Origin of the sequence: Pseudomonas sp. MWU347 (assembly GCF_017947305.1) — a bacterium.
Lineage (GTDB): Bacteria > Pseudomonadota > Gammaproteobacteria > Pseudomonadales > Pseudomonadaceae > Aquipseudomonas > Aquipseudomonas putida_A.
Window position 1 is genome coordinate 455,786 of sequence record NZ_JAFGZB010000005.1, and the last position, 57,671, is coordinate 513,456.

Below are 57,671 nucleotides of genomic sequence, written 5' to 3' on the forward strand. Positions count from 1 at the left end.
TCAACGCGCACTTCTGGCTCGCGACCATCGGTACCGTGCTGTACATCGCCTCGATGTGGGTCAACGGCATCACTCAGGGCCTGATGTGGCGTGCAATCAACGATGACGGCACCCTCACCTACTCGTTCGTCGAAGCGCTGCAGGCCAGCCACCCGGGCTACATCGTCCGTGCCCTGGGCGGTGCTTTCTTCGCCAGCGGCATGTTCCTGATGGCTTACAACGTCTGGCGCACCGTGCGCGCCTCGAACGCGGCTGAAGCCGAAGCCGCCGCCCAGATCGCTGTTGTTGGAGCTCACTGATGAAGCATGAAGCTGTCGAGAAGAATATTGGCCTGCTGGCCTTCTTCATGGTCATCGCCGTCAGCATTGGCGGCCTGACCCAGATCGTTCCGCTGTTCTTCCAGGACGTCACCAACAAGCCGGTCGAAGGCATGAAGCCGCGTTCGGCGCTGGAACTGGAAGGCCGCGACGTCTATATCGCCAACGGTTGTGTCGGCTGCCACTCGCAGATGATCCGTCCGTTCCGCGCTGAAACCGAACGCTACGGCCACTACTCGGTCGCCGGTGAAAGCGTCTGGGACCACCCGTTCCTGTGGGGTTCCAAACGTACCGGCCCGGATCTGGCTCGCGTGGGCGGTCGTTACTCCGATGACTGGCAGCGTGCGCACCTGTACAACCCGCGCAACGTGGTGCCTGAGTCGAAAATGCCGGCTTACCCGTTCCTCGTGGAAAACAAGCTCGACGGCAAAGACACGGCCAAGAAAATGGAAGTGTTGCGCACGCTCGGCGTCCCTTACACCGACGAAGACATCGCCGGTGCAAAAGATGCCGTGAAGGGCAAAACCGAAATGGACGCGCTGGTGGCCTACCTTCAGGGCCTGGGCACCATCATCAAAAGCAAACGGTGATTCTTAATGGATATCGGGATGATTCGAGGCCTGGGCACCGTTGTCGTGATGGTGGCCTTCATCGGTTTGGCGTTGTGGGTGTTCAGCCCCAAGCGCAAGTCGGAGTTTGAAGACGCAACCTTGCTGCCTTTTGCGGATGATCCCGAAGCCATCAAGCACGTCGAGCAAGCTTCTAGGAGTAACAAAGAATGACTACATTCTGGAGTCTGTACGTCACAGTCCTCAGTCTCGGTACGATCTTCGCCCTGACCTGGCTGCTGCTGTCGACCCGCAAGGGCCAGCGCAGCGAACAGACGGACGAAACGGTCGGCCACTCCTTCGACGGGATCGAGGAGTACGACAACCCACTGCCGAAATGGTGGTTCATGCTGTTCGTGGGCACCATCGTGTTCGCCCTGGGTTATCTGGTGCTGTACCCGGGCCTGGGCAACTGGAAAGGCCTGCTGCCGGGCTACAACTACCTCGATAACGACAAGCAGACCGCGTTCGCCAACGGCCAGACCGGCTGGACCGGCGTGCATGAGTGGGAAAAGGAAATGGCCCGCTCGGACGCCAAGTTCGGTCCGATCTTCGCCAAGTTCGCGGCGATGCCGATCGAGGAAGTGGCCAAGGATCCGCAAGCACTGAAGATGGGCGGCCGTCTGTTCGCCTCCAACTGTTCGGTATGCCACGGTTCCGACGCCAAGGGCGCCTATGGCTTTCCGAACCTGACCGACGCCGACTGGCGCTGGGGCGGCGAGCCGGAAACCATCAAGACCACCATCATGGGCGGTCGACACGCGGTGATGCCGGCCTGGGCCGAAGTCATTGGCGAACAAGGCGTAGCCGATGTCGCAGCCTTCGTGGTGACCCAGCTCGATGGCCGCAAACTGCCGGAAGGCACCAAGGCTGACCCGGCCAACGGCCAGAAACTGTTCGCCGCCAACTGCGTGGCCTGCCACGGTCCGGAAGGCAAAGGCACCCCGGCGATGGGCGCGCCTAACCTGACCCACCCGGCCGCGTTCATCTACGGTTCGAGCTTCGCGCAACTCCAGCAGACCATCCGTTACGGCCGTCAGGGCCAGATGCCGGCGCAGGAACAACTGCAAGGCAACGACAAGGTGCACCTGCTGGCAGCGTACGTGTACAGCCTGTCCCACGGTGAAAAAGCGCCGGAGGCCGAGGCGCAATAAGGCCAGGGCTTGATGTAATGAAGAATCCCCCGCCAGTGCTCTGGCGGGGGATTTTTTTATGGGTTACTGGCCCAGATCGACTTCACCGGCACGGTGGCCACCGGCGTACGTTTGCGCCACTGATTGTCCTCGACCAGACTCACCTCCAATTGCTTGCGATCCTTGGAAAAAGTGGCGGTCAGGTACGTCTGCTGAGAAGCTGAACCGCTGAGAAACATCGGCACGCTCCCCATATAGGTCTGGCTACCACCCTCGTCGTGGAAGTGGCCGGCGAACATCGCCGTCACCTGATACTTTTCAATCATTTCGCGAAAGCGCTTCTCTTGATCCCAACTGCCTTTCCACTCATAGGGCTTGTGCATGTTGATAATGATCGCGTAGCCCTGCGCTCGCGCTATTCGCAAATCATTTTCCAGCCAGTCCAGCGACTGTTTGATATCGAATGTGGTCGGATTCAAGGCATGGGAAATCTTTACCGCGTAAGTCGGTTCATTGTTCAACTGCACCAAGTGCACTTCACCTATATTCTTTGAATAAGCCAGACTACCCAGATAGTGTTTATTCACAAAGCTGCCGGTGACTTCCAGATCAAATTCATCGACTTTACCGACATGATGATCACGGTAATCAACAATACTGCCCGCTGCGCAACTTTCACTGAAACAGTCATTCACGTTGTTCTGGTAGTCGTGATTGCCCAATCCGTAGAGCACGTGATCGCCAAAGTGTTTCTTCAGCATCGAACCGATGAAAGAGCGCTGCCAGCCGTGGCCAAACGCGGTCATGTCACCGTTGATCATCAATGGCACCGCAGCCTGCCCGCCCATCTCGGTGCGGAACTGGGCAATGCTCGCGAACTGGGTTTCCACCAGCCATTTCGCGCGTTTTTCGAAATCCGCGCTCGATTCATCCTCGCCACTGTCCGACTTTTCTGTCCACGGGTATTGCGGGTCTGATGCAAATACCATGTGCTGCGGCATACCTTCATTGGCACTGGCGAGAGAAGTCAGGGACACCAGACACAGACAAGCGAAAAGCTTTTTAACTTCCTTGATTTTCATAACACTCCATTATTCCGTTAAATTTCAAAACATAAACATGCAACTAACACGCTGCACAACAGCCAATAAGCTATTCGAAAAAAACAAGAAAACAAAACCCATTAATTAACTAATGATATTTCTGGAATATTAAAATCGCCTTCGAAATTAATACTTTGAGACACATGCCTGATGGACTCGATTCGCTATGCTCTGTAGGGTCGTCCACAGCCCGTTGACCCTCATCGGAGCCACTTCAAGGATGAAGCCGCTATGTTGAATGACAGCAAAAACCCTCTCCCGGTTGATCAGAAACTCATAGACAACGATCAGGCGATCGATCCATCGAACCACCCCGTGGAATCGATTGCCGTGACACTGGGTAATCCGTTGCAACCCGACTCCAGAAGCACCACAAAGCCCCACAGAAATACCGGCAGTCTCGAGAGCCTGGGCGGCGGCAGACTTCCCTGAGTCTTGACGCCACGTCTGAATCAATCCGAGCCGGTCTGCGCCTTGTGCGAGGCTGGCTCGACTGATGTCTGCCACGGACCGACCAACGGACGGCTGAGTCCTGTCTTCCTCGATTGCCGCCCCCAAGGCGAAGTAGTAACGTTGCTACATCTGTATTGCGAGAGGTCAACCATGATGGCAATCACCACCATCTCCAGCCGTGAATTCAATCAGGACACCAGCAGCGCCAAAAAGGCTGCGCGTCTGGGTCCAGTGATCATCACCGACCGTGGCAAGGCCTCTCATGTCCTGTTGAGCATTGAGGAATATCAGAAACTGAGCGGCGCAAACACGAGCATTGTCGATTTGTTGGTCATGCCGGAGGCTGCCGACATCGATTTCGAAACCGAGCGCGCAGTCATCATTCATCGTCCCGTGGATCTGTCCTGATGTATTTACTCGACACCAATGTGATTTCCGAACTTCGCAAGCCGCAGGCCGATGCCAATGTGGTCAGTTGGGCCAAAGGCGTCATCGCCCCGCGCCTGTACATTTCCGCCATTACTTTGAAAGAACTGGAAACCGGAGTACTGCGAATGGAACGGCGTGATCCTGCTCAAGGAAAGCTGTTGCGCAGTTGGCTGACGCGTCACGTCATTCCGGCATTCGAAGCCCGAATCCTGCCGGTTGATGCCGCGGTGGCACTGCGTTGTGCCAGCCTGCATGTACCCGACCAGGCCAATGAAAGCGATGCATTGATAGCTGCCACTGCCCTGGTGCACGGGCTCACCGTCGTCACTCGTAACGTCGGCGATTTCCAGTCGAGCGGTGTCGCCCTGATCAATCCATGGGAACAATGAGCGAGCGACTGCGCGAAAACTGTCCATACTCAACAAGTCAATTGATCTGCATCAGGCTTTTCTGCATTCGCTACACCAATAATGCTTTTTCCCCAACGCGACCAAAGGTCGCACCCTTGAGTTAGAGCGACAGGCGTATCATTGCGCCACTGCGACACCCCTTTCTGACCGCGGTCGGCACGTATCGACCGAGGCATTTGTCCACTGCCGTGGGATGCAATGATGAGCAACCAGATTCCGGTACACGACGTCACACCACCGAGCAAAAACGCGAACAACAGCGTCGATCTTTACGCCTCTCGAGAAAAAATCTACACCCGTGCTTTCACCGGCCTGTTCCGCAATCTGCGGATGATCGGCGGCGCCGCGCTGTTCCTGTTGTATTTCGGTACGGTTTGGCTGAACTGGGGCGGGCATCAGGCGGTGTGGTGGAACCTGCCGGAACGCAAGTTCTTCATCTTTGGTGCGACCTTCTGGCCGCAGGACTTCATCCTGCTGTCGGGGCTGCTGATCATTGCGGCGTTCGGCCTGTTCTTCATCACCGTTTACGCCGGCCGCGTCTGGTGCGGCTACACCTGTCCGCAAAGCGTGTGGACGTGGATTTTCATGTGGTGCGAGAAGGTCACCGAAGGCGACCGCAACCAGCGGATCAAGCTCGATAAAGCGCCGATGACTGGCAACAAATTTCTGCGCAAGCTCGCCAAGCATTCATTGTGGCTGCTGATCGGCTTCGTCACCGGCATGACCTTCGTCGGCTACTTCTCGCCAATCCGCGAACTGGTGTTTGAATTCTTCACCGGCCAGGCCGATGGCTGGTCGTATTTCTGGGTCGGTTTCTTCACCCTCGCCACCTACGGCAACGCCGGCTGGCTGCGCGAGCAGGTGTGCATCTACATGTGCCCCTACGCACGTTTCCAGAGCGTGATGTTCGACAAGGACACCCTGATTGTTTCCTACGACCCGCGTCGCGGCGAAAGCCGTGGCCCGCGCAAGAAAGGTGTCGACTACAAGGCCATGGGTCTGGGCGACTGCATCGATTGCACCATGTGCGTTCAGGTGTGCCCGACCGGTATTGATATCCGAGACGGTCTGCAGATCGAGTGCATCGGTTGTGCGGCGTGCATCGACGCCTGCGACGCGATCATGGACAAGATGGACTACCCGCGCGGCCTCATCAGCTACACCACCGAACACAACCTCTCCGGCCAGAAAACCCATAAACTGCGGCCACGCCTGATTGGCTACGCGGTGGTGCTGCTGGCGATGATCAGCCTGCTGGTGACCGCGTTCTTCATGCGCTCGCTGGTCGGTTTCGACGTCAGCAAGGACCGCGTGCTGTACCGCGAAAACGCCGAAGGCCGGATCGAAAACGTCTACAGCCTGAAGATCATGAACAAGGATCAGCGCGACCACACCTACGTCCTGGAAGCCGCCGGTCTGCCGGACCTGCGCTTGCAGGGCAAACGCGAGATCAAGGTGCCGGCCGGCGAAATCTTCAGCATGCCGGTGGAGTTGTCGAGCGCACCGGAACAATTGCCGTCGAGCACCAACGAGGTGAAATTCATCCTCAAGGATGCCGACGACGACAGCGTCCACGTTGAAGCCAAGAGCCGATTCATCGGCCCACAAACCCGTTGAGAGAACTGAACATGCCCGCAGCAAACGCCGCCAGTCCTTGGTACAAGCACCTTTGGCCGTGGATCATCATCGGAATTCTGGCCTGTTCGGTGACCTTGACCCTGTCGATGGTGACCATCGCGGTGAACAACCCGGACAACCTGGTCAACGACAACTATTACGAGGCCGGCAAAGGCATCAACCGCTCGCTGGATCGCGAGCTGCTGGCGCAGGAGCTGAAGATGCGCGCCAACGTCCATCTGGATGAACTCACCGGCGAGGTCGACCTGCGCCTGAGCGGTAACAGCCAGCCGAAAACCCTGGAACTGAACCTGATCTCGCCGACCCAGCCGGAGAAGGATCGCAAGATCGTCCTGACCCGCAGCGAAACCGAAGCCGGCCGTTACATCGGTCAGTTGGGCGACAAGGTCGAAGGCCGGCGTTTTGTCGAATTGCTGGGCACGCAGGACGACCACGTGTGGCGCATGTTCGAAGAGGAACAGGTCAGCCACGACAAGGATCTGCTGCTCGGTGACGAACCGCTGCAGGGCGCCGAAGACCTGGATAAATAAATAAACTGCAGAAGCCCCTCACCCTAACCCTCTCCCGGAGGGAGAGGGTTAGGGTGAGGGGCTCGCATGCCTTGTGTATGGCAGTGACGATATCCGTGGATGCACCTCTTTTCCGGCCTCCATCAATCGGCTCCCTCTCCCTCCGGGAGAGGGCTGGGGTGAGGGCAAGCGGACAACCCCAATGCAAGGGCTTACCCCCTCAACGATGCCATGACCACCCCACTCCCCTGCTACCACTGCGCTCTGCCCGTCCCGTCGGGCAGCCGCTTCACCGCCGTCGTGCTCGGGGAGTCCCGCGAGTTCTGCTGCCCCGGCTGTCAGGCCGTGGCCGAAGCCATCGTCGCCGGTGGCCTGGAAAGCTATTACCAGCATCGCAGCGAAGCCTCGGCCAACCCCGAAGCCTTGCCGGTGCAATTGACCGATGAACTGGCGCTGTACGACCGCGCCGACGTGCAACAACCCTTCGTCCGTCACGCGGGCGAACTCGCCGAAACCACCCTGTTGATGGAAGGCATCAGTTGCGCCGCCTGCGGCTGGCTGATCGAGAAACACCTGCGCAGCCTGCCGGCAGTGGCCGAGGCGCGGCTCAATCTGTCCAACCATCGCTTGCATGTGCAATGGGCCGACGGGCAATTGCCGCTGAGCCAGATCCTCGCCGAGCTGCGCCACATCGGTTACGCCGCCCACCCCTATCAGGCCGACCGCGCCAGCGAGCAACTGGCCAGCGAAAACCGTCTCGCGTTGCGTCAACTCGGTGTCGCCGGGCTGCTGTGGTTTCAGGCAATGATGGCGACCATGGCGACCTGGCCGGAATTCAACATCGACCTCAGCTCCGAACTGCACACGATCCTGCGTTGGGTCGCGCTGTTCCTGACCACACCGATCGTGTTCTACAGCTGCGCGCCGTTCTTCAAAGGCGCGATGCGCGATCTGCGCACCCGCCACCTGACCATGGACGTCTCGGTGTCGCTGGCGATCGGCAGCGCCTACATTGCCGGGATCTGGACCTCGATCACCGGCGTCGGTGAGCTGTATTTCGATGCGGTCGGGATGTTTGCGCTGTTCCTGCTCGCCGGGCGCTATCTGGAACGCCGCGCCCGCGAGCGCACCGCCGCGGCCACCGCGCAGCTTGTGAACCTGTTGCCAGCCTCGTGCCTGCGCCTCGACGCCGACGGCCAGAGCGAACGCATCCTGCTCAGCGAATTGCGCCTGGGTGACCGGGTGCTGGTGCAACCGGGTTCGATCCTGCCGGCGGACGGCAAGATCCTCGACGGCCAGTCGAGCATCGACGAATCGCTGCTGACCGGCGAATACCTGCCGCAACCGCGCACGCTGGGCGATGCGGTCACCGCTGGCACGCTGAATGTCGAAGGCGCGCTCACCGTCGAGGTTCTGGCGCTGGGTCAGGACACGCGCCTGTCGGCCATCGTCCGTCTGCTTGATCGCGCCCAGGCCGAGAAACCGCGACTGGCAGAAATCGCCGACCGCGCTGCGCAATGGTTTCTGCTGTTGTCGCTGATTGCGGCCGCAGCGATCGGCCTGTTGTGGTGGCAGCTGGATTCGTCGCGGGCGTTCTGGATCGTGCTGGCGATGCTGGTGGCGACCTGCCCTTGCGCGCTGTCGCTGGCAACCCCGACGGCGTTGACCGCCGCCACTGGCACCCTGCACAAACTCGGCCTGTTGCTGACGCGCGGCCATGTACTGGAAGGCCTGAACCAGATTGACACGGTGATCTTCGACAAGACCGGCACCCTCACCGAGGGGCGGCTGGTTTTGCGTTCGATCCGTCCACTGGGCACGCTGAACAGCGACCAGTGCCTGAGCCTTGCCGCCGCGTTGGAAAATCGTTCGGAACACCCGATTGCCCGCGCCTTCGGTCGTGCGCCACTGGCGGCTGAAGAAGTGCACAGCACGCCGGGACTCGGCCTCGAAGGGCTGGTTGGCACACAGCGTTTGCGCATCGGTCAGGCAGAATTTGTCTGCGCCCTCAGCGGTTCGCCGCTGCCGGCGATGCCGGATGAACCGGGTCAGTGGCTGCTGCTCGGCGATGACTCGGCAGCGCTGGCGTGGTTCGTTCTCGACGACCGCCTGCGCGACGATGCGCCCGCCCTGCTCGCCGCCTGCAAGGCCCGTGGCTGGCGCACGCTGCTGTTGTCCGGCGACAGCTCGCCGATGGTCACCAGCGTCGCCGCCGAACTGGGTATTGACGAGGCCCGTGGCGGTCTGCGTCCGGACGACAAACTGCAAGTGCTGCAACAGCTGCACGCTCAAGGTCGTAAAGTGCTGATGCTCGGTGATGGGGTGAACGACGTACCGGTGCTGGCCGCTGCCGACATCAGCGTGGCCATGGGATCAGCCACCGATCTGGCGAAAACCAGTGCCGACGCGGTACTGCTGTCCAACCGCCTCGACGCGCTGGTGCAAGCCTTTACGTTGGCGCGCAGAACCCGTCGGGTAATCATCGAGAACCTGCTGTGGGCGGCGCTGTACAATGGCCTCATGTTGCCGTTCGCCGCCCTCGGCTGGATCACCCCGGTGTGGGCTGCGGTCGGCATGTCGATCAGTTCGTTGACCGTGGTGCTCAACGCCCTGCGCCTGACTCGCCTGCCGAGCGCGCCGGTCGCCGGCACCCGTTCAGAAACCCGCCCGTTGCCGGCCTGAGCCGCGCGGGCCTGGAGTACCGATGCCAGCTCTTTACGTGATGATCCCGGCCGCCCTGCTGATCGTGGCCATCGCCGTGTACATCTTCTTCTGGGCGGTGGACAGCGGGCAGTACGACGACCTCGATGGTCCGGCCCACAGCATCCTGTTCGATGATCAGGACCCGAACCACACCGCCGCCGTGGACGAAGCCAAAGCCGACAAACCGCAGGACAAGGCGCCACCCCATGCTTGAGCTGGCGCCGCTGCTGGTTTCCGCGCTGATCCTCGGCCTGCTCGGTGGCGGGCATTGCCTGGGCATGTGCGGCGGCCTGATGGGCGCGCTGACCCTGGCGATTCCCAAGGAGCAGCGCAGCCGACGCTTTCGTCTGCTGCTGGCGTACAACCTCGGACGGATCCTCAGTTACGCGACCGCCGGTTTGCTGATCGGCCTCGCCGGTTGGGCGGTGGCGAACAGCCCGGCGGCGATGGTCATGCGCATCCTCGCCGGACTGCTGCTGATCGCCATGGGCCTGTATCTGGCCGGCTGGTGGAGCGGCCTGACCCGCATCGAAAGTCTTGGTCGTGGTTTGTGGCGTTACATTCAGCCGGTGGCCAATCGATTGCTGCCGGTGTCGACACTGCCCCGTGCGTTATTGCTCGGCGCGCTATGGGGCTGGCTGCCGTGCGGACTTGTTTACAGCACGCTGCTGTGGTCGGCGAGCCAGGGCAATGCGCTGGACAGTGCGCTGTTGATGCTGGCGTTCGGGCTGGGCACATGGCCGGTGCTGCTGGCGACCGGGCTGGCGGCCGAGCGGGTCACGGCGCTGCTGCGTAAACGCAGTGTGCGCATGGCTGGGGGGTTGTTGGTGATTGTGTTCGGGATCTGGACATTGCCGGGGCCGCATCAGCATTGGCTGATGGGCCATTAACAGCGAAAGATCGCAGCCTTCGGCAGCTCCTACAGGGGAACAGATTCCAAATGCAGGAGCTGCCGCAGGCTGCGATCTTTTGCTCTTATGCTCTTGATGCAAATCAACAGCCCCGTCGTCGCACCCCGATAGACTCGCCACACTGCCAGCCTATCCGGGGGAATGCCCGCATGCTCGACGCCATTCGTTGGGACACTGATCTGATCCGCCGCTACGACCTGGCGGGGCCGCGCTACACCTCGTATCCGACGGCCGTGCAATTCAACAGCCAGGTCGGCACCTTCGACCTGTTCCACGCCCTGCGCGACAGCCGCAAGGCGTTGCGCCCGTTGTCGCTGTATGTGCACGTGCCGTTCTGCGCGAACATTTGCTACTACTGCGCCTGCAACAAGGTCATCACCAAGGATCGCGGGCGAGCGCAGCCGTATCTGCAACGGCTGGAGCAGGAAATCCAGTTGATCGCCTGCCACCTGGAACCGGCGCAGAAAGTCGAGCAACTGCACTTTGGTGGCGGCACTCCGACCTTTCTCAGCCACGACGAACTGCGGCAGTTGATGGCGCACCTGCGCAAACACTTCAATCTGCTGGATGACGATTCCGGCGACTACGGCATCGAGATCGACCCGCGCGAGGCCGACTGGTCGACCATGGGTCTGTTGCGCGAACTCGGCTTCAACCGGGTCAGCATCGGCCTGCAAGACCTCGACCCGGCGGTGCAACGGGCGGTCAATCGCCTGCAAAGCCTGGAAGAAACCCGCGCGGTGATCGACGCCGCGCGCACCCTGCAATTTCGCTCGATCAACATCGACCTGATCTACGGCCTGCCGAAGCAGACCCCGGAGAACTTTGCGCGCACCGTCGAGGAAGTCATCAGCCTGCAACCGGATCGACTCTCGGTGTTCAACTATGCACACCTGCCGGAGCGCTTCATGCCGCAGCGGCGGATCAACAGCCACGAGCTGCCGAGCCCTGCGCAGAAACTCGAAATGCTTCAGCGCACCATCGAACAACTGACCGCCGCCGGCTACCGCTACATCGGCATGGACCACTTCGCGCTGCCCGACGATGAGCTGGCAATCGCTCAGGAAGAACAGACCCTGCAGCGCAACTTTCAGGGCTACACCACTCACGGCCATTGCGACCTGATTGGTCTTGGGGTGTCGGCGATCAGCCAGATCGGCGACCTCTACTGCCAGAACAACAGCGATCTGAACCAGTACCAGAACACCCTCGCCGCCGCGCAACTGGCAACCAGCCGTGGCCTGGTGTGCAATGCCGACGATCGCCTGCGGCGTGCGGTGATCCAGCAACTGATCTGCAATTTCAGCCTGGAATTCGCCGAAATCGAGCAAGCGTTCAACATCGATTTTCAGGGCTATTTCGGCGAGCTGTGGCCGCAACTGCAAGGCATGGCCAACGATGGATTGATCACGCTGGAACGCGAGCGCATCGAGGTGTTGCCGGCCGGGCGTCTGCTGGTGCGTTCGGTGTGCATGGTGTTCGACGCGTATCTGGAACAGCAGAACCGCCAGCGCTTCTCGCGGGTGATCTAGTTTTTCGTCAGCAGTGAGCCGAGTTTGAGGTTCTGCTCGGAGGTGAGGCCGGACTGATCCATGACTTTGGACAGGGCCAGATTGGCGCTGATCAGCCCGGTATTCAGGGCGGCGATGGCACCGCGCAGCGCGGCGAGCATATTGACCTTGGCTTCGTTGGTCAGTGTTCTGTCGGACATGACGGCCGCCATCCGGGCTTTCTTCTCGGCGATCTCTTTTTGCAGTTTTCGGATCATCTTCAGCAACTGCTGGACGTTCTCGGGCAAGCCGCTGTCTTCGATGTCGCTGTTCTCACCACCGACGCTGAAGGATTTTTCGATGGAGGCGCCGGACAGCGACACTTTGACGCCCTCGACCAAGGTCGGGGTTGCCAACGGCGCAGAGGCGGCATTCTGCTCGCTGTCGGTGCCCGTCCTGGCGGTGCTCGGCACAGACGCAACGCCGCTATTACCGGGGTTCAGCGTGTCAATGGCGGCCATCGAAGCGATTCCTTGCATGCGTGGTGATACCCCTTTATCGGCCACTTGCCCTGCGGCTTTACGCCCGCGGGACAAACTCGCCACAGGCTGGCCTGAATGTCCCCCCGTGGGTTACCCTTACGTCTTATGTGTGTTTTCCCACAAGGATTTAAGAAATGTCCGAGCCAGTCAAACTGCGCGCTCACAACCAGGCCCATTGCAAGGATTGCAGCCTGGCCCCTCTCTGCCTGCCACTTTCTCTGAATCTGGAAGACATGGATGCGCTGGACGAAATCGTTAAACGTGGCCGCCCGTTGAAAAAGGGTGAGTTCCTGTTCCGTCAGGGCGACACCTTCGATTCCGTTTATGCAGTACGCTCCGGCGCCCTGAAAACCTTCAGCCTGAGCGACAGCGGTGAAGAACAGCTGACCGGTTTCCACCTGCCGAGCGAACTGGTCGGCCTGTCCGGCATGGACACCGAGAAACACCCGGTGTCGGCCCAGGCCCTGGAGACCACCTCGGTCTGTGAAATTCCTTTCGAACGCCTTGATGAACTGGCCCTGCAACTGCCGCAGCTGCGCCGTCAGTTGATGCGGGTGATGAGCCGCGAGATCCGTGACGACCAGCAAATGATGCTGTTGCTGTCGAAAAAAACCGCCGACGAGCGCATCGCCACGTTCCTGGTCAATCTGTCGGCCCGCTTCCGTGCTCGCGGGTTCTCGGCCAACCAGTTCCGCTTGAGCATGTCGCGTAATGAAATCGGCAATTATCTGGGCCTGGCGGTGGAAACCGTGTCACGGGTATTCACCCGCTTCCAGCAGAACGAACTGATCGCCGCCGAGGGCAAAGAGATCCACATCCTCGACCCGATCCAGCTCTGCGCCCTGGCCGGCGGCTCGCTCGAAGGCTGATCTCGATCCGCGGTTGAGCGAAGCGTTTCAGCCGCGGGTATACTGCGCCGTTTGCAGCCCTGCCAGGACACCTCGACGATGGTCTTCGACTCCTTCGACATCAAATCCCTGATCCGCCCCGTGATCGACTTCCCGAAACCGGGCGTGATCTTTCGCGACATCACCCCGCTGTTCCAGTCGCCCAAGGCCCTGCGCCTGGTGATGGACAGCTTCGCCCACCGTTATGTGGAAGCCGATTTCACCCACATCGGCGCGATGGATGCGCGCGGTTTCCTGATCGGTTCGGTGCTGGCCTACCAACTGAACAAGCCGCTGGTGCTGTTCCGCAAGCAAGGCAAACTGCCGGCGGACGTGTTGGCCGAAGGTTACGCAACCGAGTACGGCGAAGCGTTCCTCGAAGTGCACGCCGACAGCCTGTGCGAAGGCGATTCGGTGGTGATGTTCGATGACCTGATTGCCACCGGTGGCACGCTGATCGCCGCGGCCAACCTGATCCGCCGCATGGGCGCGCGGGTGCATGAGGCAGCGGCGATTATCGATCTGCCGGAGCTGGGTGGGTCGCAGCGTCTGGAAGACATGGGGATTCCGACGTTCTGTCTGACGCAGTTTGCTTTGACTGACAAGTAAGCGGCGTCTGTACCGCCGCCTTCGCGAGCAAGCCCGCTCCCACAGAGGATTTGTGAACGCCACAGATCCAATGTGGGAGCGGGCTTGCTCGCGAAAGGGCCGGCAGCCTCACCGCAAACCTAAAGCCCCATCTGCTTGCTGATGATCTCGTTCATCACCTCCCGCGTCCCGCCGCCAATCGACAGAATGCGGTTATCCCGATACAGCCGCTCCACCAGACTCTCGCGCATGTAACCCAGGCCGCCAAGAATCTGCACTGCCTCGGTGGTAATCCGGTCCGAAGTATCCGTGGCAACGTTCTTGGCCATGGAAATCTCCTTGATCACGCTCTGCCCCGCCGCCATTTTCGCCGCCTGGCGGTAAGTAAACTCGCGCGATACTTCCAGCGCCGTGGCCATTTCGGCCAGCCGATGCTTGATCACCTGGAACTTGCCGATCGGTTTGCCGAACGCCTCACGCTCGCGCGCCCACTTCAGCGCCTCTTCGAGCGCGAGCAGCGAGGTCATGTTGGCCATCAGCGCCAGCGCCAGCCGTTCACTCTGGAAATTGCCCATGATGCAGGCGAAGCCCATGTTCTCGGCGCCGATCAGATTGCCCACAGGCACCCTGCAATCGTCGAAGAACAGCTCAGCGGTGTCCGAGGCCCACCAGCCCATTTTCTTTAGCTGGCGGCCTACGGTGAAGCCTGGGGTGCCCTTCTCGATCACCAGCAGGCTGATGCCGCCGAAACCCGGCGCTCCGGTGCGCACCGCGACAGTGTAGAAATCGGCACGCACGCCGCTGGTGATGAAGGTTTTGTTGCCGCTGACCCGGTAGAACTCGCCATCACGCACGGCGCGGGTCTGCAGGTTGGCGACGTCGGATCCGCCGCCGGGTTCGGTAATCGCCAACGCGCTGATCTTCTCGCCGCTGAGCACTTGCGGCACGACGCGGTCGCGCACCTCGGGCCGGGCCCATTTGACGATCGGCGGCAGGCCGATATCCAGCGAACCGAGGCCGGCGACCAGCCCAGCGGAGCCGCAGCGCATCAGTTCTTCACTGGCGGCGACCTTGGCGAACACATCACCTTCGTGGCTGCCGCCCAGCGCTTCGGGATAACCGATACCGAGAATCCCCGCCGCCCCGGCCTTCTGGTACAGCTCACGGGGAAAGCTTTCGGCCTCTTCCCACGCATCGATGTCCGGCAGGATCTCGCGCTCGACGAAACGTCTGACGCTGTCGCGGACCATTTGGTGGCTGGGGTCGAAGTATTCCTGGAAAGCAGGCATCGGCGAACTCCACTGAGGGGTTGGCCGACGTTAACCGAGCGCTTGCTTGGTTTTCAATAGGTTTGTGTGAATCAGTCAGACCGAGGTGCGCCATTCGCGAGCAAGCCCGCTCCCACATTCGACCGCATTCAATCTGAATGTACTCGATCAACTGTGGGAGCGGGCTTGCTCGCGAAGGCGTCTGTTCAGACACCCTATGACTTAGAGGGAAATCGGCTTACGCCCGGCAAACGAATGGGCCAGTGTCCCGCCATCCACCAGCTCCAGCTCCCCACCCAGCGGCACACCGTGGGCAATCCGCGAGGCGATCAGGCCTTTGTTGCTGAGCAGTTGGGCGATGTAATGCGCGGTAGCTTCACCTTCCACCGTCGGGTTGGTGGCGAGGATGACTTCGGTAAAGGTGCCCGCCTCTTCAATACGCGCCATCAGCTGCGGAATACCGATAGCTTCCGGCCCCAGACCGTCGAGCGGCGACAGGTGGCCCTTGAGCACGAAGTAGCGCCCACGGAAACCCGTTTGCTCCACCGCATAAACGTCCATCGGCCCCTCCACCACGCACAGCAGCGTGTCGTCGCGGCGCGTGTCGGCGCATTGCGGGCACAGATCGTCTTCGGTCAGCGTGCGGCACTGACGGCAGTGCCCCACCCCTTCCATGGCCTGGCTCAAGGCCTGGGCCAGGCGCGTGCCGCCGCTGCGATCACGCTCGAGCAACTGCAACGCCATGCGCTGGGCGGTTTTCTGACCCACGCCCGGCAAAGTGCGCAGGGCGTCGATCAGTTGGCGAATCAAAGGGCTGAAGCTCATGGGTAAAAAGTCCGACAAAACAACGAGACGCGGTTTATACCCGCGCCTCTGGCCAGCGTCAAATGCTCAGTCCTGGGCGACCTTCACCACCAGTTTGCCGAAGTTGCGCCCCTCCAGCAGACCGATAAACGCCTCGGGCGCCTGCTCCAGGCCTTCCACGACGTCTTCACGGAATTTGACCTTGCCGTCGCGCACCCACGGCACCATGTGGCTGATGAATTCCGGCTGACGGTCGCCGTAGTCATCAAACACGATGAAGCCCTGAATCCGCACGCGCTTGGTCAGCAACGTACGCTGCAGCATTGGCAGACGATCCGGGCCTTGCGGCACTTCAGTGGCGTTGTAACCGGCAATCAGCCCGCACAGCGGAATGCGCGCCTTGGGATTGAGCAGCGGCACCACGGCATCGAACACATGCCCGCCGACGTTTTCGTAATAAATGTCGATGCCTTTCGGGCAAGCCTTGGCCAGTTGTTCGGCAAAGTCCGGCGCCTTGTGATCGATGCAGGCATCAAACCCCAGTTCCTCGACCACGTATTTGCATTTGTCGGCTCCACCGGCCACACCCACGGCGCGCAGGCCCTTGATCTTCGCCACCTGACCGACCACCGAACCAACGGCACCGGACGCAGCAGCCACGACAAGCGTTTCACCTTCTTTCGGCTGACCGATGTCGATCAGCCCCATGTACGCAGTCATCCCCGGCATGCCCAACACGCCGAGCGCCATCGACGGGCTCGGCAGGCCGGACGGAATCGGCATGATGTTGCGCCCGTCGCTGATGCTGTGGCTCTGCCAGCCGGTGAGGCCGACCACCAGATCGCCCTGGTGGAATTTCGGATGACGGGAATTCTCGACACGGCTGACAGCGCCACCGGTCATCACTTCGCCGATTTGTACCGGCGCGGCGTAGGACGGTGCATCGCTCATGCGCCCGCGCATGTACGGGTCCAGCGACAGGTACAGGGTTTTCAGCAGCACCTGGCCGTCTTCGAGATCCGGCAACGCTTCGCGCTCCAGACGGAAGTTTTCCGGAGTCGGCGCGCCCACCGGACGTGAAGCGAGGACGAAGCGTTGGTTGAGGGTCAGAGGGTCGGACATGTCAGCGTCTCCTGTGAATGGGGAATTCGGGGGTATAGGGAGCAGACCTTTGGCGGCGGTGGTGGGTTCGATGTTTCTTCAGTTGGTCCGAGTCGACGCCTTCGCGAGCAAGCCCGCTCCCACAGGAAGAACGCATTCCAAATGTGGGAGCGGGCTTGCTCGCGAAAGCGTCAGCTCTGCCAACACATGACACTCAGGCAGAAACAAAAATGCCAGGCGCGATGCCTGGCATTTTGTGTAGCTCATCCAACTCGCGATGGCGAATCAGAATGGCAGTTTCATACCTGCTGGCAGGTTCATGCCGGCGGTCATGCTGCCCATTTTTTCCTGGCTGTTGGCTTCGATCTTGCGCACGGCGTCGTTGACGGCCGCGGCGACAACGGCTTCGAGCATTTCCTTGTCGTCTTCGCTCAGGCCTTCAACCAGGCTTGGGTCGATGCTGACGCTTTTCACGTCGTGACGACCGGTCATCACCACGGTGACCATATCGCCACCGGCCTTGCCGGTGACTTCGGCGTTGGCCAGTTCTTCCTGCATCTTGGCCATTTTTTCCTGCATCTGCTGCGCCTGCTTCATCAGGCCGGCCATGCCACCTTTCATCATGGGAATCACCTCAAAAGTACTTGGATCAAAACAGCGCCCGGCCAGCGAGGCCGGACGCCCTCAGTTATTAGCCTTGGGCGACCAAGGCGTCGACAGGTTCAATAGTATCGTGTCGCACCACTGCACCGAACTGCTGGACCATCTGCTGGATGAACGGATCCCCGTGGATCGATTCCTCCGCCTCGCGCTGACGGTTGGCCCGGCGACGGGACGCGGCCTGCGCCGGGGTTTCCTGCTCGGGCTTGATCAACTCGATGGTCAGGGTCAGCGTGCGACCGTGGAACTGGTTCAACGCATCGTTCAGGCGCCGCTGTTGCGTGGCGTTGAACAGCGCGCTGTGCGCCGGGTCCAGGTGCATCAGCCAATGGTCGCCATCGACCGCGATCAGCGTGCAGTTGGCGGCGATGCTGCCGGTCATGCCGGAGATCGGCAGTTGCGGGAACAGCTCCAGCCATTGCAACGCCAGACCGGTGGCCGGCGCTGCGGCAGGCTCCGGCTCGGGTTCCGGGGCCGGCTCGGCGGTGTGTTCGCTGGCCAGGTCGTCGAGGTAGCTGTAGGCCGAATCCATGTCCGGCTCGATGTAGTCTTCGTCCAGCGGCGGCTCGTCGTCGAGGTCCATGCCTGGAGTGGCGGCATCGACGTCGGCGACCGACGGCTCGGGAATCGGCGCAGCGGCCCACTCCGGTGCATCCGGCACCACGCTGTCCGGGGTCGGCAGCGGCATCGGCGGCAACTCGGGCTGCTCGCTGGCGGTTTCCAGTACCGGCTCGACGGCTGGTTGCTGCACCGGCTCGGGTTCCGGCTCGGGTTCGACCGGGTCGTTCCACGGCAGGTCGACCAGCGCTTCGGCGACGACCGGTTCAGGTTCTGCTTCTGGCGCAGGTGCCGGCGCAGCCACCACCACAGGCGCTGGAACCGGCGCTGGCGCAACCACCGGTGCAGGCGCAACAGCCGCAGCGACTACCGGCGCAGGCTTGGGCGCGGCAGCCACTGAATTTGCGGAATCAACTGTGGCCTGGCTGATCCCCACTGGCTTTAGCGGTTGCCTCGGGGCGTCCGTCGTATCCGCCGGCCGGAAGGCCAGCATCCGCAGCAGGACCATTTCAAAGCCACCACGGGGATCCGGCGCCAGCGGCAAGTCGCGGCGACCGATCAGGCCCATCTGGTAATAGAACTGCACGTCTTCGGCCGGCAGCGCCTGAGCCAATGCCAATACGCGGTCACGGTCGCCATGACCGTTGTCGACACCTTCAGGCAAGGCCTGGGCGATGGCGACGCGGTGCAGCACGTTGAGAATTTCCGAGAGCACGCCGTTCCAGTCCGGGCCTTGCTCGGCCAGGTGGCGCACGGCTTCGAGTAACGCCTTGGCGTCGCCTTCGATCAGCGCGTGCAGCACGTCGAAGACCTGGCCGTGATCCAGCGTGCCGAGCATCGCCCGCACGTCGGCGGCCAATACCTTGCCTTCACCGAAGGCGATGGCCTGGTCGGTCAGGCTCATGGCGTCACGCATCGAGCCGTCAGCGGCGCGGCCCAGCAACCACAGCGCGTCGTCTTCGAACGGCACGTTTTCGGCGCCGAGCACGTGGGTCAGATGCTCGACCACGCGCTCGGGCGTCATGTTCTTCAGCGAGAACTGCAGGCAACGCGACAAAATCGTTGCCGGAAGCTTCTGCGGGTCGGTGGTCGCCAGGATGAACTTGACGTACGGCGGCGGCTCTTCAAGGGTTTTCAACAGCGCATTGAAGGAATGGCTGGAGAGCATGTGCACTTCGTCGATCAGGTAGACCTTGAAGCGCCCGCGGCTCGGCGCGTACTGCACGTTGTCGAGCAGCTCGCGGGTGTCCTCGACCTTGGTCCGGCTCGCGGCGTCGATCTCGATCAGGTCGACGAAGCGCCCTTCATCGATCTCGCGGCACACCGAACACTCGCCGCAGGGGCTGGAAGTGATACCTGTTTCACAGTTCAGGCATTTGGCAATGATCCGCGCAATGGTGGTCTTACCGACCCCGCGGGTACCGGTGAACAGGTACGCGTGGTGCAGCCGCTGGCTGTCCAAGGCATTGATCAGAGCCTTGAGCACATGGGTCTGGCCGACCATTTCGCGGAACGAGCGCGGACGCCATTTACGTGCAAGAACCTGATAACTCATCGAAAACCGTCGCAACGAAGGAAGCTGAAGCGGCTAATGCTAGCGGAGCAAGGGCAAAATTGCATCCGGTGTGCTCGTCTAATCTGGCTAAGCTGCTGTTGGCGGGGAAATTTCGCTCGTGATCGGGACTCATCGGAGCATGTATGCGTTGGGCCTTGGGAGCTTTGTTGGGGATCAGTCTGAGCGTGAGCGCGGCCGAACCGCCGCTGCGCTTTGTCGTGGCCGACAGCTGGGCGATGCCGATGGTGCAGATCGACCACGGCCGCCCGACCCAGGGCATCCTCCACGACATCATGCTCAGCCTTGCGACGCAGGTCGGCGTGCCGGCCGAATTCCACGTCCTGCCGCGCGCCCGGGTGCAGAACGCCATGGAGCACGGTGAAGTCGACGTGCGCTGCTATGCCGCACAATCGTGGCTGCCGAATCAGTCCGGGGACTATATCTGGAGCCTTCCGCTGCTGTTCCAGCGCGATTTGCTGATCAGCCGCGATGCTCAGCCGCCCCGCGTCGACCCTGCCGACCTACCCCGCCAATCGATCGGCACCGTGCTCGGCTATACCTATCCGACCCTGCAACCGCTGTTCGACGCCGATCGCCTGCAACGCGAGGACGCGCGTAATCAGGAACAAGTGCTGGAAAAACTCCTGGCCGGCCGCTACCGCTATGCGGTGAGCAATCAATGGACACTCGACTGGTTCAATCAGCGCCTGCTGCCCGGGCAGCAACTGCACGGCGTCGCGGTGCTGCAGGAGCAGCATGTGGGCTGCTACGTGAGGAATGACCCTCAGGTGCCAGTGCAGCGGATCCTGCGCACGTTGTTGCGGATGAAAATGTCGGGGGAGATTGATGACATCATCCGGTTGTATACCGGGTCCGCTGAAGCCACCCCATAACCCATTGTGGGAGCGGGCTTGCTCGCGAAGGCGGTGTGTCAGTCACCTGATTCGTTAACTGGCACACCGCCTTCGCGAGCAAGCCCGCTCCCACAGGGGACATTTCCGACAGAGAATTATTCAGTAGCCGTGCGACTCGCGGAATTTCTGGTAGTCGTGAAATTCGATCCATTCGACCACATCGTACGGCAGATAAAGCTGCTGCCGGGCGCGGGAGATGGCGATGTACACGGCGCAGATCCGCTGATCGAACGCGTAGGCGTCCTTGAACTGCACATTGGTCAGCAGCTCGGGCGTCAGCAGAACGCGGTCGAACTCCATGCCGCCCGCCTCTTGCGCCAGCATCAGCAGGCAGCTTTTGCCGGGGCCGCCGATCATCCGGTTGAGCCGGGTCAGGTCAGCGACCTTGAAGCCCTTCTCCAGTTCGGCCTCGACCCACAGAAACGCCTCGTCGAACTGGTTGGCATCGCGCACCTGCTGCCACTTCGGCAGGTCGCTGAAATAGCGATGCGGGCCCTTCTCGCTGTGTTCGGCACTGTAGAAGTCGACCCTGAACAGTTCGATGGCGGTGATCATGAAGTGCTCGAGGTCGCGCTGGGCTTTCATGTCGGCAAAGCTGAACAGGCAATTGGCATCGTGCAGCTGCATGGCCCACTTCATGGTGTCCCAGGGGGACGCCGTCAGCACCACGCAACCTTCCGGCGGGACAAAGCCCTGCGGATAAAACTCGATGCCGACGTCAGCTTCACGCGCGCCTTCGAACGGCACCTTGCTCTTTTCCGAGTGCCGGGAAATCAGCGGATTGACCAGACGCTCGACGTTACGACCCGAGCGTACCGAGTAGGTGATATCGCTCTGGCGCACCTCACGCTTTCTCTTCACCAGATCGCGCTCGGCGTGCTGGTACTCATCGCCCAGCGTGATCAGCACCTGTCGGCCACGCTCGATTATCTGCAGCAGCGAAGCGGGAATGTCCTGACTCTCGTCGATCAGCACGTGGGTATAACGCGGCGGCACCACGCAGCCAGCAAGGCTTGCACGCTTGATCAGCAACAAGGCTTCAAAGCCGCTCTGCCGGCCCCACGCCGGGTTGGCCTCGAGGTAAGTCCACACGCGGCTTGAATACTCCAGCAGCACCTTGGACTCAAGGCTGGACAAGGACAGTTTGAAATACGGCAGATGATGCGCCGACAGGCTGTAATCCCGGGAGTGGCAATAGCGCTCGAGGGTTTCCAGGCAGACATTCAGGGTGCGTTGCGCGTCATGCTCGCGAAAGCCGAGGATGTTCAGCTCCTGCGCCAGACTCTGTTTGCTCGCGACTCGGCCAGCGGCGCTTGCCGGCTGTGGCTTGCGCCCATAAATCAGCCCGCGCGCGAACGCCTCAAAGGTGATGCCGGGCTTGCGTTCACTGGCAACGCCCATGCGCTGGCACAGGGTCGCAAGTTTTTCCGGGGTGCGTGCCAGCAACAGGGTTTTCCCGGGGTCCAGGCACTCGGTCAAGGCACCGACCAGGTGGCTCTTGCCGATCCCGGCATAGCCTTGCACGTGCAGGTCTTCATCGAGGTTGGCGCGGAAGGTTCTGACCAGTTTGTCCTGCGCGGCGCTGAGCCAGCGCTCGCGGTGCGCGGGGCTGATCATCTGCTGGCTGAACGGATTGTTGATCGCGTGGTGGCGCGCCTTGAACTCGTCATCCCACTTGCCATCGGGTAGCAGGTAATCCTGCGCCGACACCTCTTCGGCCAACAGCAATCGCAGGTTCAATCCCCTGATGGCGTTCAGGCCGAAGTACAACTGGCGCGGATCGAACAGCCGTTGCGCCTCGGACAGCAGCCCTGCCCCGCCATCGACCGCCCAGGCGATCAGGCGCGCCAGCACCTTCTCCGCCGCTGCGGCGGTGAGATCCTTTTCGGTGGCCTGAGCCAGATTCTGGATGACCAGCACGGCGGCCAGCTGCGCATCCGTCAACTCGCCGAGGTTTTTTGCGCCATCGGGCTGCAACAGGCTGGCGCAGGTCTCATCCGTCACGGGCAAGTACACGGCGGTGGATAAATCGTGATGTTCCGGGTGCATACAACCTCGTAGCCAGGGCGCGAACTTGTCAACGACGCGCGCAGCAAGACGGTGGAGTATGCCACTGTTCAACCTTGGTGGCTGAACAGGCATCAGGGGGCAGCCTTCGCGAGCAGGCTCGCTCCCACAGGGGCTGGTGTGAAAGCCCAAATCGCGGGCATAAAAAAACCGCAGTGGGCGAAACCCATGCAGTTCTGTTGAAGCGTTCTTCGTTCGTTAAGGTGGTAACCCCACCAGCCACACCCCGGCACACAATGTTCCCGCTGTGGCTGCTGCCTTCCGGCTCTGACCAGGTTCACGGGTAATCGTTGCGGGGGGACCGATGGGGTCACCATAACGACACTCACCTGTCGGCGAGCCGCGCCATTGTACCTATCTGAAGCGAAGTTACAACCGTTGGTTTCAGATTAAAAATATGAAGGGCTTCAAGCACTTGCTATTGCGCCTGTAACACCTCGTCCGCCTTGCCGCCCGCCTGCTGGATCACCAGATGGATGAAGTGCAACTTGGCAATCGCCGCCGCCGGCAGCACGAACGGGTAGAAATCCGGCTGCCCCATGCTGCGTGACAGCTCGTTGAGCATGCCCGCCAGTTCGATCCACGCATTGACGAACGACAGGAACGCCGCGCCGCCGGGGTGCTCCGGGTCGTACAGCGTGCTGGACGGGAACGGCTGGTAGTCGAAGTCCATTTCCCGCGCGCTCATGCCGAAACCCAGCGCGGTATCCACCGCATCCATCATGTGCAGGTAATGCGCCCAGGTTTCGGCCCAATCTTCCCATGGGTGCATGGTCGCGTAGGCGCTGACGTAGTGTTGCGGCCAGTCCAGCGGTGCGCCCTGTTGATAATGACGGTCGAGCGCTTCGGCGTAACTGGCGCGCTCGTCGCCGAACAGGTTGCGGAAAGGTTCAAGCCACGGCCCATTGGCGATCAGTCGATCCCAATAATAATGCCCGACCTCATGCCGGAAATGCCCGAGCAGCGTGCGATAGGGCTCATGCATCGCCGCCCGCACCTGCTCGCGATGGGCGTCGTCGGCTTCTTTGATGTCGAGGGTGATCAGGCCATTGGCGTGGCCGGTCATCGGCGCGTTGCCTTCGAGGTCGACGCCGATGAAGTCGAAGGCCAGACCGGTGGCCTCATCCACGGTTTTCGGGATGACCGGCAGGCCGAGGGTGATCAGTTGCGCCACCAGCCGGCGCTTGGCGATTTCGACTTTGCGCCAGCGTTCGGGGTTTTCCGGCACTGAGAGGTCGGGGATGGTGCGGTTGAGGCTGCAGGCGATGCACAGGCTGTCGTGGCCGTTATCCGGCAGCAGCCAGTTGCACGCGGCGGGAGTGTCGAGGTTGGCGCAGCGACGAAACAGTCCGGCGTCGGGATCGGCATCGAGTGTCCAACTGCCGTCCTGTGGCCCGGGCTGCAACGAGGTCAGGCGACTTTCTTCAGGCTGATAGCCCAACAAGGCGCTGCAAGCCAGACACTGACTGTTGCGAAAGAACAGCGACTGGCCGCAGCGGCACGGCCAGATTTTGCTGTTGCGTGAAGATTCGCCCATGAACGGCGCGACGATGCGAGAACTGAGCTGCTCGAAAAAGCGGTACATGGCGATCTCTCCCTGGGGCTTGCCAAGACTAGATCATCCTGAAGTCAACAATGTTCCCGAATACAGCGCAACTGCTGAGTGACACTGCCGATGTGGCGAGGGAGCTTGCTCCCGCCGGGTTGCGAAGCAGCCCCAAAACCATGCGACCTCATTTATCCTGAAACACCGAGGATGGTGGTTTTGCGACGACTTCGTCGCCGAGCGGGAGCAAGCTCCCTCGCCACAAAAGCAGACTGCCGAACAAAACTGTATCAGGCAGAAATGCCATGGGTTTTGAGGAACGCGATAAACGCCTCTTCATCCATCACCTTCACCCCCAGCTCATTGGCCTTGGTCAGTTTCGAACCAGCACCGGGCCCTGCGACCACACAATGAGTTTTCGCCGATACCGAGCCGGCGACCTTGGCGCCGAGGCTCTCCAGGTGTTCTTTGGCCACATCGCGGCTCATCAATTCGACCTTGCCGGTCAGCACCCAGGTCTCGCCGGACAGCGGCAGGCCTTCGACGACTTTCTTCTCGCTCAGCCAGTGCATGCCGAAATCCCGCAACTGTTTCTCGGCGGCCTCGGCGATCAGCCGATGCTCGGGCACAGCAAAAAACTCGCGCACCGAATTGGCCTGCTTCTCCGGTAGCGCCTGACGCATGTCCAGCCAGTCGGCATTCATCACTGCGTCCAGCGAACCGAATTTGTCCGCCAGTTTCTGCGCACCGCCCGGGCCGACAAAGGGAATGTGCAGCTTGTCGAGCAGACCGCCGAGGGTGGTGCTGGCGGCAAATTCGGCGCCGAGTTCACCCTGATCCTGAATCTGCAGGCCATGCCCCAACAACTCGGTGATCACCTGCTGGTTGTGTGCATCTTCAAAGAAGCTATGAATCTCATGCGCCACTTCCAGGCCGATATCCGGCAGGTAGGTCAGCACTTGCGGCAACGCCTGCTGCACGCGCTCCAGCGAACCCAGCGAGCGCGCCAACACCTTGGCCGTCTCCTCGCCGACATCGGGAATGCCCAGCGCATAAATGAACCGCGCCAGTCCCGGTTGCTTGCTGTCTTCAATCGCCGCCAACAGCTTGTTGCTGGAGACCTCGGCGAAGCCTTCCAGATCGACAATGTCGTCGAACTTCAACGCGTACAGATCGGCCGGCGAGCTGACCAGACCTTCATCGACCAGTTGCTCGACGCTCTTGTCGCCAAGGCCTTCGATGTCCATCGCCCGGCGCGAGACGAAGTGAATGATCGCCTGCTTCAGTTGCGCGCCACAGGCCAGACGGCCAACGCAGCGGTACACCGCACCTTCACTGATGGTTTCCTTGCCTTTGCTGCGCTTGACCAGTTGCGTGCGCTCGACATGGGAGCCGCAGACCGGGCAATTCTCTGGAATCGCTACAGGACGAGCATTCTCCGGGCGACGTTCGGTGACCACTTGCACCACCTGCGGGATCACGTCACCGGCGCGACGGATGATCACCGTGTCGCCGATCATCAGGCCCAGGCGCGCCACTTCATCCATGTTGTGCAGGGTCGCGTTGGCGACGGTGACGCCGGCGACCTTGACCGGTTTCAACCGCGCCACCGGAGTGACCGCGCCGGTGCGACCGACCTGGAATTCCACGTCGAGCAGTTCGGTGAGTTCTTCCATCGCCGGGAATTTGTGCGCAATCGCCCAGCGCGGTTCGCGGGCCCGGAAGCCCAGCTCGCGCTGATCGGCGATGCTGTTGACCTTGAACACCACACCGTCGATTTCGTAGGCCAGCGCGTTACGCCGCTCACCGATGTCGCGGTAGTAATCCAGGCACTCGCCGATGCCTTTGGCCAGCTTCAGCTCGTGGCTGATCGGCATGCCCCACTTCTGCAATTGCTTGAGGTTGCCGATGTGAGTATCGGAGATATCGTGGGAGACCTGACCGATGCCGTAGCAGCAGAATTCAAGCGGGCGATTGGCGGTGATCTTCGAATCCAGCTGACGCAGGCTGCCGGCAGCGGCGTTGCGCGGGTTGGCGAAGGTCTTGCCGCCGACTTCCAGTTGCGAGGCGTTGAGGCGCTCGAAACCGGCCTTGGACATGAACACTTCCCCGCGCACTTCGAGGGTCGCCGGCCAGCCTGAGCCGTGCAGCTTCAACGGGATGTTGCGCACGGTGCGCACGTTGACGCTGATGTCTTCACCGGTGGTGCCGTCGCCACGGGTGGCGCCGCGCACCAGCACGCCGTCCTGATACAGCAGGCTGACCGCCAGGCCATCGAGTTTCGGCTCGCAGCTGTATTCCACCGCCGCGCCGCCACCGAACAGATCACCGGCCGGCAGATCCAGACCTTCGGTCACCCGGCGGTCGAATTCGCGCATGTCGGTTTCTTCGAAGGCGTTGCCGAGGCTGAGCATCGGCACTTCGTGACGCACCTGGGTGAACGCGGTCAGCGCCACACTGCCGACACGCTGGGTAGGCGAGTCGCTGGTGATCAATTCCGGATTGGCCGCTTCCAGCGCCTTGAGCTCGTGGAACAACCGGTCGTACTCGGCGTCCGGAATGCTCGGCTCGTCGAGGACGTGGTAACGGTAGTTGTGCTGATCGAGTTCAGCGCGCAGCTCTAGAATGCGGTTTTTGGCGGCGGTCATGGGTGTTCTCTCATAAAGCAAAAGAGCAGCCGAGGCTGCTCAATCTTCTAAATCACAATAGCTCAAGGCTATGGACATTGTGGCGAGGGAGCTTGCTCCCGCTGGGCTGCGAAGCAGCCCCAATACCATCCACCATGTTGCATCAGGCACAACCCGGTTGCAGGATTTACGGCGGCTTCGCCACCGAGCGGGAGCAAGCTCCCTCGCCACAACTGCGCTCTGGCCTTTAGCGCTTCTGGGTCAGGGCGCGGCGTTCGAATTCGACGATGCGCTGACGGTAGTGCTCGATAGTCTGTGCGGTCAGCACACTGCGCTGGTCGTCTTTCAGCTCGCCGTTCAGCTCTTGGGAGAGCTTGCGCGCTGCCGCCACCATCACGTCGAAGGCCTGCTTCGGATGACGCGGGCCTGGCAGGCCGAGGAAGAAGCTCACCGCCGGGGTGCTGAAATGGTCGATGTCGTCCAGATCGAAGATGCCCGGCTTGACCGCATTGGCCATGGAGAACAGCACTTCACCGTTGCCGGCCATGCTTTCGTGGCGGTGGAAAATATCCATCTCGCCAAAACGCAGACCGCTTTCGAGAATGTTCTGCAGCAGGGCCGGGCCTTTGAAGCCGGCGGCGTCGCGGCAGATCACGCTGATCACCAGGACTTCTTCGGCTTGCGGCTGATCCTTGTCGGCCACCGCTGGCGCAGGCTTGCTGTCGTCGACGAAGTCATCATCACGGCTGCTGAAGCTCGGGCCGCCGTCCAGGTCCAGGTCGAGGTTCAGGTCGCCCTGGGCCGGACCGTTGCTGCCGCGCTTGCCACGTTTCGAACCGGATTCGCGAGGCTCGCGTGCTTCGCGGGCCGGCATGCTCACCGACGGCAGATCGTGTTCGTCCAGTTGCGGCTCTTTATGCGTATCCAGCACGCGGGCCGGGCCCAACAGCTCGGCGCTGGTGTCCTCGTCCGGCAGGTTGGACAGACTTCGGTCAAGGCGGAATTTCAGTTTTCCCTTGCCGCCGCGCATACGGCGCCAGCCATCGAAAAGAATACCGGCTATCACAATGATGCCGATGACGATCAGCCACTCGCGCAGACCGATTTCCATGTAATCCCGTGCCTCTATAAAAAATGCTGAAAAATAAGGGGTTTACATTGTGCAAACCGCTTTAAAACGTGGCGCCAACTCTATGTTCTGACAGGCGTTTTGCCCACGTATACGAAAAATTGACATTAAACTAGCACGACCAAAGACAACTTTACACCGTCTGTCACATTGGCTTGCGCGAATATGTCGATTGGCCAGCAAGTCGAAGTCGGTAAAAAAGTCCTACAGACTACTCATACCCTTCCGACACCACGCTGACTCAGGCGTCCACCATCGCCATCGCCTCCTCGACATCCACTGCAACCAGTCGCGAACAACCCGGCTCATGCATCGTCACCCCCATCAGTTGATCGGCCATTTCCATGGCGATCTTGTTGTGGGTGATATAGATGAACTGCACGGTCTGCGACATCTCTTTAACCAATCGTGCGTAGCGTCCAACGTTAGCGTCATCCAGTGGCGCGTCAACTTCATCGAGCATGCAGAACGGCGCCGGATTCAATTTGAAGATCGCAAAAACCAGTGCCAGTGCGGTCAGGGCTTTTTCCCCGCCAGAGAGCAAATGGATGGTGCTGTTCTTCTTTCCTGGCGGCCGCGCCATGATCGTCACCCCTGTATCGAGTAGATCTTCGCCCGTCAGTTCCAAATACGCGCTGCCACCACCGAAAACTTTCGGGAAAAGCGCCTGTAATCCGCCATTGATCTGATCAAAGGTATCCTTGAAGCGGTTACGGGTTTCCTTGTCGATCTTGCGAATGACGTTTTCCAGGGTCTCCAATGCCTCGACCAGATCGGCGTCCTGCGCATCCAGATAACGTTTACGCTCGGATTGTTGCGTGTATTCGTCGATGGCCGCGAGGTTGATCGCACCCAGGCGCTGAATCCGCGCATTGATTCGTTCGAGTTCTTCTTCGGCGGCGCGTTCACTGGCCTCAGGCGTCAAGGTCGCGAGCACGCCATTGAGATCGTAGCCGTCTTCGAGCAATTGATCCTGCAACGCCTTGCGCCGCACGGTCAGCGCTAGCCATTCCATGCGCTGCTGTTCGAGCTGGCCACGGATCAGTTGCGATTGCTGCTCGGCCTGGGTCCGGCGCTTTTCCGCCTCGCGCAGTTCGCGGTCGGCGTCTTCCAGCGCGATCTGCGCGGTCTTCAGTTCTTCGTCGACGGTCATGCGCTTGTCGAGCAGCTCTTCGAGTTTCAGGCGCAGCTCTTCCAGCGGTGCCTCGCCCTCCTCCAGATTCAGACTCAACTGTTCGCGTTTTTCGGTCAGGCGCTCGGCCTGCATCTCCAGACGTTCCAACGCCTGGCGCGTGGAATCGTGCTGCGCGCGCAACGAACCGAGACGCACCGCCAGTTGATGGGCGTGATCCTTGTGCTGGCGGGCTTCCTGGCGCACGCGATCGAGGCGTTCGCGCAGGTTGTCACGCTGGGCCAGCAGCAACTCGCGCTGCTCGGTGTCCAGCGCCATGGCATCGAGCGCTTCCTGCAATTGCATGCGCGCTTCGCCGATCTGTTCGTGTTCCAGTTCGCGTTGCTCGCCGAGTTCGATCAGCTCCTCATCGAGTCGGGTGCGGCGCAGCGTCAGCTGTTCAGCCTTGGCTTTACCGGCGGACAACTGGGCTTTCAATTCACCTTGGGAGCGGGCTTCGTCCTGCAGCAAACGGCGCAAATGCTCACGACCGTTTTCCTGCTGCCGCTGTTGCGCCCGCAGGGTTTGCAGACGGGTTTCCATGGCTTCGACCGTGGCTTCGCGCTCTTCGCGTTCGACCTGCAGCGTCTCGATTTCCTGGCCACGGGCAAGCATGCCGCTCTCGGATTCACTGGCGCGACGCACCCGCAGGAAGTGTCGGCCAACCCAGTAACCGTCGCGACTGATCAGGCTCTGCCCGGCACTCAACTGGCCGCGCAGGGCCAACGCCTGTTCAAGGCTGTCGACCGGTTTGACCTGGCCGAGCCACGGCGACAGATCGATCTGCGCCTCGACTTTATCCAGCAGGCTGCCCGCCACTCGCACACCATCGCTGGCGGGGCTGAGCAGGCGCAGATCGCCTTGGGTGAAACCGGACAGATCGAAACCGTTGAAGTCGTCCACCAGCACCGCTTGCAGATCGGCGCCGAGCACGGTTTCCACCGCCAGCTCCCAACCAGCCTCGACCTTCAGCCCTTCGGCGAGACGCGGACGTTCGGCGAGGTTGTGTTCCTTCAGCCATTCGGCGGTGCCGGTGCCCGGGTCGAGCGCGGCTTGCTGCAAGGCTTCCAGCGACGCCAGTCGCCCGTTGAGGCGCTGCAAATCGCCCTGCGCCTGCTGCTGCGCGGTCAGTGCCTGCTGCAATTCCTGACGCAGTTGTTCCAGTTTTTCGACCTGCGCTTCTTCGCTGGTCTGCAAATCTTCGAGGGTCGCTTCGGATTCGGCGAGCTGCTCGTTGAGCGCCATGATCGCCGCGTCTTCCGGGTCGGCGGAAAGCAGATCGCGCTCTTCGGCGAGACGCTTTTGCCGATCGGCCAGACGCTCCATGCTGGTTTCCAGCTGCTGGATCCGCGACTGCTGCACTTCGGCCTGGCGCCGTGGTTCGGCAGCGGTCAGGTTGAAAGTGTCCCACTGCTCCTGCCAGCCGTGCATGACGCTTTCGGAATCTTCCAGCGCAGCGGCGGCTTCTTCGGCAGCGGCGCTGGTGACTTCCTGCTCGGGGGTGAGCATGTCCAGCTCTTCGCCGAGGGTCAGCAGCAGCGTGCGGTCGTGGCCCAGGTGCGATTCGGTTTCCAGACGCGCGCGCTCGGCTTCTTTCAGATCGTCCTGCAACTGGCGCAAGCGCTGCTGACCGTGCTGGATGCTCTGCTCGACCCGGGCGATGTCGCCGCCGACCGAATAGAAGCGGCCCTGCACCAGATTGAAGCGCTCGGACAGTTCGTGGTGCCCGTCGCGCAGGCGCTCGATGGCGGCATCGGCATTGCGCTGCTCGGCAACCAGCGCTTCGAAACTGACTTCCTGGGTGCCGATGATCGACTCGCGCTGGCCGACCTGATCGTTCAGATCCTGCCAGCGCAGGGCCGACAGTTGCGCCTTGAGCTGGCGCTCTTCGTTTTTGTATTCCTGATACTTCTTGGCGGACTCGGCCTGCCGGTGCAAACGTTCGAGCTGACGCTCAAGCTCTTCACGCAGGTCGGTCAGACGCGCAAGGTTTTCGTGGGTGCGGCGGATGCGGTTTTCGGTCTCGCGCCGGCGCTCCTTGTACTTGGAGATGCCTGCCGCTTCTTCGATGAAGTTGCGCAAGTCTTCAGGCTTGGACTCGATCAGCTTGGAGATCATCCCCTGCTCAATGATCGAGTAGCTGCGCGGGCCCAGACCGGTGCCGAGGAAGATATCGGTAATGTCGCGACGACGGCATTTGGTGCCGTTGAGGTAATAAGTCGTCTGGCTGTCGCGGGTCACCTTACGACGGATGGAAATCTCCGCGTAAGCCGCGTATTCGCCCAACAGCGTGCCGGCGGAGTTGTCGAACACCAGCTCGATGCTCGCCTGGCTCACCGGTTTGCGGCTGGTCGAGCCGTTGAAGATGACGTCGGTCATCGACTCACCACGCAGGTTCTTCGCCGAACTCTCGCCCATCACCCAGCGTACGGCGTCGATGATGTTCGACTTGCCGCAACCGTTCGGCCCGACGACCGCCGCCATGTTACTGGGGAAGTTCACCGTGGTCGGGTCGACGAAGGACTTGAACCCCGCCAGTTTGATGCACTTCAGCCGCACGCTCAGGCAACCGTCAGGGCGGAGACCACCAGATCGCAGCTGCGCTGGGCATAAGCCGTCAGCACGATGCGGATCTGCGGCAAATCACGGGCGAGCACAGCGGCCAGCAGGCGTTCGAACAGTTCGAGAAACTCGCTCATTTCGGCCTTGCGCTGTTCGAGGGCGAGGAAGTACGCACGGCTCATGGCCGGCTGCAGGTTCTCGACGGTCTCTTGCAGGTACGGGTTGTTGGCAAACGGGTACGCAGCGCGCATCACGGCGAAGCTGTCGTCGACGAAGGTGCGGATGTCCTGACGCTCGTAGCTGGCGGTCAGGCGCTGCTGGATCTGCACGAACGGCGCCATGTCGGCCTGGGTCTGCCAGCCATTCGCGACCGCATTGCCGAGCAGGATGTACAGCTCGCTCATCAGCGTGCACAGGCTCTGCACCTTGTGCGCGGTGAGTTCGGTGACATGGGCGCCACGTCGCGGCAGGATCGCGATCAGGTGTCGGCGCTCGAGGATCAGCAGGGCTTCGCGGACCGATCCGCGGCTGACATTGAGGGCCAGCGTGACCTTCTGTTCCTGAATGCGCTCTCCCGGCTTCATTTCGCCGCGAATGATGCGTTCGGCGAGGTGGTGAGCAATTTGCTCGGCGAGGCTGTCCGGCGCCTTGAACGTCATGGTTGTCCTTCAAACTCTTCGATCTGCACAAGCGGCGCAGTGTAGCGCAAATGCAGGTGCATGGCGGAGTGCCCGCACGGCGCTTTTTGGCACGATTCAAGCAAAAAGGCAGTGGATCCGCTCAGGGTCAATACTCAATAGAGCACGCGTTAATCGACAAAACCGTTTTTCCTGACCTTTAAGTCAGAAAACCATTGACCGAAAAGTCAGACCTGCTAAATTCGGCTCAAGTCGGTTAACAACAATAATGAGTCTGCGAGGCCTTCCGTGATCCAGTTTTTACTTAACCAGGAACTCCGTAGCGAGCACGCCCTGGACCCGAATCTGACCGTGCTCAATTACCTGCGCGAACACGTGGGCAAATCCGGCACCAAAGAAGGCTGCGCCAGCGGCGACTGTGGCGCCTGCACCGTGGTGGTCGGCGAGTTGCAAACGGATGACGCCGGCCGCGAACACATTCGCTATCGCAGCCTCAACTCGTGCCTGACCTTTGTGTCGTCGCTGCACGGCAAACAACTGATCAGCGTCGAAGACCTCAAGCACCAGGGCGAATTGCACAGCGTGCAGCAAGCCATGGTCGAGTGCCACGGCTCACAGTGCGGCTTCTGCACCCCCGGCTTCGTCATGTCGCTGTTCGCCCTGCAAAAGAACAGCGATGCACCGGATCAGGCCAAGGCCCACGAAGCGCTGGCCGGCAACCTTTGCCGCTGCACCGGCTACCGGCCGATCCTCGCCGCCGCCGAACAATCCTGCTGTGGCAAGCAACCGGACCAGTTCGACGCCCGCGAAGCCGAGACCATCGCCCGCCTCAAAGCCATCGCCCCGACCGATATCGGCGAACTCAACAGTGGCGACAAACGCTGCCTGGTGCCGCTGACCGTCGCCGATCTGGCCGATCTGTATGACGCTTACCCACAAGCGCGGCTGCTGGCCGGCGGCACCGATCTGGCGCTGGAAGTCACCCAGTTCCATCGCACCCTGCCGGTGATGATCTACGTCGGCAACGTCGCCGAAATGAAGCGCATCGAAACCTTCGACGACCGTATCGAAATCGGCGCCGCCACCGCCCTCTCCGACTGCTACGAAGCGCTGACTGCCGAGTACCCGGACTTCGGCGAACTGCTGCACCGCTTCGCCTCGCTGCAGATCCGCAACCAAGGCACCCTCGGCGGCAACATCGGCAACGCCTCGCCGATCGGTGACTCGCCACCGCTGCTGATCGCCCTCGGCGCGCAAGTGGTGCTGTGCAAAGGCGAAACCCGGCGCACGCTGAACCTGGAAGATTACTTCATCGACTACAAGGTCACCGCCCGTCAGGAAAGCGAGTTCATCGAGAAAATCATCGTCCCGCGCGCCACGGCCGAACAGCGTTTCCGCGCCTACAAGGTTTCCAAGCGTCTGGACGATGACATCTCCGCCGTCTGCGCCGCATTCAATCTGCGCGTGGAAAACGGCGTGATCAGCGATGCGCGCATGGCGTTCGGCGGCATGGCCGCGATTCCGAAACGCGCCGCCCACTGCGAAGCCGTGCTGCTCGGCCAGCCGTTCAACAACGCTGTAATCGAACGCGCCTGCACTGCGCTGGCCGAAGACTTCACGCCGCTCTCGGACTTCCGCGCCAGCAAGGAATATCGCCTGCTCAGCGCACAGAACCTGCTGCGCAAATACTTCATCGAATTGCAAACACCGCACATCGAGACTCGGGTGACCGCTTATGTCTAACCATCACGCCGTAGAGAAGACTCAAGCCGAACTGGCGGAACTGTTCGCCAAGGACCTGACCACCGGTGTCGGCCGCAGCGTCAAGCACGACAGCGCCGCCAAGCATGTGTCCGGTGAAGCGCAGTACATCGATGATCGTCTGGAATTTCCCAATCAACTGCACGTGTACGCACGGCTGTCGGACCGCGCCCACGCGAAAATCATCAGCATCGACACCAAGCCCTGCTACGCCTTCGAAGGCGTGCGCATTGCGATCACCCATGAAGACGTGCCGGGCCTGAAAGACATCGGCCCGCTGCTGCCGGGCGATCCCCTGCTGGCCATCGATGACGTGCAATTCGTCGGTCAGCCAGTGCTGGCCGTGGCCGCGAAAGACCTGGAAACCGCGCGCAAAGCGGCGATGGCGGCGATCATCGAGTACGAGGATCTGGAGCCGGTGCTGGACGTGGTCGAAGCCTTGCGCAAACGCCACTTCGTGCTCGACAGCCACACCCATCAGCGTGGCGATTCGGCTTCGGCATTGGCCACCGCCGAACATCGCATTCAAGGCACGCTGCACATCGGCGGTCAGGAACACTTTTATCTGGAAACCCAGATCTCCTCGGTGATGCCCACCGAAGACGGCGGCATGATCGTCTACTGCTCGACGCAGAACCCCACCGAAGTGCAGAAGCTGGTGGCCGAAGTGCTCGACGTGTCGATGAACAAGATCGTCGTCGACATGCGCCGCATGGGCGGTGGTTTCGGCGGCAAGGAAACCCAGGCCGCCAGCCCGGCCTGCCTGTGCGCGGTGATCGCGCACCTCACCGGGCAGCCGACCAAGATGCGCCTGCCACGGGTCGAAGACATGCTGATGACCGGCAAGCGCCACCCGTTTTACGTCGAGTACGACGTCGGCTTCGACAGCACCGGGCGTCTGCACGGGATCAATATGGACCTGGCTGGCAACTGCGGCTGCTCGCCGGACCTGTCAGCGTCGATCGTTGACCGGGCGATGTTCCACTCGGACAACTCGTACTACCTTGGGGACGCGACCATCAATGGTCACCGCTGCAAGACCAACACCGCGTCGAACACTGCCTACCGTGGTTTCGGCGGCCCGCAAGGGATGGTCGCCATCGAAGAAGTGATGGACGCGATTGCCCGTCACCTCAACCTCGATCCATTGGCCGTGCGCAAGGCCAACTACTACGGCAAGACCGAGCGCAACGTCACCCACTACTACCAGACCGTCGAGCACAACATGCTCGAGGAAATGACCGCCGAACTGGAAGAAAGCAGCCAGTACGCCGAGCGCCGCGAAGCGATCCGTCGCTACAACGCCAACAGCCCGATCCTGAAAAAAGGCCTGGCGCTGACCCCGGTGAAGTTCGGCATTTCCTTCACCGCCAGTTTCCTCAATCAGGCCGGCGCGCTGATCCACGTCTACACCGACGGCAGCATCCACCTGAACCACGGCGGCACGGAAATGGGCCAGGGCCTCAACACCAAAGTCGCGCAGGTGGTGGCCGAAGTGTTCCAGGTGGAAATGGATCGGGTGCAGATCACCGCGACCAACACCGACAAAGTGCCGAACACCTCGCCGACTGCGGCTTCCAGCGGCGCTGACCTGAACGGTAAAGCGGCGCAGAACGCTGCCGAGATCATCAAGCAGCGTCTGGTGGAATTCGCCGCGCGGCACTACAAGGTCAGCGAAGAAGACGTGGAATTCCACAACGGCCATGTGCGCGTGCGTGACCACATCATGACCTTCGAGGCGCTGATTCAACTGGCGTATTTCAATCAGGTCTCGCTGTCGAGCACCGGCTTCTACAAGACCCCGAAAATCTACTACGACCGCAGCCAGGCCCGGGGTCGGCCGTTCTACTACTTCGCCTTCGGTGCGGCGTGCTGCGAAGTGATCGTCGACACCCTGACCGGCGAGTACAAGATGCTGCGTACCGACATCCTCCACGACGTCGGCGCCTCGTTGAACCCGGCGATCGACATCGGTCAGGTCGAGGGCGGTTTCGTCCAGGGCATGGGCTGGCTGACCATGGAAGAGCTGGTCTGGAACAACAAGGGCAAGCTGATGACCAACGGCCCGGCCAGCTACAAGATCCCGGCCGTGGCGGACATGCCGCTGGACCTGCGGGTGAAGCTGGTGGAGAACCGCAAGAACCCGGAAGACACGGTGTTCCATTCCAAGGCTGTGGGTGAGCCGCCGTTCATGCTCGGGATTGCCGCGTGGTGCGCGATCAAGGACGCGGTGGCGAGCCTCGGTGACTATAAGCATCAGCCGCAGATCGATGCGCCGGCGACCCCGGAGCGGGTGTTGTGGGGGTGTGAGCAGATGCGTCAGCTCAAGACGGTGAAAGCGGTCGAAGCTGAAACCGAGCTGGCTCCGCTCTAGGACCGAGGCGCGGCCTTCGCGAGCAAGCTCACTCCTACAGGGGAATGCAATTCAACTGTAGGAGTGAGCCCTGCTCGCGAATAGGCCCGAACAGACAACGATGTTGTAGGGGTGAACTATGTACAACTGGATCGACGCCCTCGCCGACCTGCAGAACCAGGGCGAACCCTGCGTTCTGGTGACGATCATCGAAGAACTTGGCTCGACCCCGCGCAACGCCGGCTCGAAGATGGTCGTCAGCGCGAAACAGACCTTCGACACCATCGGTGGCGGGCATCTGGAATACAAAGCCATGCAGATCGCCCGCGAGATGCTCGCCAGCGGCAAGCAGGACACCCATCTGGAGCGCTTCAGCCTCGGCGCCAGCCTCGGCCAGTGCTGCGGCGGCGCCACCGTGTTGCTGTTCGAACCGATGGGCCAGGTGCAGGCGCAGATCGCGGTGTTCGGCGCCGGGCACGTCGGCCGTGCGCTGGTACCGTTGCTCGCCAGCCTGCCGTGCCGGGTGCGCTGGATCGATTCGCGGGAAGAGGAATTCCCCGAACAGATCCCCCACGGCGTGCGTAAAATCGTCGCCGAAGAGCCTGTGGATGAAATCGACGATCTGCCCGCCGGCAGCTATTGCATCGTCATGACCCACAACCATCAGCTCGACCTGGAACTCACTGCCGCGATCCTCAAGCGCGACGACTTCGCTTACTTCGGCCTGATCGGTTCGAAGACCAAACGGGCCAAGTTCGAACATCGCCTGCGTGATCGCGGTTTCGACAGCGGCGTCGTGCAACGCATGCGCTGCCCGATGGGCATTGGCGAAGTCAAAGGCAAACTGCCTGTGGAAATCGCCATCTCCATCGCCGGCGAAATCATCGCCACCTATAACGCCAATTTCGGCCAGCACAGCGCCAGCGCCGAACCGATTGCCAGACTGCTGCCGGTTTCGCGGCGCAGTCAGGCCGCCAAACTCAAAGCCTCAAACTGATTAGAGAACCCTCATGCCTCTGACTCGCAAAGCCTACCGCGCCGCCATCCTGCACAGCATCGCCGACCCCGCCGAAGTCGGGATCGAAGCCTCCTACGAATATTTCGAGGACGGCCTGCTGGTGGTCGATGGCGGCAAGATCAGCGCCCTCGGCCACGCCAGCGACCTGCTGCCGACCCTGCCGGCGGACATCGAGATCACCCACTATCAGGACGCGCTGATCACCCCGGGCTTCATCGACACCCACATCCACCTGCCGCAAACCGGCATGGTCGGGGCCTACGGCGAGCAACTGCTGGATTGGCTCAACACCTACACCTTCCCGTGCGAAAGCCAGTTCGGTGACAAGGCCCACGCCGACGACGTGGCCGATATCTTCATCAAGGAACTGCTGCGCAACGGCACCACCACCGCGCTGGTATTCGGCAGCGTGCACCCGCAGTCGGTGAACTCATTCTTCGAGGCGGCCGAGAAGCTCGACCTGCGGATGATCGCCGGCAAGGTGATGATGGACCGCAACGCGCCGGACTATCTGACCGACACCGCCGAATCGAGCTACGTCGAGAGCAAGGCGCTGATCGAACGCTGGCATGGCAAGGGCCGCCTGCACTACGCGGTCACCCCGCGTTTCGCTCCTACCAGCACCCCGGAGCAACTGACCCTCGCCGGCCAGCTGTTGACCGAATACCCGGATCTGTACATGCAGACCCACATCAGCGAAAACCTTAAGGAAATCGAGTGGGTCAAGGAACTGTTCCCGGAGCGCAAGGGTTACCTCGACGTTTACGATCACTACAAGCTGCTCGGCGAACGCTCGGTGTTCGCCCACGGCGTGCACCTGTGCGACGACGAATGTGCGCGACTGGCGGAAACCGGCTCGGCGATCTCGTTCTGCCCGACCTCGAACTTCTTCCTCGGCAGTGGTTTGTTCAATCTGCCGATGGCCGAGAAGCACAAGCTCAACGTCGGTCTCGGCACTGACGTCGGCGGCGGCACCAGCTTCTCGCTGCTGCAAACGCTGAACGAAGCCTACAAAGTCATGCAGTTGCAGGGTGCGCGGTTGAGTCCGTTCAAGTCGCTGTACCTGGCGACGCTGGGCGGTGCGCGGGCACTGCGTCTGGAAGACAAGATCGGCAACCTGCAACCGGGTTCCGATGCGGACTTCCTGGTGCTGGATTACAACGCCACGCCACTGCTCAGCTATCGCCTGAAACAGGCTAACAACATTGCCGAAACGTTGTTTGTGCTGATGACACTGGGCGATGACCGCACGGTGCAGCAGACGTATGCGGCGGGGGCTTTGGTGCATCAGCGCTGAGTTTTTTCAAGGCATAAAAAATCCCCCGGTGGTGTTAGCCCCGGGGGATTTTTGTTGCCTATCAGACCGTATTCGCGAGCAAGCCCGCTCCCACAGGGGATCTCAGTCGATGCCAAATTTTATATTCACTGAAGATCCAATGTGGGAGCGGGCTTGCTCGCGAAGGCCGCGACTCGGTATCAGTCAGAGTTTCGCCGCAGGGCGCCCAGGCTTCTTGGTCTGCAACAAATGCGAGAACACCGCATGCAAATCATCCGACGCACTCTCCTCATCGAGGTTGAGCTTGCTGTCGATGTGATCCATGTGATGCATCATCAGGTCCACTGCCAGCTCACCGTTGCGCGCTTCGATGGCGTCGATCAACTGAGTGTGCTCGTCGTAGGAGCAATGCGAGCGGTTGCCGCTTTCATACTGGGCGATGATCAGCGAGGTCTGCGAGACCAGGCTGCGCTGGAAGCTGATCAGTGGCGCGTTCTTCGCCGCTTCGGCTAGTTTCAGATGGAATTCGCCCGACAGACGGATACCGGCACCGCGATCGCCACGGGAGAAACTGTCGCGCTCGTCGTTGACCATCTGACGCAATTCGGCGATCTGCTCGGCGGTGGCGTGCTGCACGGCCAGTTCGGTAATCGCGCGCTCCACCAGACGGCGGGCCATGAACACCTGACGTGCTTCTTCAACGCTCGGGCTGGCGACCACCGCGCCACGGTTCGGCCGCAACAGGACCACGCCTTCATGGGCCAGACGCGACAGCGCGCGGCGAATGATGGTGCGGCTGACCCCGAAGATTTCCCCCAGCGCTTCTTCGCTCAATTTTGTGCCGGGCGCCAGACGCTGTTCGAGGATAGCCTCGAAGATATGTGCGTAGACAATATCGTCCTGGGTTCCGCTGCGGCCGGCTTTGCCTGCTCGCGGTTGTTTCTTGAGGGGTTGCAACTGTTCGTTCATGGGCACTCGAGTCGGGAGAACTGCGGCGAATAGACCGTGACTGTAATACGGCACAGTAGGTCGCTGGCAAGTATCGCGTAAAAAACAGCGCGATTGTACACAATGGATGGTGGCAACACGACTGTATGGCTGTTTGTGACCACGGCTGTATTGCAACGATCCGTTACGATTGAGTTTAGGCTTGATCGCATAATCCGCAGCCAGAACACAACTCTCCTGTGGGAGCGGGCTTGCTCGCGAAGGCGGTGTGTCAGGCGACATCTGCCTTTACTGGCCCAGCGCTTTCGCGAGCAAGCCCGCTCCCCCAGGGATTCATGGGTAATTGCGGACATCTCCATCTGTATAAGGAACACCGCCGTCATGAACGACGCCACCTACACCCGCCTGCGCCCCCTCGCCGACACTTCGCCCTCGGCCATCGTCGCCGGTTTCATCGCGATGATGACCGGCTACACCAGTTCGCTGGTGCTGATGTTCCAGGCCGGGCAAGCGGCGGGCCTGAGCAGCGGGCAGATTTCCTCGTGGATCTGGGCGATCTCGATCGGCATGGCGGTGTGCTCGATCGGCCTGTCGCTGCGCTATCGCACGCCAATCACCATCGCCTGGTCGACGCCCGGCGCGGCGTTGTTGATCACCAGTCTCGGTGGCGTCAGCTACGGCGAGGCCATTGGCGCCTACATCACCTGCGCGGTGCTGGTGACGATTTGCGGGCTGACCGGCAGCTTCGAACGCTTGGTGAAGAAGATCCCGGCGTCGCTGGCGGCAGCGTTGCTGGCGGGGATTCTGTTCAAGATCGGCAGCGAAATCTTCGTCGCCGCGCAACACCGCACCGGGCTGGTGCTAGGGATGTTCTTCACTTATCTGCTGGTCAAACGGCTGTCACCGCGTTACGCGGTACTGGCTGCGCTACTGATCGGCACCGCGCTGTCGGGCTTCATGAGCCTGCTGGATTTCAGCGGTTTCCACCTGGAACTGGCGACGCCAGTCTGGACCACGCCGCACTTCTCGCTGGCCGCGACCATCAGCATCGGCATTCCGTTGTTCGTGGTGGCGATGACTTCGCAGAACATGCCCGGCATCGCCGTGCTGCGCGCCGACGGCTACAACGTGCCCGCCTCGCCACTGATCACCAGCACCGGCATCGCCTCGCTGTTGCTGGCGCCATTCGGCTCCCACGGCATCAACCTCGCGGCGATCAGCGCGGCGATCTGTACCGGGCCGCACGCCCATGAGGATCGCAACAAACGCTACACCGCCGCCGTCTGGTGCGGGATTTTTTACGGGATTGCCGGCGTATTCGGCGCTACGTTGGCGGCGCTGTTTGCCGCGTTGCCAAAAGAACTGGTGCTGTCGATTGCCGCGCTGGCGCTGTTCGGCTCGATCATCAATGGCCTGAGCATTGCCATGACCGAGGTCAAGGAACGCGAGGCAGCGCTGATCACCTTCATGGTCACGGCGTCGGGGCTGACGCTGTTTTCCATCGGCTCGGCGTTCTGGGGGATTGTCGCGGGGGTACTGACCTTGCTGATCCTCAACTGGCGCAAAACCCAGGCATAAAAAAACGGCGACCCTCAGGTCGCCGTTTTTTTCAGTATCACTTGGCCGCGTTGATCGGCTTTTCCGGATACCATACGTCCAGCAGCGGGCTGACGGTCATGCCGGTCAGTTCGCTACGGTTTTTCAGCCAGGCTTCAACGGCAGCGCGCTGCTCTTCGTTGACCGAGCCACGCTTCTGCAGGCAAACCAGACCGAAGTCGTCGCCGCCGACATAGCCCAGACCGTTGGCTTCCATGGCTTCTTTGATGAATGCTTCGAGGAAAGCGTCAATGGCTTCTTCGGACAGGTCTTCTTTGAAGCCCAGGTTCAGTTCGAAACCCAGCTCTTGAAATTCATCGACGCACAGTTTTTTGCGCAGACGCTGGGAACGGTTAGTCGCCATTGGAACAATCCTCTTAAGTAATAACGGCCGGCACTTTACCAGTTTAAGCGGTCAATTGCCCGACTCTCTGGGTACGGTGGCCGACCGCCTGTAAAAAAAATAACGAAATGGCCGCCCCGGGCAAGGCACAAGCTGTTACACCTTGGGGCATAATGCCGACACTTTCATGACCACTGAGGGCTTTTTCATCCATGCCCTCGTTATTTTCCCCCTCTTCTGCAGGGTTTTATTTCATATGATCAAATCGTTGCGTCCTCTCTTTCTCGCCGGCCTTCTTCTGCCCCTGGCCCTGCCGGTTGCCGCTGCCACTATCAATACCGCCCTCACCCCTAACGTCGAAAAAGCCCTCAAGGCCAGCAAGCTGCAGCCGACTGCACTGTCGCTGGTGATGATTCCGCTCGACGGCCCGGGCAATCCGACCGTGTATAACGCCGACGTCTCGGTCAACCCGGCCTCGACCATGAAACTGGTCACCACCTACGCCTCGCTGGAAATGCTCGGCCCCAACCATCAGTGGAAAACCGAGTTCTACACCGACGGCGACCTCAGTGGCGGCATTCTCAACGGCAACCTGTACCTCAAGGGCGGCGGCGATCCGAAGCTGAACATGGAAAAACTCTGGCTGCTGATGCGCGACCTCCGCGCCAACGGCGTGACCCAGGTCACCGGCGACCTGATCCTCGACCGCAGCTTCTTCATCCAGCCGCAACTGCCCGAGTTCAACGACGACGGCAATGACGAGAACAAGCCGTTCCTGGTCAAACCGGACTCGCTGCTGGTCAACCTCAAGGCCCTGCGCTTCGTCGCGCGCAATGACGGGGGCCGGGTGCTGATCTCGGTGGAGCCGCCGATTGCCAGCGTGCGTATCGAAAATACGGTCAAGGCGCTCAACTCCAAGCAGTGCACCGGTGGTGTGCGCTACAACCCGGTGACCCAGCCTGACGGCAGCGTGACCGTGACCGTCGCCGGTCAATTGGGAGATGGCTGCAGCTCGCAGACTTATTTGTCGCTGCTCGACCACGCGACCTACACCGCCGGTGCCGTGCGTGCGATCTGGAAGGAACTGGGCGGCAGCATCCAGGGCAAGGATCGCCTCGCCGCGACCCCGAGCAGCGCCAAGCTGCTGGCCCGCGCCTACTCGCCGGATCTGGCGGAAATCATCCGCGACATCAACAAATACAGTAACAACACCATGGCTCAGCAGCTGTTCCTGAGCCTCGGTCAGAAGTACCGCAACGAAGCCGACGGTGACGACGCCAAGGCCGCACAACGCGTAGTCCGCCAGTGGCTGGCGAAGAAAGGTATCACCGCGCCGCACCTGGTGATGGAGAACGGCTCCGGGCTGTCGCGCGCCGAACGCGTCAGCGCCCGCGAGATGGCCAACATGCTGCAAGCCGCCTGGCACAGCCCGTACGCCGCCGAGTACATCAGCTCGCTGCCGATTGCCGGCACCGACGGCACCATGCGCAAACGCCTGAAGACCACCGCGATGCGCGGCGAGGCCCACGTCAAGACCGGCACCCTGAACACCGTGCGCGCCATCGCCGGCTTCAGCCGCGACGTCAACGGCAATACCTGGGCGGTGGTGGCGATCCTCAACGACAAGGCGCCGTTCGGCGCGTCGTCGGTGCTGGATCAGGTGCTGCTGGATCTGTACAAGCAGCCGCGCCTGCCGCAGACCGCTTCGGCCCTGTAAAAACACAGCCGCTCTAATGTGGGAGTGGGCTTGCTCGCGAAGGCGTCAGATCAGTCAGTATTTTTGCTGGCTGACACACCGCTTTCGCGAGCAAGCCCGCTCCCACAGGTAGATCGTGCCAAGGCTCAGCTCATCTGCTCGACCCGATCGCGCCCGCCCTGCTTCGCCGCATACACCCCCGAATCCGCGCGCAGCAGCAGCGCATCCGCGCCCTCCCCCGGGCGCCAGCTGGCGATGCCGAAACTGGCCGTCACCACCCCGACCACATCCACCGGCGCGCTGCGCAGGCCTTGCCACAATTCCACCGCCAGCATGTACGCATGCTCGCCGTCGATGTCCGGGCACAGCACCATGAACTCCTCGCCGCCCAGGCGACAGAACACATCAGTCCGCCGTAAACGATGGCCGATGCGCTCGCACACCGCCTGCAGCACCCGGTCGCCCACGGCATGGCCGTACTGGTCGTTGATGCGTTTGAAGTGGTCGATGTCGAGCATGATCACCGACAGCTCGCCACCGCCGCGTTCGACCCGGGCCATTTCGGTGGTCAGGCGTTCCTGGAAGTAGCGGCGGTTGTGGATGCCGGTCAGCGAGTCGGTGACCGACAGCGCCCGCAATTCCTCTTCCACCCGTTTCAAGTCGGAAATGTCCGAGATGTAGCCGTGCCACAGCACGCCGCCGCCCGGCAGCTCTTCCGGCGTCGCCTCGCCGCGCACCCAGCGCAGGCCGCGCTCGGGCAACTGCACACGGTATTCCTCGCGCCATGGGCTGAGGCTGTCTGCCGAAGCACGGATCGAGCTGCGCACTCGCGAGACGTCTTGTGGATGGATGCGGGTGAAAATCGCCTCGGCATTGAGCAGCAGCACGTCCGGCTCCAGCTCGTAGATCTCGCGGATGCCATCGCTGGCGTAGATCACGCTGAAGCGCCCGTCGAACTCCATCTTGAATTGATAGATGCCGCCGGGCACGTGCGCGCTGAGCTTTTTCAGCAATACATCGCGCGCCGCCAGCGCCTCGTGTACGCGCTTGCGCTCGGTGATGTCGATGCAGATCGCCAGATGCCCGACCCACAACCCCTGCTCATCGAGCACCGGGGTGGCGAGCATGTTCACCGGCAGATGACTGCCGTCGCTGCGCACCAGCGTCCACTCACGCGCCTCATGACCGCCGACCTCGCCGCCCTCGACCAGCATCGCGTGGCAGGTCGGAATGCTCTTGCCATAACGCGCACTCAACTCCGCCGAACGCGCGGCCAGCTCTCGCGGCAGATGCAGGTTCTCCAGAGTCATGTGGCCGACCACATCAGCGCTGCTGTAGCCGAGCATCTGTTCGGCGCCGGGGTTGAAGGTGTTGATCACCCCGCGCAGGTCGGTGGCGATGATTGCCACCTGGGTTGCGGCATTCAGCACGCCACGCAACTGACCGTGGGTGCCGCGCAATTCCTGCTCGCGGGCGTGCAGTTCCTGCGTGCGCAGTTCGACCATGCGCAAGGCGCGCTGGCGTTGACTGACCAGCACGTAAAGCAGTGCGCTGAGCAACAGACTCAGCAGCGCCCCCAGCACCACCAGGCTGCTGATTGACGAATGGTTGGCCTGCAGAAACGCTTCGCTGGGCTGCATATCCACTTGATAGTCATGGTCGGCCATGCGCAACAGACGTGTGGCGGACAGATCACTGGCCCCGGCCTGGTTGGCGGACTCGTAGAGCACTTCATGCTGTTCATCGGTGGACAGGTCGAGAATGCGGACATTGAGGAAATCCTGGTGCTCCTCCGGCAGTCCGTCGGCCAGCAACTGCTGCATGCTGATCACCGCCATCACATAGCCTTGCGGCGGCCCTTTCAGCGCCCCTTCACGGGTGACCGGCGCCAGCAGCAAGACGCCCCGGGCATACGCCGGATCAATCCCCACCAGATGCAATGGCTGCGACACCACCATGTGCCCGGTGCGGTCGGCGCGTTCCAGCGTCGCCCGGCGCAGCGGTTGCGCCAGCAAGTCGTAACCCAGCGGTGTGGGCAAGCGACTGAGGCTCTGGGTGTAGATCACCGGTACGTATTCGGGGCGATCAGCGGCGGTCTGCAACTGATCGTCAGCGTTCAGTTCACGAAAGGTGAAGGTACTGAAGCCTTCGTTACGCACGGCCTGTTCGACCGCCGGGCGTTCGGCACGGCTGACCCGCGGCGCATAGGAATAGGCCTGGGTGCGTAATAGAAGCGGTTTGGCATAGCCGTCGAATTCGCTGCGTGAGACCGAATCGGAGTTGGCGAAGAAACGGCGCAGGCCGTCGAGACGCTGTTCCTGATCCTGGAAACGTTCTTCGATGCGGCTGTAACGCTCATTGGCCAGCAGCTGGAAGCGTTGGCGCAGTTGATGGTGAAACTGATTGAGGGTGGCCCAGGCGAGCAGCCCCGTGAGAATCCCGCCGGCGAGCAATACCAGCAGCGCGACCAGCCAGGCCGAGACGTCTTCGCTGATAAAACCCAGAATCTTTGGGCGCACGGGGTGCAACGACATAGGGGCAACTCACGACGCCATTGTTTCGGGGGGAAAAACCCCATTGGCCATGAGTTGAGTTATAGCTATTAGCCATTAATTTGGCTAGCGCTGATCGGATCCAAGAGCCTTTAAAAATCAAGGCTCTGTGGATCCAACCCGCCCAAGCGTCAACGAGCCGTGATTTTCCAGGCGCGGTGGATCTTGGTGTTACGGGCAAAATCCGGATCGATGGTCTGCGCGCTGATTTCCTCGACCGCGTAACGCTCGGCCAGGTTCTCCTCCAGCTGGAACTTGCGGAAGTTGTTGGAGAAGTACAGCACGCCACCCGGCGCCAGACGTGCCATGGCCAGGTCGATCAACTGCACCTGATCACGCTGCACGTCGAAGATACCTTCCATGCGCTTGGAGTTGGAGAAGGTCGGCGGGTCGATGAAGATCAGGTCGTACTCGTCGCGGCTGCTTTCCAGCCACGCCATCACGTCGCCCTGCTCCAGACGGTTCTTGTCGGAGAAGCCGTTCAGCGACAGGTTGCGCCGCGCCCAGTCGAGGTAAGTCTTCGACAGGTCGACGCTGGTGGTGCTGCGCGCACCGCCCTTGGCCGCATGCACACTGGCGGTCGCGGTGTAGCAGAACAGATTGAGGAAGCGCTTGCCGGCCGCCTCTTTCTGAATGCGCATGCGCATTGGCCGGTGATCGAGGAACAGCCCGGTGTCGAGATAGTCAGTGAGGTTCACCAGCAGCTTGACGCCGCCTTCGCTGACCTCATTGAACTTGCCCTGCGCCGCCTGACGCTCGTATTGCTTGGTGCCGCTCTGCCGCTCGCGGCGTTTGACCACCACGCGGCTCTTGTCGACGTTCAGCGCCTGCGGGATCGCCGCCAGGGCATCGAACATGCGCGCCGAGGCCTTTTCCGGATCGATCGACTTCGGCGCGGCGTATTCCTGCACGTGCACCCAGTCGTGGTACAGGTCGATGGCCATGGCGTATTCCGGCATGTCGGCATCGTAGACGCGGTAGCAGTCGATGCCTTCGCGCTTGACCCACTTGCTCATCGCCTTGAGGTTTTTCTGCAGGCGGTTGGCAAACATCTGCCCGCCTTCGCTCAGGCGCGGCTGCTCGACCACTGGCGCCGGGGCTGGCGTCGGTTTGATCGGGTTGCCGTTCTTGTTGAACTTGCGCTCTTGCGGCTCGTTCGGGGTCTGATCGTAGGCTGCTTGCTCGCGCTCGGCCTGACGCTGTTCCGGAGTCCGCCGCTCGCCGGTGACGAACTGGTCCGGCAGCACCTTGATCAGCAACAGTTTGCACGGCAGCGCGCCGTTCCAGAACGAATACTGTTTGTGGCTGCGAATGCCCATGCGCTTGCCCAGATCCGGGGCGCCGGTGAATACCGCCGCTTCCCAGTTCAGGCAGGCCTGTCGCAGGCGCTCGCCGAGGTTCTGGTAGAGATAGAGCAGGCTGGCTTCGTCGCCCAGACGCTCGCCGTACGGCGGGTTGCAGATCACCAGGCCTTTCTGGTTCTGGTCCGGACGCGGCTCGAAGGTCGCGACTTCGCCCTGATAGATCTTGATCCACTCGCTCAGACCGGCGCGTTCGACGTTATTACGGCCCGGCTGAATCAGCCGCGGGTCGGCTTCGTAACCGCGAATCCACAGCGGCGGCTTGGCCAGACCGGCAGCGGCGCGTTCGACCGCTGCTTCATGGAGTTTTTTCCACAGCGCCGGAACGTGGCCGAGCCATGCGGTAAAGCCCCACTGCTCGCGGCGCAGGTTCGGCGCCATGTCGGCGGCGATCATCCCGGCTTCGACGAGGAACGTACCGACACCGCACATCGGGTCAGCCAGCGCGCCGCCTTCGGCCGCAATGCGCGGCCAGCCGGAACGGATCAGGATCGCTGCCGCGAGGTTTTCCTTCAGCGGCGCCGCGCCCTGCTGCAAGCGGTAACCGCGCTGATGCAGGCTGTGGCCGGAAAGGTCGAGGGACAGGATCGCTTCGCCGCGATCCAGGCGCAGGTGAATGCGCAGATCCGGGTTGAGCTTGTCGATCGACGGACGGTCGCCTTGCGGGGTACGCAGTTTGTCGACGATGGCGTCTTTGACTTTCAGCGCACCGAAGTGGGTGTTGTCGATGCCCGAGCCGTGGCCGCTGAATTCGACGGCCAGAGTGCCGTCGGCGAGCATGTGATCCTGCCACTCGACGTCAAGCACGCCGTGGTACAGGTCTTCAGCGTCTTTCATCGGGAAGCGCTTGAGCACCAGCAGCACCCGGTTGGCCAGACGCGACCACAGGCACAGGCGATAAGCGGTTTCCATGGTCGCCATGCCACGCACGGCGGAGGTGTGCTCGCGGGCGTCTTCAAGGCCAAGCCCGACGGCTTCCTCGATGAGCAGGCCTTCAAGGCCTTTGGGGCAAGTGAGGAAGAGTTCGAAACGGTCGGACATGGTATTTCCAGAGCCTTTGGCTAGTGAATCGACAACGCATTGCCGATCCGGATTTCAATCAGGCGCTTTTCTAAAAGAGCGCCCGCGTGGCACGAAGGTGTGCCGTTCCATCCCCGCTGCTCGGGTTAAAAGAGCTTAGATGCAAGGACAGGTATTAAAGTTGATGAAACAAAATGACTCAAAGCAACCCTTCGTCGAATATTACCCCAGCGTAAACGTGGGTCATTCTCACTAAAGGATTAACCCCATCATCCAGTGCGGGGCCGATCATACCGGGGTTTGCTGAAAAAACGTTCATGAAACCCGTCGTTACTTATGGCTGTAGCACTATTTTCGTTACGTCCTTATGACAAAACGATCATTCCCTCGGTGTGACTCATTGGTTAGAACTGACCACAGGTTGACGTCGCAACGGCGTCAACACCTTGGCTCGCCACGCCGGCAGCGAGCCGCCCAACGGCAGAGTTTTTTCTGCCAGACCTCGGTTGAGGTCAACGCGACGAAAACAGTCAACAAGTGAGGGAAACACCCTATGAGAAGACTTAAGCGTGATCCGTTGGAAAGAGCATTTTTGCGCGGATATCAATATGGCGTTGGTGGCAAATCCCGCGAGCTTTGCCCATTTACTCTACCGTCGGTACGCCAAGCCTGGATCAACGGCTGGCGAGAAGGACGCGGCGACAACTGGGACGGTATGACCGGCACTGCGGGGATCCACAGACTCAACGAACTTCACGCCGTCGGCTGACACAGGGCACTTATTGCAACACGACAATCTGAATTTTTAGCGACTTACCATGCACGTCCTTCCCGGACGGCGGGCTGCGGCCCAGGGGCTCCTTCGAGGAGCCCTTTTTTATGCCCGCAAATCATTTGAACTGCACACATAACCTGTGGGAGCGGGCTTGCTCGCGAAAGCGTCGTGTCAGCCACCGCAAATGTTGACTGAAACAGCGCTTTCGCGAGCAAGCCCGCTCCCACAATGGGATCAGCGTAAGGCAGCGATCGCGTCCACCGATTCACGAATCAGCGCCGGGCCCTTATAGATGAAGCCCGAGTAAATCTGCACCAGACTCGCACCCGCGGTGATCTTCTCGGCCGCATGCTTGCCTTCGGTGATGCCACCGGCCGCGATGATCGGCAACCGACCACCCAGCTCACCAGCCAATACCTTCACGGTATGCGTGCTCTTCTCACGCACGGGAGCGCCGGACAGACCGCCCGCCTCGTCACCGTGCTCCATGCCTTCGACGCCGACGCGACTCAGGGTGGTGTTGGTGGCGATCACTGCGTCCATTCCGGTTTCGATCAGTGCCTGAGCCACCTGCGCCGTTTCTTCGTCGGTCATGTCCGGAGCGATCTTGATCGCCAGCGGTACGTGCTTGCCGTGGCGCAGGGCCAGTTCGGCGCGGCGCGTGGCCAGATCCGCCAGCAACTGCTTGAGCGAATCACCGAACTGCAGACTGCGCAGGCCCGGGGTGTTCGGCGAGCTGACGTTGACCGTGACATAGCTGGCGTGGGCATACACCTTGTCCAGGCAGATCAGGTAGTCATCCACCGCGCGCTCGACCGGGGTGTCGAAGTTCTTGCCGATGTTGATCCCCAGCACGCCCTTGTATTTGGCCGCCGCGACCCGCGCCAGCAGGTTATCCACACCGAGGTTGTTGAAGCCCATGCGATTGATGATCGCCTCGGCTTCCGGCAGACGGAAGATCCGTGGTTTCGGGTTGCCCGGCTGCGGACGCGGGGTCACGGTGCCGATTTCGACAAAACCGAAACCCAGTTGCGAGAAACCGTCGATGGCCGCGCCGTTCTTGTCCAGACCGGCCGCCAGACCCACCGGGTTCGGGAAGTCCAGGCCCATGACCGTCACCGGCACATTCGCCGGCTTCTTGCACAGCATGCCGTTGAGGCCCAAACGCCCACCCGCGCCGATCAGATCCAGCGACAGATCGTGGGAGGTTTCCGGGGAAAGTTTGAACAACAGCTGACGGGCCAGGGTGTACATGGGCGGCGATGACTCGGGCGGCGAAAAGAGGCGGCGATTATAGCCGGGCAACGTCCCCCGGCGCGAGGCGCACAGGCAAATCCGCCTGACTGGCATATGCCTTGCACTTTCAGGGGTATCAGCCCACAGGCCAATGGCGGCGTGCGGGAACGGACAATGGCGTCGTTCGGAGGTTTTGCCTTAGCAAAGCCTGGGACGGCGTTTTTTTTGAGGGTGGCTTTATATGAGTGATTCGTCCGTCGGGCCGCTGGCCTGGGTCAACGGCAGTGATGCTCCGGAAAAAAGCGTGATCAACCTCGGCTTCATGGCCCTGAGCGATTGCGCCTCGGTGGTCGTGGCCGCAACACAGGGCTTTGCCCAGCCCTACGGCCTGACGATCAACCTCAAGCGCCAGGCGTCCTGGGCGACCTTGCGCGACAAACTGGTCAGCGGTGAGCTGGATGTGGCCCACAGCCTGTATGGGCTGATTTACGCGGTGCATCTGGGCATCGGTGGCGTGGCGCCGAGCGACATGGCGGTGCTGATGGGCCTGAACCAGAACGGCCAGAGCCTCAACCTGTCCCACGGTTTGCAGCAACTGGGCGTGACCAGTCCTGAAGCGCTGGATCGGCAGGCGCACCAAACCCGCGCAAAACTGACCTTCGCCCAGACCTTTCCCACCGGCACCCATGCGATGTGGCTGTATTACTGGCTGGCGAGTCAGGGCATTCATCCGTTGCAGGACGTCGACAGCGTGGTGGTGCCGCCGCCGCAAATGGTCGCTCACCTGCAAGCCGGGCGCATCGATGGCTTCTGCGTCGGTGAACCGTGGGCGGCCGCCGCCGTGCAGCAGGATCTGGGGTTCACCCTCGCTACCAGCCAGAGCATCTGGCCTGACCACCCGGAAAAAGTCCTCGGCTGCACCCGCGTGTTCGTCGAGCAATACCCCAACACCGCACGGGCGCTGGTGATGGCGATCCTCGAGGCCAGCCGCTTCATCGAGCAAAACCCGGAAAACCGCCGCAGCACCGCGCAGCTGCTGAGCGCCCCGGAATACCTCGACGCCCCGCTGTCCTGCATCGAACCGCGTTTTCTCGGTGATTACGCCGATGGCCTCGGCAATCGCTGGCAGGACCCGCACGCCTTGCGCTTTCACGGCAACGGCGAGGTGAATCTGCCGTACCTGTCCGACGGCATGTGGTTCATGACCCAATTCCGCCGTTGGGGCCTGTTACGCGAGGATCCCGACTACCTCGCGGTGGCCCGCCAGGTTCAGCAACTGGACATTTACCGCGAAGCAGCCACCGCCGTCGGTGTCGCCGCGTGGGGCAAGGAGATGCGCAGCAGCCAGTTGCTCGATGGCAAAGTCTGGGACGGCAGCGATCCGGCTGGTTACGCCCGCAGTTTCAAGCTGCACGCCCTGAGCGACAGCACTGCCCTTCTCGCCCGCCGCTGACAGGAGACCGCCAACATGCTGCGCATTCTGCTGATCAACGACACCGCGAAAAAAGTCGGGCGCCTGAAGGCCGCGCTGACCGAGGCCGGTTTCGAGGTCATCGATGAGTCCGGTCTGACCATCGACCTGCCGGCCCGCGTCGAAACAGTGCGCCCGGACGTGATCCTGATCGATACCGAGTCACCGAGCCGCGATGTCATGGAGCAAGTGGTGCTGGTCAGCCGCGACCAGCCCCGGCCGATCGTGATGTTCACCGACGAACATGACCCGGGGGTGATGCGACAGGCGATCAAGTCCGGGGTCAGTGCCTACATCGTCGAGGGCATCCACGCCCAGCGCCTGCAGCCGATTCTCGATGTGGCCATGGCGCGTTTCGAAAGCGATCAGGCCTTGCGCGCGCAACTGCTGGCCCGCGACCAGCAATTGGCCGAGCGCAAACGCATCGAACTGGCCAAAGGGCTGCTGATGAAAATGAAGGACTGCAACGAGGAAGAGGCCTACACCCTGATGCGCCGACAGGCCATGAGTCGCCAGCAGAAGCTGATTCAGGTGGCGGAGCAGATCATTGCCATGAGTGAGTTGCTGGGCTGAAGGCCTGCGCTGGCTTTCCCGGCCCCTTCGCGAGCAAGCCCGCTCCCACATTTGGAACGCGATCTCCTGTGAAGCAGGTCGGGGTTCCACTTTGAAATGCATTCCCTGTGGGAGCGGGCTTGCTCGCGAAGGCCGCGACGCCATTTCACTTATTGGCACAAATCTCGCTAAGTATTCCGCACAGGTAACCAACGGCGGTTGCCCCACCCACGACAAAGACGTCGCTCACCCCGCTCGCCCACATCGGCGAACCAGGTAGCGGCGTTTTTGCGTTTTGGCCCCACAGCCCGGGGCCGGTGGTGCGGCCGTGGCGGCGCGCCACCTGCTGTGACTCCTTTCGAGACTCTTTTCAGCTGAGGTGCGCGATGAATTCAAGCTTCTGGAAATCCGGCCACACCCCGACCCTGTTCGCAGCGTTCCTGTATTTCGACCTGAGTTTCATGGTCTGGTACCTGCTCGGTCCGTTGGCGGTGCAGATCGCCGCCGACCTGCACTTGACCACACAACAACGTGGTCTGGTGGTGGCGACACCGATTCTCGCCGGCGCGGTGCTGCGCTTTGTGATGGGCATGCTGGCCGATCGTCTGTCGCCGAAAACCGCTGGCCTGATCGGTCAGGTGATCGTGATCTGCGCGCTGTTCGGCGCATGGAAACTCGGCATCCACAGTTATGAACAGGCGCTGATCCTGGGACTGTTCCTCGGCATGGCCGGTGCTTCGTTTGCCGTCGCACTGCCACTGGCGTCGCAGTGGTATCCGCCGCAGCATCAGGGCAAGGCCATGGGCATCGCTGGCGCCGGGAACTCCGGCACCGTGTTCGCCGCGCTGATCGCCCCGGTGCTGGCTGCGGCGTTCGGCTGGAGCAACGTCTTCGGTTTCGCCCTGATTCCATTGATCCTGACGCTGGTGCTGTTCGCCTGGCTGGCAAAAAACGCCCCGCAGCGGCCCAAGGCCAAAGCCATGGCCGACTACTTCAAGGCCCTTGGCGACCGCGACAGTTGGTGGTTCATGTTTTTCTACAGCGTGACCTTCGGCGGCTTCATCGGCCTGGCCAGCGCCCTGCCCGGCTACTTCAACGACCAATACGGCCTGAGTCCTGTCGCGGCGGGTTACTACACCGCTGCCTGCGTGTTCGGTGGCAGCCTGATGCGTCCGCTGGGTGGTGCGTTGGCGGATCGCTTCGGTGGCATCCGCACCTTGTTGGCGATGTACACCGTGGCGGCAATCTGCATCGCCGCTGTCGGTTTCAACCTGCCCAGCTCCTACGCCGCACTGGCGCTGTTCGTCTGCACCATGCTCGGTCTCGGTGCCGGCAACGGCGCGGTGTTCCAGTTGGTGCCGCAACGTTTTCGCCTGGAGATCGGCGTGATGACCGGGCTTATCGGCATGGCCGGTGGCATTGGTGGTTTTGCCCTGGCGGCCGGCATGGGCGCGATCAAGCAAAGCACCGGCAGCTATCAACTGGCGCTGTGGTTGTTCGCCAGCCTCGGCGTGTTGGCGTGGTTCGGTCTGCACGGGGTCAAACGTCGCTGGAGAACCACCTGGGGTTCGGCCGCAGTGACCGCTGCGCGGGTCTGAAGCCTCCATGCCCCTGCAACTGAGCTTTGCCCAGGCCAGCGCCACCGGCCCGCGCGCGGAAAATCAGGACGCCCTGCGCTTGGTGACGCCCGCCCCGGCGCTGGCCGCCAGCAAAGGCTATCTGGTCGCCATCGCCGACGGTGTCAGCCAATGCGCCGACGGCGGCCTGGCCGCACGCTCGACCCTGCAAGCACTGGCGCTGGACTACTACGCCACGCCGCAAACCTGGAGCGTGGCGCAGGCGCTGGATCGCCTGCTGCTCGCACAAAATCGCTGGTTACAGGCCAATGGCGGCCGGCAACCGTTGCTGACCACGGTCAGCGCGCTGGTTCTGCGCGGTCGGCGTTTCACCCTGGCCCACGTCGGCGATTGCCGGGTCTATCGCTGGCAGGCCGACGCTTTGCAGCGGATTTCGCAGGATCATGTCTGGGAGCAGCCGGGCATGCAGCACGTGCTCAAACGCGCGCTGGGGCTGGATCAGCATCTGGTGCTGGATTTTCTCGACGGTGAATTACGCGAGGGCGAATGTTTCGTGCTGCTCAGCGATGGCGTGTGGTCGTCTCTGGGCGATACCGCAATCGCGGCGATTCTGCGCGATCAGCCGGATCTCGATAGCGCCGCACACACGTTGGTCAACGCTGCGCATCTGGCCGGCAGTCAGGATAATGCCAGTGCGCTGCTGGTACGGGTCGATGCGCTCGGCGAAGCGAACATCGGCGATGCGCTGATTCACTTACAGCAATGGCCGCTACCGCCAGCGCTGAAAACCGGGCAGATGTTCGAAGGCTGGCAGGTGCAGGGCGTTGTCGCTCAGAGCCAGCAATCGCTACTGTATCGAGTGCTGGATGGCCAAGGTCGGGGCTGGTTGTTGAAAACCCTGCCGGCGCGGCTGGCCGATGATCCCCAGGCCGGGCAAGCCTTGCTGTCGGAAGAGTGGTTCCTCAAGCGTGTCGCCGGGCGGCATTTTCCTGAAATCCATGCCGGCACTCAGCGTCAGCATTTGTACTACGTGATGCGCGAATATTCCGGGATGACCTTGGCGCAGCTGTTTCAAAACAACAACCCGTTGCCGTTGGCGCAGTGGCAGGACATTGCCGAGCGCTTGCTGCGGGCGGTAGGCCTGCTGCATCGGCGGCAGATTCTGCACCGCGACATCAAGCCGGAAAACCTGCATCTGGGTGACGATGGCGAGTTACGTCTGCTGGATTTTGGTCTGGCGTACTGCCCCGGTCTGTCCGCTGACGCACCGTCAACGCTGCCGGGAACGCCCAGCTTCATCGCCCCGGAAGCCTTTCGCGGCGAGCCACCGAGTGCGCAACAGGATCTGTACGCGGTGGGCGTGACCCTGTTTTTCCTGCTGACCGGGCATTTCCCCTATGGCGAGGTCGAAGCTTTCCAGCGGCCGCGATTCGGCCTGCCGGTGAGTGCCGGTCGCTACCGCCCGGACGTGCCGGAATGGATTGCGCAGAGTCTGGAGCGTGGCGTGGCGGCGGATCCGCAACAGCGCTTCGAAACGGCTGAGGAATGGTTGCTGGTGCTGGAACAAGGGGAGCGGCGCAGTTTGAGTGTGCGACCCAGGCCTTTGCTGGAGCGTGAGCCGTTGACGGTCTGGCGGACGGTAGCATTGCTGGCTTTGCTGGGGAATCTGGTGCTGCTGGTGGTGTTGTTTCATCGTTGATACCGCTTCGCGCCCTTCGCGAGCAAGCCCGCTCCCACAGGGGATTTGTGAACGACTCGGTTCCACTGTGGGAGCGGGCTTGCTCGCGAAGAGGCCAGCCCAATCACAACAATTCTGTCTGCCTGAATGCCCCGCGAACGAGCAACCCGCGTCGATTCGGTGCAAAAAATCCCCGTCTATAACCGCTTCCGCCTAATAAACACGCCATTCTCCCACTTGGCACAACCACTGCATTACCCGTTTCACCATACATAAAGCCCAGCCTTCAACGACGAAGGCTGCGCTTCCCGAGAGAACGGGACCAGGACAAAGGCGTCCTCGCTAGGCAACTAGCGGGACGCCTTTTTTTTGTTTGCGCAACATTTGTCGAGCACGGCCTGACTACCCACAAGAGGCCAGCCACCGCTCCCCGGAGAACCTGATGAAAAAACTCAAACTGGTGATGATCGGCAATGGCATGGCCGGGGTTCGCACCCTGGAAGAACTGCTCAAGTTGAGCAACGAGCTGTACGACATCACGGTCTTCGGCGCCGAACCGCACACCAACTACAACCGCATCCTGCTGTCGCCGGTGCTGGCCGGTGAACAGACCTTCGAAGAGATCGTGCTCAACGACCTCGACTGGTACCTGGAAAACCACATCAAGTTGCTGCTCAACCGCAAGGTGGTGCAGATCGACCGAGTCAAACGCCGGGTGATCGCCGAGGACGGCACCGAGGCTGAGTATGATCGCCTGCTGATCGCCACCGGTTCGACGCCCTTCATCCTGCCGATCCCCGGCAATACCTTGCAGGGTGTGATCGGTTACCGCGACATCGCCGACACCCAGGCGATGATCGACACCGCCAAAACCCACAAACACGCGGTGGTCATCGGCGGCGGCCTGCTCGGCCTCGAAGCCGCCAACGGCCTGATGCTGCGCGGCATGCACGTCACCGTGGTGCACATCGGCGAATGGCTGCTGGAGCGACAGCTGGACAAGACCAGCGGCCAACTGCTGCAAACGGCGCTCGAAGCCCGTGGCCTGCATTTTCGCCTGTGCGAACAGACCCAAGCCCTGCACGACGCGGGCAATGGCCGGGTCGGCTCGGTGCAGTTCAAGAACGGCGAGATCATCCCCGCCGATCTGGTGGTGATGGCCGCCGGCATCCGCCCCAACACCGAACTGGCGGAACGCGCCGGCATTCCCTGCAACCGTGGGATTCTGGTCAACGACACCCTGCAAACCTACGATCCGCGCATCTATGCCATCGGCGAATGCGCCAGCCATCGTGGCATCGCCTATGGCCTGGTGGCGCCGCTGTTCGAACAGGCCAAGGTCTGCGCCAATCACCTCGCACAACTGGGTTTCGCCCGCTATCAGGGCTCGGTGACCTCGACCAAATTGAAAGTCACCGGCATCGACCTGTTTTCCGCCGGTGATTTCATGGGCGGCGAAGGCACCGAAACCATCACCCTCTCCGACCCGATCGGCGGCGTGTACAAAAAACTGGTGATCAAGGATGACGTGCTGGTCGGCGCCTGTCTGTACGGCGATACGGCAGATGGCGGTTGGTATTTCCGACAGATTCGTGAGAATCACGCCATCGGCGAGATCCGCGATCACCTGATGTTTGGTGAAAATTCTATCGGCGACGTAGGACATCAGGGCCAGGACAAAGCCATGAGCATGGCCGACACTGCCGAAGTCTGCGGCTGCAACGGCGTGTGCAAAGGCACCATCGTCAAGGCGATTCAGGAACACGGCCTGTTCAGCGTCGATGACGTGAAGAAGCACACCAAGGCTGCCAGTTCCTGCGGCTCCTGCGCCGGGCTGGTCGAGCAGATCCTGATCAACACCGTCGGCGGCGCGGCGGACGTCAAACCGAAAAGCGAAAAAGCCATCTGCGGTTGCAGCGACCTCAACCACGGGCAGATCCGCCAGGCGATCCGCGAACAGCATCTGCTGACCATCGCCGACACCATGAGCTACCTCAACTGGCGCACCCCGAATGGCTGTGCCACCTGCCGGCCGGCGCTGAACTATTACCTGATTTCCACCTGGCCCGGCGAAGCCAGGGACGATCCGCAATCGCGCCTGATCAACGAACGCGCCCACGCCAACATTCAGAAGGAC

At 61.5% G+C, this 57,671-nt stretch carries 45 protein-coding genes and 1 other RNA gene (2 of these 46 running past the window's edge); 27 read left to right on the forward strand and 19 right to left on the reverse strand.

What is annotated here, in order from left to right:
- The 4 genes in view from ccoN to ccoP are tightly spaced (at most 6 nt apart) and all read left to right on the forward strand, a layout consistent with a single transcriptional unit that may run on beyond the window.
- Positions 1 to 299: the 3' end of a cytochrome-c oxidase, cbb3-type subunit I gene (gene ccoN / locus KCG87_RS13775; protein ID WP_210557490.1), read on the forward strand. The gene continues 1,144 nt to the left of window position 1, outside the view; the window shows 299 of its 1,443 coding nt (coding positions 1,145-1,443); the start codon falls outside the window, past its left edge; it ends in the stop codon at positions 297 to 299.
- Entirely contained in the window at positions 299 to 907 is a 609-nt protein-coding gene (gene ccoO / locus KCG87_RS13780; protein WP_024164411.1) for a cytochrome-c oxidase, cbb3-type subunit II, read from the forward strand. Before ccoN ends, ccoO begins: the two co-directional genes overlap by 1 nt.
- Positions 908 to 913: 6 nt before the next feature.
- Positions 914 to 1,099 carry a CcoQ/FixQ family Cbb3-type cytochrome c oxidase assembly chaperone gene (locus KCG87_RS13785; RefSeq protein ID WP_003175465.1) on the forward strand — a complete coding sequence of 62 codons (186 nt, stop codon included), beginning with the start codon at positions 914 to 916 and terminating at the stop codon, positions 1,097 to 1,099.
- Positions 1,096 to 2,079 carry a cytochrome-c oxidase, cbb3-type subunit III gene (gene ccoP / locus KCG87_RS13790; protein ID WP_103368398.1) on the forward strand — a complete coding sequence of 328 codons (984 nt, stop codon included), beginning with the start codon at positions 1,096 to 1,098 and terminating at the stop codon, positions 2,077 to 2,079. Before KCG87_RS13785 ends, ccoP begins: the two co-directional genes overlap by 4 nt.
- Positions 2,080 to 2,135: 56 nt before the next feature.
- On the opposite strand, the gene KCG87_RS13795 is transcribed toward ccoP, so the two are convergent.
- Positions 2,136 to 3,140 carry a metallophosphoesterase gene (locus tag KCG87_RS13795; RefSeq protein WP_210557488.1) on the reverse strand — a complete coding sequence of 335 codons (1,005 nt, stop codon included), beginning with the start codon at positions 3,138 to 3,140 and terminating at the stop codon, positions 2,136 to 2,138.
- Positions 3,141 to 3,767: 627 nt separating this feature from the next.
- On the opposite strand from KCG87_RS13795, the gene KCG87_RS13800 reads away from it, so the two are divergent.
- The 8 genes from KCG87_RS13800 to hemN all read left to right on the forward strand — a co-directional run bounded on the left by KCG87_RS13800 (position 3,768) and on the right by hemN (position 11,746).
- Positions 3,768 to 4,022: a type II toxin-antitoxin system Phd/YefM family antitoxin gene (locus KCG87_RS13800; RefSeq protein ID WP_047599120.1), complete on the forward strand. Its 255-nt coding sequence runs from the start codon at positions 3,768 to 3,770 to the stop codon at positions 4,020 to 4,022.
- Positions 4,022 to 4,432, forward strand: a complete 411-nt coding sequence (locus tag KCG87_RS13805) for a type II toxin-antitoxin system VapC family toxin (RefSeq protein WP_210557486.1) — start codon at positions 4,022 to 4,024, stop codon at positions 4,430 to 4,432. Before KCG87_RS13800 ends, KCG87_RS13805 begins: the two co-directional genes overlap by 1 nt.
- A gap of 222 nt (positions 4,433 to 4,654) precedes the next feature.
- Positions 4,655 to 6,070, forward strand: a complete 1,416-nt coding sequence (ccoG, locus tag KCG87_RS13810; protein ID WP_098967982.1) for a cytochrome c oxidase accessory protein CcoG — start codon at positions 4,655 to 4,657, stop codon at positions 6,068 to 6,070.
- 11 nt (positions 6,071 to 6,081) lie between these two features.
- Complete coding sequence (locus KCG87_RS13815; protein WP_210557484.1) at positions 6,082 to 6,621, forward strand: FixH family protein; 540 nt, start codon at positions 6,082 to 6,084, stop codon at positions 6,619 to 6,621.
- Positions 6,622 to 6,831: 210 nt separating this feature from the next.
- The gene (locus tag KCG87_RS13820) at positions 6,832 to 9,282 is read left to right on the forward strand and encodes a heavy metal translocating P-type ATPase (protein ID WP_210557482.1); all 2,451 of its coding nucleotides are present in this window, start codon (positions 6,832 to 6,834) and stop codon (positions 9,280 to 9,282) included.
- 22 nt (positions 9,283 to 9,304) lie between these two features.
- Positions 9,305 to 9,517, forward strand: coding sequence for a cbb3-type cytochrome oxidase assembly protein CcoS (ccoS, locus tag KCG87_RS13825; protein ID WP_007965536.1), 213 nt, complete (start codon positions 9,305 to 9,307; stop codon positions 9,515 to 9,517).
- Complete coding sequence (locus tag KCG87_RS13830; protein WP_097087645.1) at positions 9,510 to 10,193, forward strand: sulfite exporter TauE/SafE family protein; 684 nt, start codon at positions 9,510 to 9,512, stop codon at positions 10,191 to 10,193. Before ccoS ends, KCG87_RS13830 begins: the two co-directional genes overlap by 8 nt.
- Positions 10,194 to 10,363: 170 nt before the next feature.
- Positions 10,364 to 11,746: an oxygen-independent coproporphyrinogen III oxidase gene (hemN, locus tag KCG87_RS13835; RefSeq protein WP_134785870.1), complete on the forward strand. Its 1,383-nt coding sequence runs from the start codon at positions 10,364 to 10,366 to the stop codon at positions 11,744 to 11,746.
- Here the strand turns inward: hemN and KCG87_RS13840 are convergent.
- Positions 11,743 to 12,225, reverse strand: a complete 483-nt coding sequence (locus tag KCG87_RS13840) for a hypothetical protein (RefSeq protein ID WP_139055684.1) — start codon at positions 12,223 to 12,225, stop codon at positions 11,743 to 11,745. The genes hemN and KCG87_RS13840 overlap by 4 nt on opposite strands.
- A 155-nt stretch (positions 12,226 to 12,380) precedes the next feature.
- Between KCG87_RS13840 and fnr the strand changes: the two genes are divergently transcribed.
- Together fnr and KCG87_RS13850 are read left to right on the forward strand one after the other, a co-directional pair.
- Positions 12,381 to 13,115, forward strand: a complete 735-nt coding sequence (gene fnr, locus KCG87_RS13845; protein WP_003223347.1) for a fumarate/nitrate reduction transcriptional regulator Fnr — start codon at positions 12,381 to 12,383, stop codon at positions 13,113 to 13,115.
- A gap of 78 nt (positions 13,116 to 13,193) precedes the next feature.
- Complete coding sequence (locus KCG87_RS13850) at positions 13,194 to 13,742, forward strand: adenine phosphoribosyltransferase (protein ID WP_003223345.1); 549 nt, start codon at positions 13,194 to 13,196, stop codon at positions 13,740 to 13,742.
- Between the two features lie 119 nt (positions 13,743 to 13,861).
- Here the strand turns inward: KCG87_RS13850 and KCG87_RS13855 are convergent, their stop codons facing one another.
- The 5 genes from KCG87_RS13855 to dnaX form a co-directional block, all read right to left on the reverse strand.
- Positions 13,862 to 15,010: an acyl-CoA dehydrogenase family protein gene (locus tag KCG87_RS13855; RefSeq protein ID WP_210557480.1), complete on the reverse strand. Its 1,149-nt coding sequence runs from the start codon at positions 15,008 to 15,010 to the stop codon at positions 13,862 to 13,864.
- A gap of 201 nt (positions 15,011 to 15,211) precedes the next feature.
- Positions 15,212 to 15,814: a recombination mediator RecR gene (gene recR, locus KCG87_RS13860; protein WP_003223341.1), complete on the reverse strand. Its 603-nt coding sequence runs from the start codon at positions 15,812 to 15,814 to the stop codon at positions 15,212 to 15,214.
- A gap of 66 nt (positions 15,815 to 15,880) precedes the next feature.
- Complete coding sequence (locus KCG87_RS13865) at positions 15,881 to 16,915, reverse strand: NADP-dependent oxidoreductase (protein ID WP_135295317.1); 1,035 nt, start codon at positions 16,913 to 16,915, stop codon at positions 15,881 to 15,883.
- A gap of 264 nt (positions 16,916 to 17,179) precedes the next feature.
- Positions 17,180 to 17,518: a YbaB/EbfC family nucleoid-associated protein gene (locus KCG87_RS13870; RefSeq protein ID WP_003223337.1), complete on the reverse strand. Its 339-nt coding sequence runs from the start codon at positions 17,516 to 17,518 to the stop codon at positions 17,180 to 17,182.
- 67 nt (positions 17,519 to 17,585) lie between these two features.
- Positions 17,586 to 19,667, reverse strand: coding sequence for a DNA polymerase III subunit gamma/tau (dnaX, locus tag KCG87_RS13875; protein ID WP_210557478.1), 2,082 nt, complete (start codon positions 19,665 to 19,667; stop codon positions 17,586 to 17,588).
- A gap of 143 nt (positions 19,668 to 19,810) precedes the next feature.
- Here dnaX and KCG87_RS13880 point away from each other — a divergent pair, with 143 nt between their 5' ends.
- Positions 19,811 to 20,560 (forward strand): transporter substrate-binding domain-containing protein, encoded by a 750-nt coding sequence (locus tag KCG87_RS13880; protein ID WP_027613266.1) that lies wholly within the window; start codon positions 19,811 to 19,813, stop codon positions 20,558 to 20,560.
- Positions 20,561 to 20,680: 120 nt separating this feature from the next.
- Here KCG87_RS13880 and KCG87_RS13885 read toward each other — a convergent pair whose 3' ends face one another.
- The 7 genes from KCG87_RS13885 to KCG87_RS13915 form a co-directional block, all read right to left on the reverse strand.
- Positions 20,681 to 22,630 carry a hypothetical protein gene (locus KCG87_RS13885; RefSeq protein WP_210557476.1) on the reverse strand — a complete coding sequence of 650 codons (1,950 nt, stop codon included), beginning with the start codon at positions 22,628 to 22,630 and terminating at the stop codon, positions 20,681 to 20,683.
- A 228-nt stretch (positions 22,631 to 22,858) separates the two neighbouring features.
- Positions 22,859 to 22,955: signal recognition particle sRNA small type (ffs, locus tag KCG87_RS13890), an RNA gene on the reverse strand.
- A gap of 111 nt (positions 22,956 to 23,066) precedes the next feature.
- On the reverse strand, positions 23,067 to 24,233 hold the full coding sequence (locus tag KCG87_RS13895) for a putative zinc-binding metallopeptidase (RefSeq protein ID WP_210557474.1): 1,167 nt from the start codon (positions 24,231 to 24,233) through the stop codon (positions 23,067 to 23,069).
- Positions 24,234 to 24,484: 251 nt separating this feature from the next.
- On the reverse strand, positions 24,485 to 26,842 hold the full coding sequence (ligA, locus tag KCG87_RS13900; protein WP_210557473.1) for an NAD-dependent DNA ligase LigA: 2,358 nt from the start codon (positions 26,840 to 26,842) through the stop codon (positions 24,485 to 24,487).
- Positions 26,843 to 27,068: 226 nt separating this feature from the next.
- On the reverse strand, positions 27,069 to 27,932 hold the full coding sequence (zipA, locus tag KCG87_RS13905; RefSeq protein ID WP_027613270.1) for a cell division protein ZipA: 864 nt from the start codon (positions 27,930 to 27,932) through the stop codon (positions 27,069 to 27,071).
- Positions 27,933 to 28,191: 259 nt separating this feature from the next.
- Complete coding sequence (gene smc, locus KCG87_RS13910; RefSeq protein ID WP_210557472.1) at positions 28,192 to 31,680, reverse strand: chromosome segregation protein SMC; 3,489 nt, start codon at positions 31,678 to 31,680, stop codon at positions 28,192 to 28,194.
- A gap of 2 nt (positions 31,681 to 31,682) precedes the next feature.
- Positions 31,683 to 32,342 carry a GntR family transcriptional regulator gene (locus KCG87_RS13915; RefSeq protein WP_007961062.1) on the reverse strand — a complete coding sequence of 220 codons (660 nt, stop codon included), beginning with the start codon at positions 32,340 to 32,342 and terminating at the stop codon, positions 31,683 to 31,685.
- A 267-nt stretch (positions 32,343 to 32,609) separates the two neighbouring features.
- On the opposite strand from KCG87_RS13915, the gene xdhA reads away from it, so the two are divergent.
- From xdhA to guaD, 4 genes are all read left to right on the forward strand, one after another.
- On the forward strand, positions 32,610 to 34,064 hold the full coding sequence (xdhA, locus tag KCG87_RS13920; RefSeq protein ID WP_210557471.1) for a xanthine dehydrogenase small subunit: 1,455 nt from the start codon (positions 32,610 to 32,612) through the stop codon (positions 34,062 to 34,064).
- Positions 34,057 to 36,456 (forward strand): xanthine dehydrogenase molybdopterin binding subunit, encoded by a 2,400-nt coding sequence (gene xdhB / locus KCG87_RS13925; protein ID WP_096797080.1) that lies wholly within the window; start codon positions 34,057 to 34,059, stop codon positions 36,454 to 36,456. Before xdhA ends, xdhB begins: the two co-directional genes overlap by 8 nt.
- Before the next feature lie 118 nt (positions 36,457 to 36,574).
- On the forward strand, positions 36,575 to 37,432 hold the full coding sequence (xdhC, locus tag KCG87_RS13930) for a xanthine dehydrogenase accessory protein XdhC (protein ID WP_210557470.1): 858 nt from the start codon (positions 36,575 to 36,577) through the stop codon (positions 37,430 to 37,432).
- Between the two features lie 13 nt (positions 37,433 to 37,445).
- Positions 37,446 to 38,750 carry a guanine deaminase gene (guaD, locus tag KCG87_RS13935; protein WP_139055673.1) on the forward strand — a complete coding sequence of 435 codons (1,305 nt, stop codon included), beginning with the start codon at positions 37,446 to 37,448 and terminating at the stop codon, positions 38,748 to 38,750.
- 183 nt (positions 38,751 to 38,933) lie between these two features.
- Here guaD and KCG87_RS13940 read toward each other — a convergent pair whose 3' ends face one another.
- Positions 38,934 to 39,698, reverse strand: a complete 765-nt coding sequence (locus tag KCG87_RS13940) for a GntR family transcriptional regulator (protein WP_007961054.1) — start codon at positions 39,696 to 39,698, stop codon at positions 38,934 to 38,936.
- Between the two features lie 360 nt (positions 39,699 to 40,058).
- Here KCG87_RS13940 and KCG87_RS13945 point away from each other — a divergent pair, with 360 nt between their 5' ends.
- Entirely contained in the window at positions 40,059 to 41,255 is a 1,197-nt protein-coding gene (locus KCG87_RS13945; protein ID WP_210557469.1) for a benzoate/H(+) symporter BenE family transporter, read from the forward strand.
- Positions 41,256 to 41,292: 37 nt separating this feature from the next.
- Here the strand turns inward: KCG87_RS13945 and KCG87_RS13950 are convergent, their stop codons facing one another.
- Positions 41,293 to 41,637 carry a YggL family protein gene (locus KCG87_RS13950; protein WP_210557468.1) on the reverse strand — a complete coding sequence of 115 codons (345 nt, stop codon included), beginning with the start codon at positions 41,635 to 41,637 and terminating at the stop codon, positions 41,293 to 41,295.
- A gap of 235 nt (positions 41,638 to 41,872) precedes the next feature.
- On the opposite strand from KCG87_RS13950, the gene dacB reads away from it, so the two are divergent.
- A complete protein-coding gene (gene dacB, locus KCG87_RS13955; RefSeq protein WP_086794912.1) occupies positions 41,873 to 43,333 on the forward strand; it encodes a D-alanyl-D-alanine carboxypeptidase/D-alanyl-D-alanine-endopeptidase in 1,461 nt (486 codons plus the stop codon).
- 125 nt (positions 43,334 to 43,458) lie between these two features.
- Here dacB and KCG87_RS13960 read toward each other — a convergent pair whose 3' ends face one another.
- Complete coding sequence (locus tag KCG87_RS13960; protein ID WP_210557467.1) at positions 43,459 to 45,846, reverse strand: diguanylate cyclase; 2,388 nt, start codon at positions 45,844 to 45,846, stop codon at positions 43,459 to 43,461.
- 149 nt (positions 45,847 to 45,995) lie between these two features.
- Positions 45,996 to 48,266, reverse strand: a complete 2,271-nt coding sequence (gene rlmKL / locus KCG87_RS13965; protein ID WP_210557464.1) for a bifunctional 23S rRNA (guanine(2069)-N(7))-methyltransferase RlmK/23S rRNA (guanine(2445)-N(2))-methyltransferase RlmL — start codon at positions 48,264 to 48,266, stop codon at positions 45,996 to 45,998.
- A gap of 532 nt (positions 48,267 to 48,798) precedes the next feature.
- On the opposite strand from rlmKL, the gene KCG87_RS13970 reads away from it, so the two are divergent.
- Positions 48,799 to 49,014: a ribosome modulation factor gene (locus tag KCG87_RS13970; RefSeq protein WP_003223300.1), complete on the forward strand. Its 216-nt coding sequence runs from the start codon at positions 48,799 to 48,801 to the stop codon at positions 49,012 to 49,014.
- A 240-nt stretch (positions 49,015 to 49,254) separates the two neighbouring features.
- On the opposite strand, the gene KCG87_RS13975 is transcribed toward KCG87_RS13970, so the two are convergent.
- Positions 49,255 to 50,274, reverse strand: coding sequence for a quinone-dependent dihydroorotate dehydrogenase (locus tag KCG87_RS13975; protein WP_134785856.1), 1,020 nt, complete (start codon positions 50,272 to 50,274; stop codon positions 49,255 to 49,257).
- Between the two features lie 223 nt (positions 50,275 to 50,497).
- Here KCG87_RS13975 and KCG87_RS13980 point away from each other — a divergent pair, with 223 nt between their 5' ends.
- The 5 genes from KCG87_RS13980 to nirB all read left to right on the forward strand — a co-directional run.
- Entirely contained in the window at positions 50,498 to 51,709 is a 1,212-nt protein-coding gene (locus KCG87_RS13980; protein WP_210557462.1) for a CmpA/NrtA family ABC transporter substrate-binding protein, read from the forward strand.
- A 15-nt stretch (positions 51,710 to 51,724) separates the two neighbouring features.
- On the forward strand, positions 51,725 to 52,300 hold the full coding sequence (locus tag KCG87_RS13985) for an ANTAR domain-containing protein (protein ID WP_027613283.1): 576 nt from the start codon (positions 51,725 to 51,727) through the stop codon (positions 52,298 to 52,300).
- 365 nt (positions 52,301 to 52,665) lie between these two features.
- A complete protein-coding gene (locus KCG87_RS13990) occupies positions 52,666 to 53,877 on the forward strand; it encodes a nitrate/nitrite transporter (RefSeq protein WP_210557461.1) in 1,212 nt (403 codons plus the stop codon).
- A gap of 7 nt (positions 53,878 to 53,884) precedes the next feature.
- Positions 53,885 to 55,555, forward strand: a complete 1,671-nt coding sequence (locus KCG87_RS13995) for a bifunctional protein-serine/threonine kinase/phosphatase (protein WP_210557459.1) — start codon at positions 53,885 to 53,887, stop codon at positions 55,553 to 55,555.
- 421 nt (positions 55,556 to 55,976) lie between these two features.
- On the forward strand, positions 55,977 to 57,671 hold the 5' portion of the coding sequence (nirB, locus tag KCG87_RS14000) for a nitrite reductase large subunit NirB (protein ID WP_134785853.1). 759 nt of this gene lie beyond the right edge of the window; only the first 1,695 of its 2,454 coding nucleotides appear in the window; the start codon lies at positions 55,977 to 55,979; its stop codon lies off the right edge, out of view.

What these genes read in the sequence shown, in the direction of transcription:
- ccoO (WP_024164411.1), top strand. Translation starts at nt 299, where the DNA reads ATGAAGCATGAAGCTGTCGAGAAGAATATTGGCCTGCTGGCCTTCTTC.
- KCG87_RS13785 (WP_003175465.1), top strand. Translation starts at nt 914, where the DNA reads ATGGATATCGGGATGATTCGAGGCCTGGGCACCGTTGTCGTGATGGTG.
- ccoP (WP_103368398.1), top strand. Translation starts at nt 1,096, where the DNA reads ATGACTACATTCTGGAGTCTGTACGTCACAGTCCTCAGTCTCGGTACG.
- KCG87_RS13795 (WP_210557488.1), bottom strand. Translation starts at nt 3,140, where the DNA reads ATGAAAATCAAGGAAGTTAAAAAGCTTTTCGCTTGTCTGTGTCTGGTG.
- KCG87_RS13800 (WP_047599120.1), top strand. Translation starts at nt 3,768, where the DNA reads ATGGCAATCACCACCATCTCCAGCCGTGAATTCAATCAGGACACCAGC.
- KCG87_RS13805 (WP_210557486.1), top strand. Translation starts at nt 4,022, where the DNA reads ATGTATTTACTCGACACCAATGTGATTTCCGAACTTCGCAAGCCGCAG.
- ccoG (WP_098967982.1), top strand. Translation starts at nt 4,655, where the DNA reads ATGAGCAACCAGATTCCGGTACACGACGTCACACCACCGAGCAAAAAC.
- KCG87_RS13815 (WP_210557484.1), top strand. Translation starts at nt 6,082, where the DNA reads ATGCCCGCAGCAAACGCCGCCAGTCCTTGGTACAAGCACCTTTGGCCG.
- KCG87_RS13820 (WP_210557482.1), top strand. Translation starts at nt 6,832, where the DNA reads ATGACCACCCCACTCCCCTGCTACCACTGCGCTCTGCCCGTCCCGTCG.
- ccoS (WP_007965536.1), top strand. Translation starts at nt 9,305, where the DNA reads ATGCCAGCTCTTTACGTGATGATCCCGGCCGCCCTGCTGATCGTGGCC.
- KCG87_RS13830 (WP_097087645.1), top strand. Translation starts at nt 9,510, where the DNA reads ATGCTTGAGCTGGCGCCGCTGCTGGTTTCCGCGCTGATCCTCGGCCTG.
- hemN (WP_134785870.1), top strand. Translation starts at nt 10,364, where the DNA reads ATGCTCGACGCCATTCGTTGGGACACTGATCTGATCCGCCGCTACGAC.
- KCG87_RS13840 (WP_139055684.1), bottom strand. Translation starts at nt 12,225, where the DNA reads ATGGCCGCCATTGACACGCTGAACCCCGGTAATAGCGGCGTTGCGTCT.
- fnr (WP_003223347.1), top strand. Translation starts at nt 12,381, where the DNA reads ATGTCCGAGCCAGTCAAACTGCGCGCTCACAACCAGGCCCATTGCAAG.
- KCG87_RS13850 (WP_003223345.1), top strand. Translation starts at nt 13,194, where the DNA reads ATGGTCTTCGACTCCTTCGACATCAAATCCCTGATCCGCCCCGTGATC.
- KCG87_RS13855 (WP_210557480.1), bottom strand. Translation starts at nt 15,010, where the DNA reads ATGCCTGCTTTCCAGGAATACTTCGACCCCAGCCACCAAATGGTCCGC.
- recR (WP_003223341.1), bottom strand. Translation starts at nt 15,814, where the DNA reads ATGAGCTTCAGCCCTTTGATTCGCCAACTGATCGACGCCCTGCGCACT.
- KCG87_RS13865 (WP_135295317.1), bottom strand. Translation starts at nt 16,915, where the DNA reads ATGTCCGACCCTCTGACCCTCAACCAACGCTTCGTCCTCGCTTCACGT.
- KCG87_RS13870 (WP_003223337.1), bottom strand. Translation starts at nt 17,518, where the DNA reads ATGATGAAAGGTGGCATGGCCGGCCTGATGAAGCAGGCGCAGCAGATG.
- dnaX (WP_210557478.1), bottom strand. Translation starts at nt 19,667, where the DNA reads ATGAGTTATCAGGTTCTTGCACGTAAATGGCGTCCGCGCTCGTTCCGC.
- KCG87_RS13880 (WP_027613266.1), top strand. Translation starts at nt 19,811, where the DNA reads ATGCGTTGGGCCTTGGGAGCTTTGTTGGGGATCAGTCTGAGCGTGAGC.
- KCG87_RS13885 (WP_210557476.1), bottom strand. Translation starts at nt 22,630, where the DNA reads ATGCACCCGGAACATCACGATTTATCCACCGCCGTGTACTTGCCCGTG.
- KCG87_RS13895 (WP_210557474.1), bottom strand. Translation starts at nt 24,233, where the DNA reads ATGTACCGCTTTTTCGAGCAGCTCAGTTCTCGCATCGTCGCGCCGTTC.
- ligA (WP_210557473.1), bottom strand. Translation starts at nt 26,842, where the DNA reads ATGACCGCCGCCAAAAACCGCATTCTAGAGCTGCGCGCTGAACTCGAT.
- zipA (WP_027613270.1), bottom strand. Translation starts at nt 27,932, where the DNA reads ATGGAAATCGGTCTGCGCGAGTGGCTGATCGTCATCGGCATCATTGTG.
- KCG87_RS13915 (WP_007961062.1), bottom strand. Translation starts at nt 32,342, where the DNA reads ATGACGTTCAAGGCGCCGGACAGCCTCGCCGAGCAAATTGCTCACCAC.
- xdhB (WP_096797080.1), top strand. Translation starts at nt 34,057, where the DNA reads ATGTCTAACCATCACGCCGTAGAGAAGACTCAAGCCGAACTGGCGGAA.
- xdhC (WP_210557470.1), top strand. Translation starts at nt 36,575, where the DNA reads ATGTACAACTGGATCGACGCCCTCGCCGACCTGCAGAACCAGGGCGAA.
- guaD (WP_139055673.1), top strand. Translation starts at nt 37,446, where the DNA reads ATGCCTCTGACTCGCAAAGCCTACCGCGCCGCCATCCTGCACAGCATC.
- KCG87_RS13940 (WP_007961054.1), bottom strand. Translation starts at nt 39,698, where the DNA reads ATGAACGAACAGTTGCAACCCCTCAAGAAACAACCGCGAGCAGGCAAA.
- KCG87_RS13945 (WP_210557469.1), top strand. Translation starts at nt 40,059, where the DNA reads ATGAACGACGCCACCTACACCCGCCTGCGCCCCCTCGCCGACACTTCG.
- KCG87_RS13950 (WP_210557468.1), bottom strand. Translation starts at nt 41,637, where the DNA reads ATGGCGACTAACCGTTCCCAGCGTCTGCGCAAAAAACTGTGCGTCGAT.
- dacB (WP_086794912.1), top strand. Translation starts at nt 41,873, where the DNA reads ATGATCAAATCGTTGCGTCCTCTCTTTCTCGCCGGCCTTCTTCTGCCC.
- KCG87_RS13960 (WP_210557467.1), bottom strand. Translation starts at nt 45,846, where the DNA reads ATGTCGTTGCACCCCGTGCGCCCAAAGATTCTGGGTTTTATCAGCGAA.
- rlmKL (WP_210557464.1), bottom strand. Translation starts at nt 48,266, where the DNA reads ATGTCCGACCGTTTCGAACTCTTCCTCACTTGCCCCAAAGGCCTTGAA.
- KCG87_RS13970 (WP_003223300.1), top strand. Translation starts at nt 48,799, where the DNA reads ATGAGAAGACTTAAGCGTGATCCGTTGGAAAGAGCATTTTTGCGCGGA.
- KCG87_RS13975 (WP_134785856.1), bottom strand. Translation starts at nt 50,274, where the DNA reads ATGTACACCCTGGCCCGTCAGCTGTTGTTCAAACTTTCCCCGGAAACC.
- KCG87_RS13980 (WP_210557462.1), top strand. Translation starts at nt 50,498, where the DNA reads ATGAGTGATTCGTCCGTCGGGCCGCTGGCCTGGGTCAACGGCAGTGAT.
- KCG87_RS13985 (WP_027613283.1), top strand. Translation starts at nt 51,725, where the DNA reads ATGCTGCGCATTCTGCTGATCAACGACACCGCGAAAAAAGTCGGGCGC.
- KCG87_RS13990 (WP_210557461.1), top strand. Translation starts at nt 52,666, where the DNA reads ATGAATTCAAGCTTCTGGAAATCCGGCCACACCCCGACCCTGTTCGCA.
- KCG87_RS13995 (WP_210557459.1), top strand. Translation starts at nt 53,885, where the DNA reads ATGCCCCTGCAACTGAGCTTTGCCCAGGCCAGCGCCACCGGCCCGCGC.